Source organism: Gemmatimonas sp., assembly GCF_021298855.1.
In the GTDB taxonomy this organism is placed as follows: Bacteria; Gemmatimonadota; Gemmatimonadetes; order Gemmatimonadales; family Gemmatimonadaceae; genus Gemmatimonas.
This window is the reverse complement of record NZ_JAJTHI010000012.1, coordinates 1-57671: the sequence shown is the minus strand read 5'-3', so window position 1 is coordinate 57671 and position 57671 is coordinate 1. Positions and strand designations below refer to the sequence as shown.

General features: G+C 68.7%; 41 protein-coding genes and 1 tRNA gene (1 of these 42 running past the window's edge). 25 read left to right on the top strand and 17 right to left on the bottom strand.

The features are described 5' to 3' along the window. The 5 genes in view from LW840_RS05875 to LW840_RS05855 are tightly spaced (at most 53 nt apart) and all read right to left on the bottom strand, a layout consistent with a single transcriptional unit that may run on beyond the window. Nucleotides 1–739: the 5' portion of a M20/M25/M40 family metallo-hydrolase gene (locus tag LW840_RS05875; protein WP_291273469.1), read on the bottom strand. 584 nt of this gene lie to the left of the window's left edge; 739 of the gene's 1323 nt are visible here — the first part of the coding sequence; it begins with the start codon at nucleotides 737–739; its stop codon lies beyond the left edge, outside the window. Between the two features lie 5 nt (nucleotides 740–744). After that, the gene (locus LW840_RS05870; protein ID WP_291268209.1) at nucleotides 745–1179 is read right to left on the bottom strand and encodes a Rieske (2Fe-2S) protein; all 435 of its coding nucleotides are present in this window, start codon (nucleotides 1177–1179) and stop codon (nucleotides 745–747) included. Between the two features lie 20 nt (nucleotides 1180–1199). Next, complete coding sequence (locus LW840_RS05865; protein WP_291262065.1) at nucleotides 1200–1706, bottom strand: Rieske (2Fe-2S) protein; 507 nt, start codon at nucleotides 1704–1706, stop codon at nucleotides 1200–1202. A 53-nt stretch (nucleotides 1707–1759) separates the two neighbouring features. Continuing rightward, nucleotides 1760–2281, bottom strand: coding sequence for a hypothetical protein (locus LW840_RS05860; RefSeq protein ID WP_291262066.1), 522 nt, complete (start codon nucleotides 2279–2281; stop codon nucleotides 1760–1762). 31 nt (nucleotides 2282–2312) lie between these two features. Further along, nucleotides 2313–2894: a hypothetical protein gene (locus tag LW840_RS05855; protein ID WP_291276595.1), complete on the bottom strand. Its 582-nt coding sequence runs from the start codon at nucleotides 2892–2894 to the stop codon at nucleotides 2313–2315. 293 nt (nucleotides 2895–3187) lie between these two features. On the opposite strand from LW840_RS05855, the gene LW840_RS05850 reads away from it, so the two are divergent. Next, nucleotides 3188–5362 (top strand): BamA/TamA family outer membrane protein, encoded by a 2175-nt coding sequence (locus tag LW840_RS05850; RefSeq protein WP_291276597.1) that lies wholly within the window; start codon nucleotides 3188–3190, stop codon nucleotides 5360–5362. A 41-nt stretch (nucleotides 5363–5403) separates the two neighbouring features. After that, nucleotides 5404–9972 carry a translocation/assembly module TamB domain-containing protein gene (locus tag LW840_RS05845; RefSeq protein ID WP_291276594.1) on the top strand — a complete coding sequence of 1523 codons (4569 nt, stop codon included), beginning with the start codon at nucleotides 5404–5406 and terminating at the stop codon, nucleotides 9970–9972. A gap of 21 nt (nucleotides 9973–9993) precedes the next feature. On the opposite strand, the gene LW840_RS05840 is transcribed toward LW840_RS05845, so the two are convergent. The 3 genes from LW840_RS05840 to LW840_RS05830 form a co-directional block, all read right to left on the bottom strand. Continuing rightward, the gene (locus tag LW840_RS05840; protein ID WP_291270157.1) at nucleotides 9994–11505 is read right to left on the bottom strand and encodes an AarF/UbiB family protein; all 1512 of its coding nucleotides are present in this window, start codon (nucleotides 11503–11505) and stop codon (nucleotides 9994–9996) included. Next, nucleotides 11492–12451 (bottom strand): SDR family NAD(P)-dependent oxidoreductase, encoded by a 960-nt coding sequence (locus LW840_RS05835; RefSeq protein ID WP_291276593.1) that lies wholly within the window; start codon nucleotides 12449–12451, stop codon nucleotides 11492–11494. Before LW840_RS05835 ends, LW840_RS05840 begins: the two co-directional genes overlap by 14 nt. A gap of 94 nt (nucleotides 12452–12545) precedes the next feature. Beyond that, nucleotides 12546–13235, bottom strand: a complete 690-nt coding sequence (locus LW840_RS05830; RefSeq protein WP_291276592.1) for a hypothetical protein — start codon at nucleotides 13233–13235, stop codon at nucleotides 12546–12548. A gap of 101 nt (nucleotides 13236–13336) precedes the next feature. Between LW840_RS05830 and deoC the strand changes: the two genes are divergently transcribed. The 4 genes from deoC (at nucleotide 13337) to LW840_RS05810 (ending at nucleotide 19413) form a co-directional block, all read left to right on the top strand. Further along, nucleotides 13337–14383 carry a deoxyribose-phosphate aldolase gene (deoC, locus tag LW840_RS05825; RefSeq protein WP_291270160.1) on the top strand — a complete coding sequence of 349 codons (1047 nt, stop codon included), beginning with the start codon at nucleotides 13337–13339 and terminating at the stop codon, nucleotides 14381–14383. Between the two features lie 88 nt (nucleotides 14384–14471). Beyond that, entirely contained in the window at nucleotides 14472–16859 is a 2388-nt protein-coding gene (locus tag LW840_RS05820; RefSeq protein ID WP_343213677.1) for an aldehyde dehydrogenase family protein, read from the top strand. Then, the gene (locus LW840_RS05815) at nucleotides 16856–18610 is read left to right on the top strand and encodes a M3 family oligoendopeptidase (protein ID WP_291262075.1); all 1755 of its coding nucleotides are present in this window, start codon (nucleotides 16856–16858) and stop codon (nucleotides 18608–18610) included. The genes LW840_RS05820 and LW840_RS05815 overlap by 4 nt, the downstream gene beginning before the upstream one ends. Before the next feature lie 101 nt (nucleotides 18611–18711). Next, the gene (locus LW840_RS05810; protein ID WP_291268199.1) at nucleotides 18712–19413 is read left to right on the top strand and encodes a hypothetical protein; all 702 of its coding nucleotides are present in this window, start codon (nucleotides 18712–18714) and stop codon (nucleotides 19411–19413) included. A gap of 76 nt (nucleotides 19414–19489) precedes the next feature. Here the strand turns inward: LW840_RS05810 and LW840_RS05805 are convergent, their stop codons facing one another. Genes LW840_RS05805 through LW840_RS05795 form a run of 3 tightly spaced genes read right to left on the bottom strand, consistent with a single transcriptional unit; the run spans nucleotide 19490 to nucleotide 23836 of the window. Continuing rightward, nucleotides 19490–21862, bottom strand: coding sequence for an FAD-dependent oxidoreductase (locus tag LW840_RS05805; protein ID WP_291276591.1), 2373 nt, complete (start codon nucleotides 21860–21862; stop codon nucleotides 19490–19492). 49 nt (nucleotides 21863–21911) lie between these two features. After that, nucleotides 21912–23243, bottom strand: a complete 1332-nt coding sequence (locus LW840_RS05800) for an amidohydrolase family protein (protein ID WP_291268197.1) — start codon at nucleotides 23241–23243, stop codon at nucleotides 21912–21914. After that, on the bottom strand, nucleotides 23243–23836 hold the full coding sequence (locus tag LW840_RS05795; RefSeq protein WP_291262079.1) for a DUF502 domain-containing protein: 594 nt from the start codon (nucleotides 23834–23836) through the stop codon (nucleotides 23243–23245). Before LW840_RS05795 ends, LW840_RS05800 begins: the two co-directional genes overlap by 1 nt. Nucleotides 23837–23983: 147 nt before the next feature. On the opposite strand from LW840_RS05795, the gene LW840_RS05790 reads away from it, so the two are divergent. The 5 genes from LW840_RS05790 (at nucleotide 23984) to LW840_RS05770 (ending at nucleotide 31499) form a co-directional block, all read left to right on the top strand. Beyond that, nucleotides 23984–26938 (top strand): prolyl oligopeptidase family serine peptidase, encoded by a 2955-nt coding sequence (locus LW840_RS05790; protein WP_291276590.1) that lies wholly within the window; start codon nucleotides 23984–23986, stop codon nucleotides 26936–26938. Further along, a complete protein-coding gene (locus tag LW840_RS05785) occupies nucleotides 26935–27726 on the top strand; it encodes a TIGR00266 family protein (protein WP_291262081.1) in 792 nt (263 codons plus the stop codon). Before LW840_RS05790 ends, LW840_RS05785 begins: the two co-directional genes overlap by 4 nt. 92 nt (nucleotides 27727–27818) lie before the next feature. Further along, a complete protein-coding gene (gene speA, locus LW840_RS05780; RefSeq protein WP_291262082.1) occupies nucleotides 27819–29777 on the top strand; it encodes a biosynthetic arginine decarboxylase in 1959 nt (652 codons plus the stop codon). Continuing rightward, on the top strand, nucleotides 29774–30496 hold the full coding sequence (locus LW840_RS05775) for a hypothetical protein (protein ID WP_291262083.1): 723 nt from the start codon (nucleotides 29774–29776) through the stop codon (nucleotides 30494–30496). The genes speA and LW840_RS05775 overlap by 4 nt, the downstream gene beginning before the upstream one ends. Nucleotides 30497–30617: 121 nt before the next feature. Then, nucleotides 30618–31499 (top strand): permease, encoded by an 882-nt coding sequence (locus LW840_RS05770; protein WP_291262084.1) that lies wholly within the window; start codon nucleotides 30618–30620, stop codon nucleotides 31497–31499. 105 nt (nucleotides 31500–31604) lie between these two features. Here LW840_RS05770 and LW840_RS05765 read toward each other — a convergent pair whose 3' ends face one another. Both LW840_RS05765 and LW840_RS05760 read right to left on the bottom strand, forming a co-directional pair. Then, on the bottom strand, nucleotides 31605–32207 hold the full coding sequence (locus tag LW840_RS05765) for a superoxide dismutase (RefSeq protein WP_291262085.1): 603 nt from the start codon (nucleotides 32205–32207) through the stop codon (nucleotides 31605–31607). 36 nt (nucleotides 32208–32243) lie between these two features. Further along, nucleotides 32244–32882, bottom strand: coding sequence for a VTT domain-containing protein (locus LW840_RS05760; RefSeq protein WP_291262086.1), 639 nt, complete (start codon nucleotides 32880–32882; stop codon nucleotides 32244–32246). 107 nt (nucleotides 32883–32989) lie between these two features. Here LW840_RS05760 and LW840_RS05755 point away from each other — a divergent pair, with 107 nt between their 5' ends. Then, nucleotides 32990–35737 carry a hypothetical protein gene (locus LW840_RS05755; protein ID WP_291276589.1) on the top strand — a complete coding sequence of 916 codons (2748 nt, stop codon included), beginning with the start codon at nucleotides 32990–32992 and terminating at the stop codon, nucleotides 35735–35737. Here the strand turns inward: LW840_RS05755 and LW840_RS05750 are convergent. Next, nucleotides 35679–36605, bottom strand: coding sequence for an ABC transporter permease (locus LW840_RS05750; RefSeq protein ID WP_291276588.1), 927 nt, complete (start codon nucleotides 36603–36605; stop codon nucleotides 35679–35681). The genes LW840_RS05755 and LW840_RS05750 overlap by 59 nt on opposite strands. Then, a complete protein-coding gene (locus LW840_RS05745) occupies nucleotides 36578–37552 on the bottom strand; it encodes an ABC transporter permease (RefSeq protein WP_291268193.1) in 975 nt (324 codons plus the stop codon). The genes LW840_RS05750 and LW840_RS05745 overlap by 28 nt, the downstream gene beginning before the upstream one ends. 147 nt (nucleotides 37553–37699) lie before the next feature. Between LW840_RS05745 and LW840_RS05740 the strand changes: the two genes are divergently transcribed. The 12 genes from LW840_RS05740 (at nucleotide 37700) to LW840_RS05685 (ending at nucleotide 54026) form a co-directional block, all read left to right on the top strand. Continuing rightward, nucleotides 37700–39199 carry a peptide ABC transporter substrate-binding protein gene (locus LW840_RS05740; protein WP_291276587.1) on the top strand — a complete coding sequence of 500 codons (1500 nt, stop codon included), beginning with the start codon at nucleotides 37700–37702 and terminating at the stop codon, nucleotides 39197–39199. Continuing rightward, nucleotides 39199–42048 (top strand): heparinase II/III family protein, encoded by a 2850-nt coding sequence (locus tag LW840_RS05735; RefSeq protein WP_291276586.1) that lies wholly within the window; start codon nucleotides 39199–39201, stop codon nucleotides 42046–42048. Before LW840_RS05740 ends, LW840_RS05735 begins: the two co-directional genes overlap by 1 nt. A 39-nt stretch (nucleotides 42049–42087) precedes the next feature. Next, entirely contained in the window at nucleotides 42088–42963 is an 876-nt protein-coding gene (locus tag LW840_RS05730; protein WP_291268190.1) for a TrmH family RNA methyltransferase, read from the top strand. Further along, nucleotides 42960–44192 (top strand): aminotransferase class III-fold pyridoxal phosphate-dependent enzyme, encoded by a 1233-nt coding sequence (locus LW840_RS05725; RefSeq protein WP_291268862.1) that lies wholly within the window; start codon nucleotides 42960–42962, stop codon nucleotides 44190–44192. Before LW840_RS05730 ends, LW840_RS05725 begins: the two co-directional genes overlap by 4 nt. A gap of 30 nt (nucleotides 44193–44222) precedes the next feature. Further along, nucleotides 44223–45101: an amidohydrolase family protein gene (locus LW840_RS05720; protein WP_291262093.1), complete on the top strand. Its 879-nt coding sequence runs from the start codon at nucleotides 44223–44225 to the stop codon at nucleotides 45099–45101. Then, nucleotides 45098–45928 carry a hypothetical protein gene (locus LW840_RS05715; RefSeq protein WP_291268187.1) on the top strand — a complete coding sequence of 277 codons (831 nt, stop codon included), beginning with the start codon at nucleotides 45098–45100 and terminating at the stop codon, nucleotides 45926–45928. Before LW840_RS05720 ends, LW840_RS05715 begins: the two co-directional genes overlap by 4 nt. Nucleotides 45929–46296: 368 nt before the next feature. After that, a complete protein-coding gene (locus LW840_RS05710) occupies nucleotides 46297–46914 on the top strand; it encodes a cytochrome c3 family protein (protein WP_291262095.1) in 618 nt (205 codons plus the stop codon). A 19-nt stretch (nucleotides 46915–46933) separates the two neighbouring features. Next, nucleotides 46934–49975 carry a molybdopterin-dependent oxidoreductase gene (locus LW840_RS05705; protein ID WP_291276585.1) on the top strand — a complete coding sequence of 1014 codons (3042 nt, stop codon included), beginning with the start codon at nucleotides 46934–46936 and terminating at the stop codon, nucleotides 49973–49975. Nucleotides 49976–49986: 11 nt separating this feature from the next. Further along, nucleotides 49987–51393 carry an NrfD/PsrC family molybdoenzyme membrane anchor subunit gene (gene nrfD, locus LW840_RS05700; protein WP_291262097.1) on the top strand — a complete coding sequence of 469 codons (1407 nt, stop codon included), beginning with the start codon at nucleotides 49987–49989 and terminating at the stop codon, nucleotides 51391–51393. After that, the gene (locus tag LW840_RS05695; RefSeq protein WP_291262098.1) at nucleotides 51393–51893 is read left to right on the top strand and encodes a DUF3341 domain-containing protein; all 501 of its coding nucleotides are present in this window, start codon (nucleotides 51393–51395) and stop codon (nucleotides 51891–51893) included. The genes nrfD and LW840_RS05695 overlap by 1 nt, the downstream gene beginning before the upstream one ends. After that, nucleotides 51883–52698: a cytochrome c gene (locus LW840_RS05690; protein WP_291276584.1), complete on the top strand. Its 816-nt coding sequence runs from the start codon at nucleotides 51883–51885 to the stop codon at nucleotides 52696–52698. The genes LW840_RS05695 and LW840_RS05690 overlap by 11 nt, the downstream gene beginning before the upstream one ends. After that, the gene (locus tag LW840_RS05685; RefSeq protein ID WP_291262100.1) at nucleotides 52695–54026 is read left to right on the top strand and encodes a hypothetical protein; all 1332 of its coding nucleotides are present in this window, start codon (nucleotides 52695–52697) and stop codon (nucleotides 54024–54026) included. Before LW840_RS05690 ends, LW840_RS05685 begins: the two co-directional genes overlap by 4 nt. Before the next feature lie 74 nt (nucleotides 54027–54100). Here the strand turns inward: LW840_RS05685 and ppsA are convergent, their stop codons facing one another. Together ppsA and LW840_RS05675 are read right to left on the bottom strand one after the other, a co-directional pair. Further along, the gene (ppsA, locus tag LW840_RS05680) at nucleotides 54101–56473 is read right to left on the bottom strand and encodes a phosphoenolpyruvate synthase (RefSeq protein WP_291276583.1); all 2373 of its coding nucleotides are present in this window, start codon (nucleotides 56471–56473) and stop codon (nucleotides 54101–54103) included. Further along, nucleotides 56470–57234: an SDR family oxidoreductase gene (locus LW840_RS05675; RefSeq protein WP_291276582.1), complete on the bottom strand. Its 765-nt coding sequence runs from the start codon at nucleotides 57232–57234 to the stop codon at nucleotides 56470–56472. The genes ppsA and LW840_RS05675 overlap by 4 nt, the downstream gene beginning before the upstream one ends. Before the next feature lie 135 nt (nucleotides 57235–57369). Between LW840_RS05675 and LW840_RS05670 the strand changes: the two genes are divergently transcribed. After that, nucleotides 57370–57442, top strand: a tRNA-Ala gene (locus LW840_RS05670). The last annotated feature ends 229 nt before the right edge of the window (nucleotides 57443–57671 follow it).

Here is a 57671-nt window from a genome sequence, read left to right as displayed (position 1 = left end):
GGCCGCCCGGCCCCTTGTAGTGCACACGGTACCGGTTGCTGCCGACGCCACCGTTGGTGACGCCGAAGCCCGTGCCGTCGATGGAAATGAACATGTTGATGGAGTCGCGCAGCGGACCGGCGAAGATGGCGCGCATGCCGCGCAGGTTGCCGGGGCCTTCTTCGCCAACGTTCCCCACCACCAGCAAGCGGCCGCTGAAGGGGATCTTTTGCGTGATCACCTGCTTCGTGACCGCGAGCACCACCGCCAGCCCGCGACAGTCGTCGCCGATGCCCGGGGCAATGAGCTTCGTGCCTTCACGCTTCACCCGCACATCGGTGCCTTCCGGGAACACGGTATCCAGGTGCCCCGCGAGCATCAGCGTGGGACCCGGGCGCGCGCCGCGGACTTCCCCGATCACATTGCCTTCCTTGTCGATGCGCACGTTCTGCACACCGAGTTCGCGGAAGCGCTTGGCATACTCGGCGGCGCGCGCCTGCTCCTTGAACGGCGGGGCCGGGATCTGGCAGATCGACGCCTGCTGGTCGAGCGTCCACGCATTCTCATTCTGCAGCGCCGCGAAGGACGCCGTCACCGCAGGATGCTTGGCGAGCCGGTCCACGCTCGCCTCGAGCGGCGTGGGTTTGGCGGCGGCGGGTTTGGCTTGCGCCAGCAACGGGGCGGGCGCCGCGGCGAGGAGGGAAACGCACAACGCCGGGAGCATGCCCCCGGCGTTGGACGCGAAACGGGTGGGACGCATGAGGGTCAACTCGTGATCGTGATGGTGCCGGCGGTCGCGTTGGAGGTCACCGTGAACTCGACCAGACCGGAGGTGCGCTCCCCCCCGATCCACCCGCCGTTGGCATTGAACGTCGCGCCATGATTGGGACAGCGGAAGCCCGCGGCGGTAATGCCAATGGTCGTGCCCTGGTGCGGGCACACCATGGAGAAGGCCCGGTAGCTGGCGGGACCGCTGCGCACCACGGCAATGGGCGTCCCCGTGGTGGTCACCCGGGCAATCCCCCCCACCGTGGCGAGCGCGGGGAAACTGGCCAGTGTGACCGTAACCGTTACGCCGCCCGGTGCCGGGGCCGTGGGATTGCTGTCCCCCCCGCCGCAGGCGGCGAGGAAGGCACCGACCGCCGCCAGGGTGCCGGTGGCCACGAAGTCACGACGGGAGCACGAGTTGCAGCCAGACATGCAGGTCTCCGGGGTGTGAGTCAGAGCTTGATCGATGCGGCAGCCCAGCGCGCCGGATCGGTATCGCTTTCGAACGCCAGGTCGGGATCGACGGTGAGCGTGTTGCCATCCCGGGTGATCTGCAGCCGATCCATGTTGCGCGTGGCGCGGCCGCTCACAAAGGTGCCGTTGGGCTGGTACTTGGATTTGTGCCGGGGGCACTGAAAGCCCGCCCCCTTGGGCAGCACCTTGAGCGCGGTGTTCTGATGCGGACACGAGAGGGCGAAGGCAAAGACCTCGCCCCCCGCGCGGCAGAGGATCACTTCGTTGGTGCCGTCAATGGAAACGCCGTCGGCGGCGGGGAGCGGATACTTCACCGGTCCGCGTCCCCCGGGACGCACCTCGAGCGCCTGCACGGTGCTCACGGGGCCAAACAGCGCCCAGCCGGCCAGGGCCGCGCCCGTGGCGAGTGACTGGCGGAGGAAGGCACGTCGCGCCGTGCAGCCGTCGCACGCTGATGCGCTATTGTCGGGAGGTACGATGGGCATGTTCGACCTGGTGAAGCGAGGGGCGGCCACCGTGGCGGCAGCGCCCGCGCAATTCAGATGTTGGCAACCAGCACCCCGAGCAGGACCACCACGATCCACCCGGCGAGGCTGAGGTAGGCGTGACGCCGCAGCCGGAGCCACGGCCCGGTCACCTCCGGGCCCGCGGTGGACATCTCGATCGTGTTGCGGGCGTTCGTGAGCACCTGCCCCTCGACCCGCTGCATGAGCGCACCGTTCAGCACGAGCAGCCCGATGGCCCCCATCTTCAGCCAGAATACCCGTGACGACCAGAAAGTGCCTAGGTCGGCCGTGCACAGGGCTACGCCACTCATGACGGTCAGGGCCAGCGCCGTGATCACCACACGATGGGTGGCGTGCAGGTCGGCCGCGACGGCGAGATAGCCTTCGCTGCTCCCCGGCGCGGCCAGCACGACGCGCCGATCGGCACCAACGGCAATGCCGCCGCCAATGAACAGCGCCACGACATGCACCGCGATCACCGCCGTGGGCAGCCAGCTGCTGGCCGCGTAGAAGTCGGCCCATGGTTGAAAGGCGGCCGTGAGGAGGTCCTGCATGGAGGCGGGGTGAGGGGGAGAGAAGGCGCGATCAGTTGCCCACGAGCATCAGCAGCCAGCTCGCGGTCGATACGCCCATCGAGCCAAGGGCCACGTTCCGGTGCAGACGGCGCTTCTCGCCGTTTTCTTCCGGCTCGTCGGCCAGGCTGCCCGCGTAGGCGAACCCGCCACTCGCCGCGAGGAACAGCACGCTGTGCACGATGCGCCGCGTGCGTCCGTTCGGATCCTTCCGCCCCTCCCACAGGTTCCATGTGCCGGTCACCGCGTTGGCGCCGAACAGCAACGCCGTGCCTCCCGCCGCATACGGGTGGATGGTCTCGGCCCACTCCGGTGCCTCGTTGCCCTTGGATAGCAGCTGGTCACCGGACACGTACGATGCGGCAAACAGGGGCAGCATGGCCCAGCCGAGGGCCCGGTGAATGGTCACCCGGCGCGTGTACCCATCACTGTAGGTCACCGCCTTGCGCGCCCGCCGCTTCACGGTGTCCTGGGGCGCGGCGCTCGCCAACGCCACTGGTGAGAGCACGGGACCGCGCGCCGATGCACGCGGGACGCTGTCGCTCGGCGCGAGCACGAGCAGCGAAGCGGTCAGGAGTGCCGATGAGAACGCCATGGGAGGTCACGTAAAGGTGAGGAGACGGACTCTGGATGCCCAACAATCTACCGCCCGTCAGCAAGGCGGATGAGTCTGGTACCGAGCACCACTACCCCTGTAGCTGACGGCCCCAGGCCGCTCGATTGTTCCCGGCGCCCCGTCAATCGCGAGGTGCATTACATTCGAACAGGATGCCCCCACGCTCACTGCCGTTGATCGCCCCCCGCGCCCTCGCCCGGAAGCCGGAAGCGTCAGGGGTGGTGCGTCGGTGTCGGCCCCGGGTGCTGTGTGTCCCGATCGTAGTGGCCGTGATGCTGTGCGCGCTGCCGCTGGTTTCCCCGTTGGTCGCCCAGCGCGCCACGCGCTGCGGCGTCAGTGAACGGGTGAAGGCCGTGGCCTTCGAGGGGAGCCCGGCCTTCGATGGGTTGGCCATGGCCGCCACGATCGTCACGCGGCAGCCCGGCTTCGCCACCCGCGTGCTGCGCCTCGGCACCGCTCCCTGTCTCGATTCTCTCGAGGTGCGGCGCGACGCCCTGCGTCTGGCCATTCTCCATCGGCAGTCGGGGTGGTTTCAGGCGTCGGTGGCGCCAGTGATCACACGCCGTCCCGATGGGGTGCGGGTGCGCTTTGTCGTGACCCCGGGGCGTGAGGCGCTGCTGGATACCATTCGCGTACAGGGCATGCCGCAGCCGCTCCCCGGACGGCGGCCGTACGATGCGCCCTTGCTGGCGTTGCAGGGGCAGCGCTTCGACCGCACTCGCGTCGATACCACCGTGTCGAGTGTCGTGGCCCACCTGCGTGACGCCGGCTTCGCCCGCGCCGGTATTCCCGCCAGTCACATCACGATCGACAGCACCAACGCCCGCGTGTCCCTCGATCTCACCTTCGAGGTGGGACGTCGCATGCAGATCGGCGAAGTCCACGTGGCGATTCGTCCGGTCACGACCGGACGCCCCCGCGTGGACTCGGCCGACGTCGCGCGCCTCGTGGCCATCGATCCCGGCGACCGCTTTCGCGCATCGGCCCTGCTCGACGCACAGCGCGCCCTGTATCGCTCGGAAGCCTTCCGGCTGGTCCTCATGGACACGGTCACGCCGGCGACCGGCAAGGACAGCGTCCTCGACCTGCGCGTCTCGGTGGCGGAGGCGCGCACGCGAGCCGCTCGGGTGGGACTGGGGTGGGCCACGCAGGATTGCGTGCGCGTGCAGGGACGCATCAACGATCGCGGTTTTCTCGGTGTGGGACGGCGCGTGGAACTCTCGGCCCGCGCCTCCAAGATCGGGGTGGGCGCCCCCACCGACGTGGCGCCGGCGCTCTGCTCGCAACCGTTGCGCGACGATCCGTTCAGCCAGCGCCTCAATTACTACGTGGGGGCCACGCTCACCAACACGCGCCTGTTCGGGCTGCCCGTGGTGCCGCTCGTGTCGGTGTACAGTGAGCGGCGCGGCGAACCGTTCGCCTTTTTGCGGGAAACGTCGGTGGGCGCACTGGCCGAGGTTTCGCGCCAGTTCTCCGCCCGGACGGCGGGCACCTTCGGCTTTCAGTACGAAAACGGGAAGACGACCACGGACCCGGTGGTCTCGTGCACCCGGTTCGGCCTCTGCCGTCCCGAGGAGCTGGTGCTGTCGGCCTTCGGACGCGGGGTGGGCATCGTGAGTACGTCGGCGTCACATGATCACACCGACGATCTCACCGACCCCTCCCGCGGATGGCGTGTGCGAGGCGAAGTACGGCTTGGGGAGACGGTGTCGGAGCTGGTCTCGACGGTGCGCTTCCAGCGATTCACCGGCGAGTGGGCCGCGTTCAGTCGGCTGTTTGGGGGAGTGCTGGGGGCGCGGGTGCAGGCAGCGGGGGCCTTCGCGCCGGGAGCCGAACTGGTCGACGGCACGCCACTCATTCCGCAGCAGGAACGCCTCTTCGTGGGCGGGCAGAACTCCGTCCGCGGGTTCCAGCAGAACCTGCTGGGGGCCGTGGATTACGTGGTGACCACCGTGCGCCCCGCCGGTGCCAACGGTGACGAGTTCGAGGTCGCGCCGGGAGCGGGCGGGCGCGCGGTGCCTCGCGGGGGCACGGCCATGCTCGTGGGCAATCTCGAGTGGCGTCGCGGCTTTCGCTTCATTGCCGAGCGGGTGCAGTTCGCGGCCTTCCTCGATGCCGGCACGTTGTGGGAAACGCGCTCCGACCGCTTTGCCTGGAGTGATTTGCGCTATACCCCGGGGCTGGGCCTCCGGCTGGTCACGCCACTCGGTCCGTTCCGGGTGGACATCGGCTATCGCCCCTATCGCATGCCTGCGGGACGGGCGCTCTACTTCTCTCCCAACAGCGAGGCGGGCGTGGCCGGCATCTTCTGCGCCAGTCCGCGTACGCGCGACGCCGCCGGAGATTTCCTGGACGTGTTCTCCTGTCCGGCCACCTTCAGCCCGCCGCCATCGCGCAGCGTCCTCTCTCGGCTCGTCTTTCACTTCGGGCTCGGGCAGGCGTTCTGATGGCGCACCGCATGTCGCCCAGGCAGCGTCGCTTCTGGTGGGTGGTTGCCATCCTCCTGGGTGCTGGCGCCGGCATGAGCCTCGGGTACGTCGTGGCCACGCGCACCGACGCTGGGCGCCGGTGGCTCCTGTCCGCGCTCGTGACGCGGGCCAACGGCGTCTTCGGCGGCCGTGGGGCACTGCGCATCGGGAGCCTGCGGGAGATCTCCCCGGGCCGGGTGGTCGCCGAGAACGTCTCGCTCGTGGATACCGCCGGCGTACCGGTGATCACGGCCGAGCGGGTGGTCGGGACGCTCGATGTGCGCGGCCTGCTCGGACGCGCCATTCACATTCGGCAGCTCGCGCTGTCCGGCGTGACCATGACGTTGCGTCAGGAGGCCCCGGGACAGCCGTGGAACATCGCGCACATCATTGCCGGGGATACGGCCACCTCGGTGCCGCACACCGGCGTCCGTTTCGGTGACGACGTGCGCATTGATGCCGTGCGGCTCGAGCGTGGCGTTGTGACGACGCGCGCCCCGTGGGCACCGCACCCGGTGTTCACCGGAGACGCGCGCGACAGTGTCATTGCCGTACGTGACAGCCTGCACGATCTCGAGCGGCTGCCCGACGGGCGTCTCTTCGAGCGGCGCCGGATCACGCTGGACGTGGTGCAGGCCCACGACCTGGTGATCGTCGACGTGCAGAAGCGCCCGGCATCGCTGCAACTCGATTCACTGCGCGGGGTGCTCTCCGATCCCCCGGTGCCGGTGCGGCACGCCAGCGGACAGATCACGTGGACCTCCGACTCCCTGCAGCTCGCGTTGCGTGATGTGCGCCTGCCCGACTCGCGGGGCACGGCCAGCGGCACGGTGGCGTGGAACCAACCCGGCCCGGTGCGGTTCGATGTGCAGCTGCAGGTCGATGCCGGGCTCGCCGACCTGGCGTGGATCTGGGATGTCCTGCCGCGGGAAGGACGGGGGACTGCGCTCGTGCACATGCGCACGCTCGCCGATGCGTACGACGCCGAGTATCGGTTGCGCCAACTCGACGTCACGAGCGGCGATTCGCGGGTGCGCGGGGATATTGCGGTGACGGTGCGGCCGGCCGAGTTGCGTCTGCACGATATCGACCTGCAGTTCACGCCCCTGCAGAGCGCGTTGGCGCGACGGCTCAGCTACGACGCGCTCCCCGCCAACGTGCGTGGCGCCTTCACGGGGCATCTGCGCGCGCGCGAAGGAGGCGCGTTGACGGCGTTCCGGATTGACCAGCTCGATGCCCGCTTCGTCGATGCGGCGGTCCCGGGCACCGAGGCGGTGTCGAGTGTGCGCCTCGCCGGCATGCTGTCGTTCGGCGTCGCGCCTCGCGCGTGGGGGCTTACGGTCGCGGATGCCGTGGCGGACCTGCGCACGGTTCGGCGGCTCATGCCAACGCTCCCGGCCATCGACGGCGTGGTCCGCGGCCAGGCGCAGGTGCGCCGAGCCGATCTTTCGGCGGCCGATGTGCACGACATGGCCCTCAGGTGGACCGACGCCGTGGGTAATGTCTCGACGGTGCGCGGCGACGCGCGGGTGCGCTACGGTGTGGCCACGCCGGAGGTGTACGCCACTCTGGTGCTCGATCCGCTCTCCATGCCGGCCTTGGCGCGCATCGATACCACACTGGCCCTGCGCTCCCGGCTGGCCGGTACGGTGGTCCTCAACGGCCCGCTCACCGCCCTCACGTGGCGTGCCCGCCTGCTGGCGCTCGACGGGGCGGCGGCGCGGCTCGCGCTCGACAGTGCCGGCGTGCCGGTGGGGACGTCGCTCACGCTCTCCGGCACCGCCATGCTGAACGAGCACGACTGGCAGGGCACGGCCGAGGGCACGCTGTCGGCATTCGATGTGCGCGTGTGGATGGGGCGCGAGACGGTGCCGGCCACCGCACTCGATGGGTCGATACGCCTGGCAGGGCGCGGGCCGCTCGACTCCCTCGGGCGCGGCGGTACCGACTCCCGTGCGCTCTCGGGTTTCGAGGGCGGTGGCGCGGTCGTGCTGAGTCAGCGTGAGGGCCCGGCCCGTCCAGCCTTCGATCTCGTGGCGAGCGCCTCGCTGGGCGGAGAGCGGCTGGTGGTGGACTCGGCGTTGGCTCGGTCGGGTGGCGTGCAGCTGACCGCACGCGGCGCCCTGGCGCGCGATACCATGCGCGTGGATACGCTGGAGCTGTCACTGCAGGCCGACTCGCTGGAGGTGGTGCGCGCGCAGTTGGCACGGTTCGCCGACATGCTGCAGCCGGTGGACACGGCCCTGGCGGCCTCGTTGCGCGCCGTGGCCGCCGACACGCTGACCGGCGATGTCTCGCTCTCCGGGTACCTGTACGGGAGCCTCGGAAAGGCCGACGCCACGGCGGCACTCGGTGGGCGCGCGGTGCAGATCGGTGCCATTCGCGCCGGCCGGGTGTTCGGCTCCGCCCACGCCACCGACGTGCTGCGGCGCCCCTCCTTCGAAGCGGTGGCCAATGTGGATGACGTCACCGGTATCGCGGCGGTGCGCCTGCAGACGGTGACCTTTCGCGTCAATGACGCAAGTGCCGACAGCGGGACCATGGTGCTGGATGTGGGCACCGACGACGATACGCACCTTGTCGTACGCGGTGGCTATGCGGCCGATGCCCGTGGCACCACCATTCGCATGGATTCGCTGCGGCTGGCCTATGACAGCGTCTACTGGCGCTCCGCGCGGGCTGCCTTGCTGCGGCGGGACAGCGTGGGGCTCACGCTGTCGCCCCTCGAGCTGCGTTCGAGTGCCGGCGGGGTGCTGGCTGTCGAGGCCTCCGTGCCCAGGCAGGGAGCGGTGCAGGGCACGCTGCGCGTCGAACGGTTCCCCGTTGGTGAAGTCGGTGCACTCCTGGCGGGCACCCCTCCATTCGCCGGGACCATCACCGGAGGGGCCACGCTGGCGGGTTCGCGCGGGGGGCCGCTGCTCAACTGGAACGTCGTGGCCGACTCGCTGGGGGTCGACGGGGTACGGTTGCCACCCATCACCAGCACCGGTCGCTACGCCGACCGTCGTCTCGTGGCCCGCGCTGAACTGCGCGATACCCTGGGTGGACGTGTGCAGGCGCAGGCCACGCTCCCGGTCGATCTCACCCTCGCGTCGGTCGACACCCGGCTGCTCGCCGATGGTGTGCAGGGCGAGGTGCTCGTGGACTCGCTGCGCCTGCAGGGGCTGCCGCTCACCATCAATGGGGTGAGCCGATTGCGGGGGGTGGTGGCAGGGCGCTTCGCCATTGGCGGCACCTTCGAACGCCCCACGGCCAACGGCCTCCTCACGCTCGCCGACGCCGGCGCCCGCATCGACGAGTTCGGTATCGAACCGGCCGACGGGGCGCTGACGCTGCGGGCCAATGCCGACTCACTGGTGCTCGAGCGCTTCCGGTTGCGCAGTGGCCGGGTCGGTGACACCGTGGGGGCCTCGGGCGTACTGCGCTTTGCGGCCGGCGAGACGCCGGCCAGCGTGGACCTTGCACTGGCCGCCCGCGATTTCATCGTCTCGCGGCAGCGTGACGGCACCGATCTCGATGTGGGCGGCGCCCTGCGTCTGTCCGGCCCGCTCAGCCGTCCGCAACTGAGTGGCCGCGTCGTCGTGCCGCAGGCCAACCTCGTCGTGGACCCGCTTGGCGCGCGCACGGCGCTCGATCTGTCGAGCGAGGCGGCGCGCGCCCTGCTGGGGGCCGACGAAGTGCCCGTTGCCGAGTCCGCGGCGCAATCCCTCTCCCGGCTGGGCTCCTCCATTACCGTGGCCAACGCGCGCGTGGAGCTGGGCAACAAGGTGTGGGTGCAAACACCGGAAGCGCGCGTGAATCTCTCCGGTGGCCTCGACGTGACCATGAACGGTGAACGGCTGGCGCTGGACGGCGAGATCCGCGCCAACCGCGGGCAGTATCGCCTCGAGCTGGGTGTGGTCAACCGCAGCTTCAGTGTCGACTCCGGGCGCGTGCGCTTCTTCGGCAACAACGCCATCGCGCCCACCCTCGACATCTCCGCCACCAACGTGGTCCGTGTGGCCGGGGGCAGCGAGATCCCCGTGCGCGTGCACATCGGCGGCAACTACGACAAGCCGGTCCTCACCCTCTCGAGCACGGATCCGCTCTACGCCAGCGCGCCGGAAAGTGAGATCATCTCGCTCCTCATCTTCGGGGCGCCCACCTTCGCGCTGGACGGACAGAGTCAGAGCACGGTGCGGGCGGTGACGGGCATTCTGCTGCCCAGCGTGGGCGGCTTGGTGGAAGGGGCGCTGCAACGCTGGCTCCCGGTGAACACGATTCAGGTGATGACCGGGCGGGGCCAGCAGACGGCGGCGATGACAGGCACCTCGCTCATCGACAACCTCAATCTCAGCATCAGCGCCGGCAAGCAGTTCGGCGAGCGCACGTTCCTGCGCCTCAACACCGGCATCTGTCGCGGTGTGGGGCAGGCCACGCAGCGCGGCGCGGGGCTGTGGGGCGGCGTGGCAGCCGAGTATCGCATCGCGCGCAACTGGTGGGGCCAGGTCGGTGTCGACCCTGGCTCCGCTCCGTGCACCCGCCCTGCCGGTGACGTGTTCCCTCGGCTCCAGTTCGGTTTCGATCTGTTCCGGGAGTGGATCTTCTAGCGCCACGCGACTCGAAACCCGTTACCCGGAACTCCCAGTGGCGTGCGCGGTGCCGGTCGACGCATCCCGTCGCTTGGGGGAGTTGCGGGTGTCGCGTTCCGTGCTGCTGGTGGTGCCCCCCAACGGCCACCACCGCTTCACCACCGTGTACGCCGTGCCGGCGAGGGCGCCGAGCGTGGCGGCCCACGTGACGAGAGGTTCACGCGCGCCGGTGTCTCCCAGCAGCGCCGCCAGCAGCTCGCTGCGCAGGCGCAGCATCACCGGTGAGGCCACGCGGATGCTGTTGAAGTGCCGGTCGTAGCGCGCGCCGATGCCCTCGATGAGCGCGGCCGTACGCGCGAAGTACACCAGTTCGCCCGGCAGAATGATGGGCCAGTTGAACAGCTCGCGCATGACCCGGTCGGCCACCACCCTGGCACGTTCCACCGTGGCGGTTTCGCTGTAGGCAATGTCCAGCAGCGTCGCCACGAGATCGGTCATCGTGTCCGGCGATGTGCCGGGCGCCACCATCCCCAGGTCGAAGAAGCCCTTGGCGGTGCCGGCCGCATCGCGGCGGATGGCTGCCAGGATTGTCTCGAACAGCGCCTTGCGCGTGTGCACCGGCACGTCGATCACCATGCCGAAGTCCAGCAGCACGAGGCGGCCCTGCCGGTCCACGAGCAGGTTCCCCGGGTGCGGGTCGGCATGGAAGGCCCCGTCGCGCAGCATCATGCGCGCGTAGGTCTCGATGAGGGTTTCGGTGAGGACGGCGGCCCGCACCTCGCCGCGCGCGATCTGCGCGTCGAGTCGGTCAATGCGGGTTCCCTCGAGATACTCCAGCACGAGCACCTCAGGGCGCGTCAACGCCGTCTCCACGCGCGGAATGCGCAGCCGCGGCTCGTCGGCGAACCGTTCGCGCATGCGCAGGCACTGCATGGCCTCACGCTCGAAGTCCATCTCCTCGCGCACGTGGCGGTCGAACTCGTCGAGCACCACACGGAAGCCCAGCACGTGCACATGCGGCCAGCGCGCGTACACCGCATCCACGATGGCCCGCGACAGCCGCACGTCGCGATCCACCACGGGCGCCACCCCCGGCCGCAGCACCTTGACCACCACCTCACGCCCGTCGTAGCGCGCGCGGTGCACCTGCCCGAGTGATCCGGCCGCAATGGGCGTACGGTCAAGTGACTGCACGACCTGATCGGGCGGCGCCCCCCACGACCGGGTCAGGGTGGCCTCGATGTCGCGCCACGGGACGGGTGGCACACGATCGGTGAGTGTGCCCAGGGCGTGCAGGTAGGGTTCGGGGATGAGATCCGCGCGGCTCGCGAAGATCTGGGCCAGCTTCACGAATGTGGGCCCGAGCGCCGCCAGGTCGCGCACGATGGTGGTGGCACGACGCTCGTGAAAGGCCATGCTGCGCGGCACCGGGGCCCCGAACCAGAGCCAGCGCCGACGGTCCCGGATGAACGACACCACCAGCGGCACCAGCGTGCCGAGGATGAGCCACAGCCTCGGCAGGTCACGCCAGGGCACCTTACGACTGCCCATGAGGTGCTGGCGCGGTGGGAGGCGCAGCGAACGTCGAGGTGGCGTGCCCTCGGGCCTCGTTGGCCCGGACGTCGCCATCGAGCGCCGTGAGCGCTCCCGACCGCAGCCAGAGCCGCTCCGCGAGATCCTCGCGGCGGGCGAGGCGGGATGGCGTGATCTTGCGGCGCCGGCACCAATAATGGCCGCTGTCGTGGGTGGCCTCCTCCGCGCTGGAAAGCCACACGAGACTGTCGGCACCCGCCTCCGGCGAGATCGACACGAGGTCCATGACGCCCCGCAGCAGGCGCCCCATGCGGCCGTTGTTGGTGGCGAACCGGGTGCGCACCACCCCGGGGTGCATCGCGTGGGTGACTACGCGCGCGGGGTCGAGACGCCGCGCCAGGCTGGTGGTGAACCAGATGTTGAACAGTTTCGAGTTGGCATAGGCGCGCCATCCGCCGAAGCCCTGCGACAGCTGCAAGTCGTCCAGCGCCGGTCGCGCATTCTCGTGCGCGCGACTGGACACGTTGATGATCCGTGCCGGGGCGCCGGGGGCCGCACCGGCGTACAGCGACGGCAGCAGCAGCAGGGTGAGCGTGTAGTACGCCAGGTGATTGAGCGCGAAGGTCTGCTCGAGTCCGTCCACCGTAAGCCGGCGCTCCAGGAACATGGCACCGGCGTTGTTGGCCAGCACGTGAATGACCGGGTGCGCGGCGCGCAGCCGCGCGGCGAGGTCGCGCACGGCATCCTGGCGGGACAGATCGGCGATTTCGCAGACGATGTCGCGGCGGCCGGTGTCCGTCATGATGGCGTGTGCGGCGGCCCGGGTCTTGGCCTCGTTGCGCCCCACCATCACCACCCGGGCGCCCCCGAGGGCATACTGCCGCACGGCGGCCTTCCCGATCCCGTCACTGGCACCGGTAATCACGACCGTCTGGCCGGCGAACGAACGCATGGACATCACCATGGGTGGAAGATGACAAAGGGAGCGCCGGTATACGACGCTCCCTTCTGCAACCCGTGGCGGCCGGGTTCGGTTCGCGACGCGCGGTGTCGGTGCGTCAGTTCGCCACGGCGGTGATGGTCACGGGGCCAACGGTGCCCGAGGTCGCGGTGGCGGTCTGCAGCCCGGTCTGCGGTCCCAGCGTCCAGCGCACGGTCACCTCGCCGAGGTTGTTCGTTACCGCCGACTGCGGCGAGAGGCTGCCGCCCCCCGAGGCAATCGTGAGCGCCACGGTCTGTCCCGGGATGGGCACGTTGTTCCCGCCCGTCACGCGCAGCACCAGCTGCACCGGCAGCGCCGTGTTGACGCGTGCCGTCTGGTTGTTACCCTGGGCAATGACGATGTCCGAGGGCAGCACGCCCACGGCGCTCAGGGTGACCGGTTCCAGGCCGGGGGCGCTCCCCGATACGGTCTGCGTCGGCTGTCCCGGCCCCAGCGTCCAGCGGGCCTTCACTTCCCCGTTGGCATCGCTCTTGGCGGTAGCCGGGTCCACCGAGCCGCCCCCGGCAAGCACGTTGAAGCTCACCGGGATGTTCGGCATGGGCGACCCATCGGTGGCCAGCACCCGCAGCACGATGGGCGTGGGCAACATCGTACCGGCGGGCGCCTGCTGCAGATGCCCCTGTACGATGGTCAGGCGCGACGCGGCGGGCGCTTCCGTAGTCTTGGTACACCCCGGGAAGGCGAGCAGCGACGGGATGGCCGTGAACAGGATAGCGAGCAGATGAGTGGGACGGGCGGAACGCATAGGCTGGTCGGTCAGGGTACTCCTCTCCGCCTGCAGGTATCGGCCGCCGTTGGCGCGGAGTTGAGCGCCATCCCCGCCACTCGTCTAGATTGCCCGTGGTCATGACCGTCACTCCCTTGTACGCGCCTCGGCCCGCCCGCTCCGCGGAGCAGCCCGGCGGGGCCCCGCGCTGGCCGACCGGACTGGCGCCGGATGTCCATCCCGCCCGCAACCCGGGCACCGCGCTCGACTTGTCGCTCGTCCGCTCCCTGCGCATCAACCGCAGTGCCGTGGAGCGGCGCACCGCCTCGCTCCCCGGCCGCCGCACGGTCAAGAAGGAGTGGCAGGCCGCGTGGCTGCTGCGGGCCATTGCCTGCATGGACCTGACGACCCTGGCCGGCGACGATACGGCTGGCAACGTGCGGCGCCTGTGCGCCAAGGCCGCGCATCCGCTCAAGCCGGAGCTGGTCGCGGCGCTCGGCATTGCCGACCTGCATCTCACCACCGGTGCGGTGTGCGTGTACCACCAGTACGTCGCCACGGCGGTCGATGCGCTCGCCGGGACGGGCATACCGGTCGCTGCGGTGAGCACGGGGTTCCCCGCCGGCCTCTCCCCCTTCGAGCAGCGGCTGGCCGAGATTCGCGCCAGCGTGGCCGCGGGCGCCACGGAAATCGATGTGGTCATTACGCGCGCGCACGTGCTCACGGGCCACTGGAGTGCACTGTACGACGAGGTGCGCGCCTTCCGCGACGCCTGCGGCGAGGCGCACCTCAAGACGATCCTGGCGGTGGGGGAGTTGGCTACGCTGAGCAACGTGGCCCGCGCCAGCATGGTGGCCATGATGGCGGGGTCCGACTTCATCAAGACCAGCACGGGGAAGGAGAGCGCCAATGCGACACTGCCCGTGGGTCTGGTCATGACGCGCATGATCCGTGAGTTCGGGGAGCGCACCGGGCACGAGGTGGGGTTCAAGCCGGCCGGCGGCATTCGCACGGCCAAGCAGGCGATCGACTGGCTCGTGCTCATGAAGGAGGAGCTGGGCGATCGCTGGTTGCGCCCGCACCTGTTTCGCTTCGGGGCAAGTGGGCTGCTCACCGATGTGGAGCGGCAGCTCGAGCACTTCGTGACGGGGCGGTACGCCGCCGCGTACCGCCAACCGATGGTTTGAGGAGTCGCTCATGGCCACTACCACGCCTCCTGCCGCATCGCCGGGCGACGCCGGCCGCGCCCCCACCGTGCGTGAGTTGTACGACCGCATGAGCTACGGGCCGGCGCCCGAGGGTGATGCCCCCGTGCGCGCCTGGATCGCCCAGCACGGCGGGCGCTTCCAGCACTATATCGGCGGCCAGTGGCACGCCGGCACGTCCACCGTCGAGGTCTTCGAACCGGCCACGGGGGCGTCCCTGGCACAGGTCGCGCAGGGCACCGCCGCCGACGTGGACGCTGCCGTGGCGGCGGCTCGTGCGGCGCTGCCGGCGTGGCAGGCGCTCGATGATCATGCGCGCGCCCGCTGGCTGTACGCGCTGGCGCGCGGCATCCAGAAGCACGCGCGGCACTTCGCAGTGCTCGAAACGCTCGACAACGGCAAGCCCATTCGCGAGACGCGCGATATCGACGTCCCGCTGGTGGCACGGCACTTCTACCACCACGCCGGCTGGGCGCAGCTGCTCTCCACCGAGTTCGCCGGCTATCACGCATACGGCGTGGTGGGCCAGGTCATCCCGTGGAACTTCCCGCTGCTCATGCTGGCGTGGAAGGTGGCCCCCGCCTTGGCGGCCGGGAACACGGTCGTGCTCAAGCCGGCCGAGTACACGCCGCTCACCGCACTGCGCTTTGCGGAACTGGTGCACGAGATCGGCCTCCCGCCGGGCGTGTTCAACCTCGTGACCGGCGACGGAAACACCGGGGCCGCCATCGTGGCGCACGACGGGGTGGACAAGATCGCCTTTACCGGCAGCACCGACGTGGGGCGCGCCATTCGCCTCGCCACCGCGGGCAGCGGCAAGGGCCTCTCGCTCGAACTCGGGGGCAAGAGCCCGTTCCTCGTCTTCGAGGACGCCGATCTCGATAGCGTGGTCGAAGGGGTCGTCGATGCGATCTGGTTCAACCAGGGCCAGGTGTGCTGCGCGGGTTCTCGGCTCCTCGTCCAGGAAGGCATCGCCGATCGTCTGCACGCCAAGCTGCGCGAGCGCATGGAGCGGCTGCGCGTGGGCTCGCCGCTCGACAAGGCCGTGGACATGGGGGCCATCGTGGCGCCGGTGCAGCTCGAACGCATTCGTGCCCTGTGTCAGCAGGGGATCGACGAGGGCGCCACCTGTTGGCAGCCCTCCTGGGCGACACCCACCGATGGGTGGTTTCATCCACCCACGCTCTTCACCGACGTGGCCCCGAGCGCCACGATCGCGCAGGTGGAGATCTTCGGTCCCGTGCTGGTGAGCATGACCTTCCGCACTCCCGACGAGGCCGTGGCACTGGCCAACAACACCCCCTTCGGCCTGGCTGCGAGCGTGTGGAGCGAGAACATCAATCTCGCCCTCGATGTGGCGCCCAAGCTGGCGTGCGGCGTGGTCTGGATCAACAGCACCAATCTCTTCGATGCCGCGGCGGGTTTCGGCGGATACCGCGAGTCCGGCTTTGGTCGGGAAGGTGGACGGGAAGGGATGTGGGAGTATCTCAAGGCGGTACGGGCGCATGAGGCCGCGCCGCGCCCCGTCATGGATGCCCCCCTGCCAACGTCCGGGAGCGAGGATGACGACAGCCGTGCGGGTCACGACGCCGATGGAGACGGTCATGCGCTCCCCCCCATCGACCGTACCCCGAAGCTGTTCATCGGTGGCAAGCAGGCGCGCCCCGATTCGGGGTACTCGCTACCGGTACGCGCCCTGAATGGCCGCCTCGTGGGCGAAGTGGGCGAGGGCAACCGCAAGGACATCCGCAACGCCGTCGAAGCCGCCCACGCGGCGTCGGGGTGGGCGAGGCTCAGCGGCCATCAGCGGGCGCAGATCCTGTACTACATCGCCGAAAACCTGTCGGCGCGGGGTGAGGAATTGGCGCGGCGTATCGTGGCCATGACCGGCGATCCGCTTGCGGCGGGCGTGACCGAGGTGGAGGCAGCGGTGTCGCGGCTTTTCACCTACGCGGCCTGGGCCGACAAGCACGATGGGGCCGTGCACGATGTGCCGCTGCGCGGCGTGGCGCTGGCCATGCACGAACCCCTGGGCGTGGTCGGCGTGGCCTGCCCCGACCCGTACCCGCTGCTGGGCCTCGTCTCGCTCATCGCGCCCCTCATGGCCACCGGCAACCGGGTGGTCGCCATTCCGTCCCCGCGCTTCCCCCTGGCGGCGGTCGACCTCTACAGTATCCTCGAGAGCTCCGACGTGCCTGGCGGCACCCTCAATTTTGTGACGGGTGACCGGGAGTCGCTCGTCCGTACATTGGCATCCCACGATGATGTGGCCGCCGTCTGGTACTTTGGATCGCAGTCGGGAGCAGCCGATGTCGAGCGCGCATCGGCTGCCAATCTCAAGCGCACCTGGACCGAGTGGACGGGCCGGGAATGGCTGGATCCGCGTTCCGGAGAGGGGCGGGAGTTCCTCCGGCGCGCGGTACAGGTCAAGAACATCTGGATCCCCTATGGCGAATGACTGATACCTTCGTGTCGATGATCGCGCTTCCCGCCTCTCCTGAGGCGTTCCGTGATGCAACGTGGGCCGACGTGCTCCCCTTCTACGACGCGCTGGCCGCCCTGCCGCTGGAGGCATCGTCGGCTGCGGTCGAACCGTGGCTGGCCACGTGGTCCCGCCTCGATACGCTCGTCGGGGAAGCGGGCACGCTGGCGATGATCGCCTACACCGGCGACACCGCCAACGCGGCGCGGGAGGCGGCGTACCTGCGGTTCTCCATGGACATCTTTCCGAAGCTCGAGGAGCAGCAGGTGCGCCTGGCGCGCAAGCTGCTCGCGGTGGGCTGGTCGCGGCCGGATCTGGAGACCACGCTGCAGCGGTTCCGCACCGACATCGAGATCTTCCGCGAAGCCAACGTCGAGCGCTTCTCGCGCATCGAGGAGCTCTCGGCCGGCTACCAGAAGCTGGTGGGCGGACTCAGCGTCGATTGGGACGGCGAGGCCAAGACCATTCCGCAGCTGCAGCCGTACCTCAAGGTGGCTGATCGCGCCGTGCGCGAACGCGCATTCCGTCTGGGCGCGGCGGCCTATCTCGACAAGCGTGACGAGCTGGCCGAGTGCTTCGATCGCATGTATGCCCTGCGTGTGGACGTGGCGCGCGAGGCGGGGTTTGCCGACTATCAGCAGTACTGCTTCACCGCCAAGCATCGCTTCGACTACACGCCGCGCGATACCGAAGCGTTCCACGATGCGGTGCGGCAGACGGTCACACCCGCCGTGGCCCAGCTCATGGAACATCGCCGCCGCTCGCTCGGGGTGGAGGTATTGCGCCCGTGGGATGTCAGCGTCGACCTCGACGCCAAGGAACCCCTGCGACCGTTCGACACCGTCGAGACATTCGTGGGCCAGGCTCGCCATATCTTCCGACGTGTCGACGCCGAACTGGGGGCGCAGTTTGCCCTCATGGCCGACGAACAGCTGCTGGACCTCGAGAGCCGCCCCGGCAAGGCGCCGGGTGGCTATTGCACGGATCTCGCCTTCCGCGGCCGGCCGTTCATCTTCATGAATGCCGTGGGGGTGCCCGACGATGTCAACACGCTCGTGCACGAGGCGGGGCACTGCTTCCACGATTTCGCCACGCACGACCTGCCCTACACGTGGATGCGCAAGACGGGGCACGAGGCCGCTGAACTCGCGTCCATGAGCATGGAGCTGCTCGCCATGCCCTATCTCGTGCAACCCGACGGCTACTACGCACCCGAGCAGGCGCGTGTGGCGTGGCTCGAACATCTCGAGGACGTGCTGGGGGCACTCGTGCACATTGCCAGCGTCGACGCGTTTCAGGCGTGGATCTACACCAGCCCCGACGGCGCCGATCGCGAGGCGCGCGACCGCGCGTGGCTGCGCCTGCGCGAGGAGTTCGAGCAGGGGGTGGATTGGACCGGTCTCGAGCGGGAGCGGCTGGCGCGCTGGTACCGCCAGCTGCACATCTTCGAGCTGCCGTTCTACTACATCGAGTATGGCCTCGCGCAGCTGGGGGCCCTGCAGGTCTTCCGCAATGCCGTACGCGATGCGGGGAATGCGGTGACCATGTACAAGCAGTTCATGGCACTCGGCGGCACGCGTACGCTCCCCGAGCTGTACGCCGCGGCCGGCGCCAAGCTGGTGTTCGATGCCCCCACCATGCAGGAGCTCGTGGATTTCACCATGGAGCGCATCGCGGCACTGCGAGCCGGCGCGGATGCGCCGTTCGCGGGGATCGTCCCGGCGTGAGTCCGGGAGCTTGCCAGTCGGGCTTACCACGCTGAAACCCTGAAAACCCTCGCGCCGTAGTGATGCGCGAGGGTTTTTCCATTCTTTCACCTGGAGCGTACATGCGTCAGTTTGCGTCGGCAGCGATCGCTGCCGTGATCATGGTTGGGGGGGCCGTGCGCGCCGAGGCGCAGACCCCCACGGTGCAGCAGGTCTACGACAAGTACGCGGCGGCCGTTGGTGGGCGTGACGCGTGGAAGGCGGTGACCGGGCGCTCCGACAAGGGCACCGCGAACGTGGCGTTCGCCGGCATTTCCGGCGCGTATGAGCGCCACACGGCGCTGCCCAACAAGATGCGCATGATCATCGATCTTGGCGTGGTGAAGATCGATCAGGGCTTCGACGGCGAAAAGGGCTGGGTGGACCAGGGGCAGGGCATGCAGCCCATGCCGGCCGAGCAGGCCAAGGAAATGGCCGAGCCCAACACCGACGGCGCCGCGTTTCTCGATCCATCGCGGTACGCCAAGTCGGCGGTTGTCGGCAAGGAAACCTTCGAAGGGGCCGAGGCGTGGAAGCTCGAGCTCACCAGCAAGGCCGGTCGCACCATTACGGAGTACTTCGATGTGAACACGGGGCTGCGTTTGGGCACGGTGACCACCACGCCGATGGGCGCGCAGACGGCCATCTACAAGGACTACAAGGAATTCGACAAGAAAAAGGTGGCCACCACGCTCATTCAGCGCTCGGCGCAGGGTGACGTCATCCTGACCAGTGAAACGGTCACCTTCGGCACGCCCGACGCCTCGCTCTTCAAGCAGCCGTAACGGATAGGCGCAGCGGTCGCGATCGCCGCGGCCGTGTGCGCCGCGCGGTCACTGCACTGGGCGGGTGAGCCACGGCTCATCCGCCCAGTATGCGTCCCGCCATGGCCACGCCGCTCAGCCACGCGCGTTCCACGTCGCTCGCCGCCTGGGGAAAGGCCATCGCGAAATCGCCGCACGCCCCCACGCCCTGCGCCGCACTCCAGAGGCAGGGGCTGTCCACCCCCTGTTCCGTGCGGGCATAGCGCCAGCGATGGCTGGCCGCGTGCAGCACCGTGCCCGCCGTCTCCAGGTGCGCGCACAGGACGGGCGTGACCTCGGCGCAGATCTCCTCCGCCGCGCGTTCCAGCTGTGCGCGGCTCCAGGTCGCACTGGCCTGCGCCACCCAGGCATCGGCCGTCGGGCGCCCCGGCAGGGCGGTCATGGCAACACAACGGACCACGCGCTCGTCGGCCCACGTCAGTTCGCCGGCGCGCAGCTGCTCCGTCAGGCGCACCGGCGGCGGCGCGTCGAACACCACCATGGTGCTCCAGCAGGGAGCCATGCGCACCTCCTGCAGTGCCATCAACGCCGACGGGGGGGCGCCTCCAAGCAGGGCAACGGCCTGCGGCGCCGGGATGGCCAGCACCAGCACATCGGCCGTGTGGGTCACGCCGTGCTGATCCTGCACCTGCCACCGGGCGCCCGCGTGTTGCCCTTGCACAAGCTGCTGCACCTGCACGCCCGTCTTCACGGTCAGGTCGGCGGCCAGATGTTTCGGCCACGTGGACATGGCCCCACGTCCGGTGTGCGCGTCGCCCAGCGCCGCCAGGTAGCCGTCCTGCTCCCACGACTGCACGAACCGACGCGTACGCGCATCGCCGAAGTGCATGAGCGGCGCGCCGTGATCGAAACGCCATGCCCCCTCGCGGCGCGTGCTCAGTCGGCCGCCCACGCCGCGCCCCTTCTCCAGCACCGTCACGCTGAACCCGTGGTCGGTGAGCGTACGGGCGCAGGCCAACCCCGACACACCGGCCCCCACCACCAGCACCGACGGCGCCGACGGCATGGCCGGACGCTCCACGCGGCGCCGATACGCCTGCAGGTCCAGACGCTTCCGATGCTCGCTGGTGGGGCGCGGACGTACGGTGCCCAGCACACGTACCGGCGGAGTGAAGGGACGGTCGAACTGCCCCAGACACCACAACAACCCGCCGTACGACGCCGGGTCCCGACCATCGAGCGCGTAGCGGTGATTGAGATCCACCAGTCGTTCGAGCGCCTGCTCGGCGTTCTCCGACCACAGGGGCAAAGCCTTGCCCCATGTCATGCGCACGTTGTTGTGCAACTCGCCGTGCCGCACGAGCGACTGCTGCGTGGCGTCCCACAGGGCGTCACCCGTCTTCCCGCGCGCCAGACGCTCCCACGACAGCACGTCGCGATGATCACGCTCGTGCGTGGCCAGCGTCTCCCGCGCCCACGCCGGAATGCCCTCGAGCGTGGTGGGCGACGCGTGCCAAAAACAGAACGCGTACGCCAGCTCGCGCCACACCAGCAGTTCGTCGAGATACTTCGCGGGGCCGTCACCCGCCAGGGCGGCGCACTCCCGCGCCACGCGCAGCGCCGACACCATGCCGTAGTGGAAGTACGCCGACATGCGGCTCACGCCGTCGATCGTGGCGTCGTTGCGCTTGGCCGCATAGCGATCCAGTCGGCCACTGCGCGTGAACTCTTCCCAGCGCGCGTAACCGGCGCGCGACCCGCCGCGCGTGTGCGGCACCGGGCCCACGCCGTGGTCGATCTCGCACTGTGCCACGAGCGCCGGAATGTCTGCCGTGGCCAGCACCACTGGCTCGTACGGCAAGGCCGCCGGAACGAACGGCGGATGCGCCGGGGTGACCTCCGGCCATGGCCGTCGCAGCCGTTCGCGACGAATGTTCGCGGTATCGTCGCGGAACGCGAAGGCGCGCGTGTGCGCCTTGTCCACCAGCGGCATGGGCACCACGCAGGCGGTGTCCACACTCCATACGGGGCAGGGCGCCTGGTCGGCGAGGCTGTCGGTCATCCAGTCCAGTGGCGGCACCGGCATCGTTTCCGTGATCACGAGGCACGCGCGTTCCGCAAGCTGCCTGAGCGCGGGCTGGCGATGCCCCGGCCGCTCCAGATGAAACGCGTACCCGATGCCGCGCGCGGCGCACTCGGCCTCCACGTCACGCGCGCCTTCGAGAATGAAGGTGTGATGACGATCGGCGGCGTACGGGTAGCGCTCGCTCAGCGCGTGATACACGAACACCGGGCGCTGGAGCGTTCGGCTCAGCGCCAGCGCGGTGTCCAGCGCCGGGTTCTCGTGGGCGCGCACCGCCGTGCGCATCCAGTACAGCACGAATTCGCCGGCGCCGGCGGCCATGCCGGCCGCCGAATGCGTCGTGACGCGTTCGGCGAGATGGTCGGGAAGCAAGTCGGGTCGAAGCACGCTGAACAACGCGCCACGACCCGAACCGGTGCCCGCCTGTCTGGCGCCATCAGCGGCGGTGGACCTGCCCCCCCTTCATCACGAACGTCACCTGACGGAGCTGGCCAATGTTCCGGGTGGGATCGCCCTGCACGGCCACCAGGTCGGCCAGCAGCCCCGGCGCCACGCGCCCAAGTTCGTTCTCGCGGTGCATGATACGCGCATTCACACTGGTGGCGGCCTTGAGCGCCTGCACCGGGGTCATGCCGTACTCCACCATGAGCTCCAGCTCCAGGGCATTCGTGCCATGCGCGAACACGCCCACGTCGCTGCCGTTGCAGATGGTCACCCCCGAGGCCAGCGCCAGGCGGAACATGCGCTTCTTCTGCGTGATCCCGGCGGGCTCGGGGTCGACCCCCTTCTTCCACCCCCGATAGCGCGTGGTGCTCTCGGTGGCCGCCAGCGTGGGGCAGAAGGCCACGTTGCGCTGCTTCATCGCCTCGAACACCTCGGCGGTGGCCGCGTCGCCGTGCTCGATCACTTCCACGCCGGCAAGCGTGGCGCGCATCATCCCCTCGGCGGTGCTCGCATGGGCCACCACGGGGCGTCCACTCGATGACGCCGTCTGCACGATGGCCTGCCACTCCGCCGACGTGAACGTCGGTCGCGCCTCACCGCGCGGTCCCCACCGGTAATCGGCGTAGATCTTGATCCAGTCGGCGCCGTGGCCGATCTGATCGCGCACCACGCGCGTCACGCCCTCCACGCCGTCGGCTTCTTCGGCGCCCTGCGGAATACCGATCTCGGCACCAAAGCCCTTGGGACCATACGAACCGGTCGCCACGATCGCCTTGGTCGTCACGAACAGGCGCGGCCCCGGAATGATGCCCTGTTCCACGGCCTCCTTGAGCCCCACATCGGCGTAACCGGCCCCCTCGGTGCCCAGGTCGCGCAGCATGGTAAAGCCGGCATCGAGCGTGGCCTTCAGGTGGTTCACTGCCCGCGCCGTGCGCAGCGCGAGTGATTCGCGCAGCACCTGGTCGTTCCACGGCGTTTCGTCGTACGGGTGCAGCAGCACGTGGCTGTGCAGATCGCTCAGCCCGGGGAGCAGCGTCGTACCGGGTAGCGCAATGCGTCGCGCATTGGCGGGGACCTGCAGGGTGCGCGCCGGGCCCACGGCGGCGATGCGCTGGCCGCTCACCAGTACGGCCCACCCCGGCTGCGGCGCATCACCGGCGCCGTCGAAGACGGCGTCGGGGAGCAGCAGCACGGGGACCTCGGCGCTCACGGAGGCGGGCTGCGCCGACAGCACGGCGGGCGCGCCCGCGGACGCGGTGAGCAGCATGCCCGCGCACGTCATGGGCGCGCACAGCAGGGCGGGGAAGCGGCGGGGCGTACGCATCAGGAGTTGGGCGGAAGGGAGGCAAACTCGCCGGTCGATTGCGACGATTGCACGAGGCCCGCAACGCCACCGGACACCACGAAGGCCATGGCGTCGGCGCTCGCCACGTCGATGGGCTGCACCTGTGACGTGTGCACCACGTACAGCTGTCCCGAGAAATTGTACGAGTGCGGGCAGTACACGGCCACCTGCTCGGTGAGCCCCAGATGCGCCAGACTCTCCTGGGTCACGAACCCCAGCAGGCGCACGCGGTGGTCGGCCGTGAGGCTCACGATCACCGGCTTGTCGAAGCGACGCTTCTCTCCCACGAACGCGTTCAGCAGGTCCTTCGTGGAACCGTACAGCAGTCGCACGAAAGGGAGCCGGGCCATTACGGCCTCCAACGCCGACACTGCCGATCGCGTCAGCAGGTTCGAGCCGAGGAATCCGAAGAGCGTGATGAGCGCCAGCGTGGCCACGAAGCCGGCCCCCGGAATGGGGAGCCCCAACCAGCCATCCACGCTTCGGAACACGATCCAGCACACCCACACCGTCACGGCCAGGGGCGCCAGGAGCACCAACCCCCGGGCGAAGTAGCCGAGTAAACGTCGCATTGATGTCCTCACGCAGCGCGCGCCGCGCCGTTAGTCTTCCGGGGTACAGGAACCTCGGGTGCAAGTTGGGGCCCCGGCGATCCTGCGACCAGCCCACGCACCCGTTTCGCTCCCTCTCCGATGCGATCGATCGTCCTGCGTTCCGTCATGCCCGCCGCCGCGCGTGTCCCCCTCGCGCCACTCCTGTCGGCGCTCGTGCTGACCAGTGTCCCTGCCGCGCTCATCGCGCAGCCCGCCAATCCCTTCACCGCCGTCAGCCGGTGGTCACCGCCGCCACTGCCGGCGGGCAAGAAGCCCATCACGCAGGACACGTACGACGAATGGCGTACCATCTCCGGCGCCTCACTCTCCAACGACGGCAAGTGGGTGGCCTACACCGTGAGCCCGGTGGTGGGGGAGGGCGCGCTCATCGTGCGCGCCACCAGCGGCGGCACGGAATACGCCAACATCGGTCGCGGGTATACCGGGCGCCCGCAGCTGCAGCCTTCGGCCGATTCGGCCGCCCAGTTCAGCGCGGCACCGGCCCAGTTCAGCGCCGACTCGCGCTTCGTGGTGTTCACCATCTATCCGTCGCGCGCTGACGTGGAGCGGGCCCGCGCCCGCCGCGGGGCACCACAGCCGCGCAGTAGCATGGGTATCCTGAGCGTCGCCGACGGCAGTGTGCGACTCGTGCTCAACGTGCGCTCGTTCCGCCTCGCCCGCAACGGCGGCAGGTATCTCGCCTACCAGCTCGAAGACACCACGGCGGCTGCCCGTCCGGCGGGAGCACCCGGGCAGAACGGCGCGCCCGCGCCCGCCGGCCCGCGCCGCGACTACGGCACCACGCTGGTGCTGCGCGATCTGGCCGCCGGCACGGAAACGCGCATCGAGGGCGTCACCAGCTACACCTTCGACGAGAACGAACAGTCGCTCGGCTACACCGTCACGACACGTGACGGGGTCGGCAACGGCGCCTTCGTGCGCGCCCTCGGCACCGGCGTCGTGACGACGCTGATCTCGGGCGCGGCCACGTATCGCGGCTTCACCTTCGATCGCGCCGGCAAGCAGGTGGCGTTCGTCTCCGATGTGAACGACTCCACGCCGCGGCCACGCTTCAGCGTGTATCATGCGGGGCTGCAGCCGGCGAAGGGGAAGCCCGTGGCGGCTCGTCGCCTCGTGGCGCCGACCGATGCGCCCGCCGGGTTGCTCGTGGCCGACCGAGGACAGCTCGCGTTCACGCGCGAGGGCAACGCGCTCATCTTCGCGTTCAGCAACGTTCCCGCCGACTCCATTCCCGCCGATTCGCTCGCCGACAAGGCCATCTACGATCTGTGGCACTGGAAGGACGCGCAGATCATGCCCCAGCAGAAGGTCACGGCCAACCGCGACCGCAACCGCACGTACACGGCGTTGTACACGCTCGCCGCCAACACGTGGACGCAGCTGGCCAACGACTCGTTGCGGGTCATCATCAGCGACAACGGACGCACCGTGCTCGGGCTCAACAGCCTCGAATACGCCATCCCCCAGTTCTGGGGGGAGGGAGCCACCGACGCGTATCTCCTGAACCCGCTCACCGGGGCGCGGATGCTCGTGGCGAAGCAGCTCGACGGGCAGGTGCAGCTGTCGCCCGGGGCCAACTACGTCACCTGGTTCGAGAAGGGGCAGTGGGTGGCGTATGCCACCGCGACCGGCAAGAAGGTCGTGCTCACCGACAAGCTGCCGGTGAAGTTCCAGGACGAGGAGTTCGACTCGCCCGACGTTCCGCCCCCGTACGGTATGGCCGGATGGACGGAGGGTGACAAGCGGGTGCTGGTGTACGATCGCTTCGATGTGTGGGAAGTCGATCCCGCCGGCGTGGTGGCGGCGCGCAATCTCACCGATGGCGAGGGCCGTCGGGCCGGCGTCACCTTCCGGGTCATCGATCTCGACCGCGAGGATCCCTTCCTCGATACCCGCACGCCGCTGCTGCTGCGCGCCGTCGATACGCTCACCAAGTCCAGCGGCTTCTGGCGCGATCAGATTGGTGCGGAGACGCGTCCGGAGAAAATCATCATGGCCGACCGCAACTTCGGCGGCCTCCAGAAGGCGCGCCACGCCGAGCAGTATCTGCTCACGCAGAGCACCTATCGGGAGTTCCCCGATCTCTGGACGGGAAGCAGCATCGCCGCCACGACGAAGATCTCCAATGCCAACCCGCAGGATGCCGAGTATCCGCGCGGTTCGGTGGAACTCGTGTCGTGGCTCAACAGTGATGGGGTGCCGCTGCGCGGCCTCGTGTACAAGCCGGAGAATTTCGACGCCAGTCGACAGTACCCCATGGTGGTGTACTACTATGAGAAGCTTACCGATGGGCTGCACAACTACCAGGCACCCAGCGGCCGCAACACCGTGAATCCGCTGGTCTACAATGCGCTGGGCTACGTGGTGTTCATGCCCGACATCGTGTACACCGACGGCCAGCCCGGGCCGAGTGCCGCCAAGGCCATCATCCCCGGCGTACAGGCGCTCATTCGGCAGGGGTACGTGGACCCCAAGCGCATCGGCATCACCGGGCAGTCGTGGGGTGGCTATCAGTCGGCGTACCTCATTACCGTGACCAACATGTTCGCGGCGGCGGTGCCCAACGCCACCGTGGTGAACATGACGAGTGCCTACGGTGGCATCCGGTGGCAGAGCGGGCTCGCGCGGACGTTCCAGTACGAACACACGCAAAGCCGCATCGGCGGGTCCCTCTGGCAGTACCCCGAGCGCTTCGTGGAAAACTCGCCGCTGTTCCGGCTCGATCGGGTCACTACCCCCGTGCTCTTCATGGCCAACGACAACGACGGCGCGGTGCCCTGGTACCAGGGCATCGAGTTCTACGTGGCGATGCGCCGCCTGCAGAAGGAAGCGTACATGGTCGTGTACAACGGCGACGAGCACAACCCGACCAAGCGCGCCAACCAGAAGGACATTGACAAGAAAATGCAGGAGTTCTTCGCCGTGAAACTCCAGGGGGCGGAACCGCCGTTGTGGATGGTGCGCGGCATCCCGTTCCTGGAGAAGGGACGCGACCAGGTGAAGATGACCCCACAACCCGCTCGTGCGGCGACCCCCGCGGGCGGCTCCGGAGGCAAGTGATGGCGGACGAGATCGACTACCAGATCATTGGCGACGACCTGCAGGCGGTGATCGTGACGCTCGACCCGGGCGAAGCGGTCTTCGCCGAAGCGGGCGCCATGATGTTCATGCGTGAGGGCATCACCATGGCCACCACGCTCGACCCCAACGCCAAGTCGGGGTCGCTCTTCGACAAGCTCATTGGCGCGGGAAAGCGCGTCCTTTCGGGCGACTCGTTCTTCGTGACCCTCTTCGGCAACAGCGGGGCACGCCGCGCCGACGTGGCCTTTGCCGCCCCGTATCCCGGCCGCATCGTGCCACTCAACCTGCGCGATTGGGGCGGCACCGTCATGGCGCAGAAGGACAGCTTTCTGTGCGCGGCGCGCGGCATCGATATTTCCGTGGCGTTCACCCGGAAGATCGGGGCCGGTTTCTTCGGCGGCGAGGGGTTCATCCTCCAGAAGCTGCAGGGGGATGGGCTCGCGTTTCTTCACGCGTCGGGAACGCTGCACGCCATCGACCTGGCCCCCGGGGAGAAGCTCCGGGTGGATACCGGCTGCCTGGTGGCCTTCCAGCCCACCGTCGATTACGACATTCAGACGGTGCCGGGGATCAAGACGGCACTGTTCGGCGGCGAAGGATTGTTCTTCGTGCAGATGACCGGTCCCGGGCGCGTGATTCTGCAGACGCTCCCGTTCTCCCGCCTCGCCGACCGCATCCTTGCGTCGGCTCCCTCCGCCGGCGGTCGACGGGTGGGCGAAGGGTCGGTCCTTGGCGGGCTCGGCGGGCTGCTGGACGGCGACAACTGATCGGCCGTCCGGCCGGTTCCCTACGTCACAATTCTGGCGGTTCGTGCCGGTGGCTCCCTCCACCGCCACGAACCGTCTAGCTTTCCGCCCCTATGGCAACGCGAATCCAGCCCGACGCCGTTCAGGCGCCCGTTATCCCGTGGTCCATCGATGCCGCCCGCGCCCTGTACAACGTGGAGGGGTGGGGCGCGGGATACTTCGACATCAACGACCGGGGACACGTCATCGTGCGCCCCGATCCGCTGCGGCCGCATCTCACGCTCGACCTGCGTGACCTCGCGGCCGACCTCGAGGGTCAGGGCATCCAGCTGCCCGTGCTGCTGCGCTTCTCCGACATCCTGCGCTCGCGCATCGAGACGCTCTCCGAGCGCTTCGCCACGGCCATCAAGGAGTTCGAGTACACCGGGGGGTACACCACCGTCTACCCGATCAAGGTCAACCAGCAGCGGCACGTGGTCGAAGAAATCGTGCAGTTCGGCAAGACGCACGGCGTGGGGCTCGAGTGTGGCTCCAAGCCCGAACTGCAGGCTGTGCTCGGGCTGTCGGAAACCACCGAGCATCTCATCGTCTGCAACGGCTACAAGGATCACGAGTTCATGCGGCTGGCCCTCATGGGGCAGAAGCTCGGGCACCAGGTGTTCATCGTGCTCGAGCAGGTCAGCGAGCTCGACGTCCTGCTGGAAGTGGCGGAAGAGCTCAATGTGAAGCCCACCTGCGGCGTGCGCATCAAGCTGGCCAGCGAAGGGGCCGGTCGCTGGGCGCAGAGCGGCGGCGAGAAGAGCAAGTTCGGCCTCAGCTCGGCCGAACTCATCAAGCTCATCGACAAGCTGGAGTCGGCAGGACGGCTCGATATCCTCAAGCTCATTCACTTCCACCTCGGCAGTCAGATCACCGACATCCGCTTCATCAAGTCGGGACTGGCAGAAGTGGCGCGCTTCTACCTGGAATTGCGCGCCCTGGGCGTGGACATCACGCATGTCGACGTGGGCGGTGGGCTGGGCATCGACTACGACGGTACCAACTCCACCAACAACGCGAGCGTCAATTACACGTTGCAGGAGTACGCCAACGACGTGATCTACACGATCGCCGAGGCGTGCCGGGAGGCGGAGCTACCCATGCCGCACATCATCAGCGAATCGGGGCGGGCGCTCACCGCCCACCACGCGCTGCTGCTGCTCAAGGTCATCGACGTGGAATCGCAGGCCGAACAGCCGGTGCCGCCGCTCGACGATGAGGACTTCTCGCTGCTGCACGAGATGCACGAGGACTGGCGCACCCTCATTGAACGCGAGCCGAAGCCGCGCAAGGTGCTGGAGGTGTTCCACGACGCCTCCTTCGACAAGGAGCGTGCCCGGCAGTACTTCAATTCGGGGGTGCTCAACCTGCGTGGGTTGGCCAAGGCCGAGGTGCTCTGGCTGGCCACCATGAATGCCATCTATCGCATCGCGAAGGCCAATCCCGACACCTACGAGGACATCCTCCCCGAACTCGAGTCGGCGCTCGTCGATCGCTACTTCTGCAATTTCTCGCTGTTCCAGTCGCTCCCCGACAGTTGGGCCATCGATCAGCTCTTCCCGATCATGCCCATCCATCGCCTCACCGAGGAGCCGGTGCGTCGCGGCACCCTGCAGGACGTCACCTGCGACTCCGATGGCAAGATCGACCGCTTCGTGGGCGACAAGAACGGCCGCCCCAGCCTCGAACTGCACGAGTTCCGCGATGGGGAGGACTACATGCTGGGCATCTTCCTCACCGGCGCCTACCAGGAAATCCTCGGCGACCTGCACAACCTGTTCGGCGACACCAACGCCGTCCACGTGCGCATGACTGATCAGGGCAGCTACGAGATCACGGACATGGTCGAGGGCGACACCGTGACCGAGGTGCTCAACTACGTGCAGTTCGGCGCGTCGCAACTCCTCGCCACGTTCCGCCGTAAGGTGAACGCGTCCAGGGGCCTCTCCCGCGACGAGATGAACGGGTTCATCGCCGATTTCGTGGCGGGACTCGAAGGGTATACCTACCTCGAAGGAGAAGCGGCACGATGAGCAACGACACCCCGGCGGCCGTGCCGCACAGCAGCGCGTGGGAAGACCTGCTGGAAGTGCTGTGGGCACCGTCCGCGGTGTTCGAACGCACGCGTACGCGCGGGGTCGGCATCTACATGCTGCTGCTCACCGGGGTCTTCCTGGTGCTCGTGGTGGCCACGAAGAGCCTGCTCCAGCCGTACATGGATGCGAACTACGACCTGCAGGTCATCAAGATGGCCGAGCAGGGCCAGAAGATGCCGGCCGAGGCGGTGGAGCAGGGGCGCACGTTCAGCGGCTATTTCCTGCTGTTCAGCTGGTCGCTCACGGCGATCTTCTCCGGGGTGCTCGGTGGTCTGGTCACGTGGCTGGGGGCCAAGGTGGTCGGGGCCGCGCTGCCGCTCGGACGGGCCGTGTTCGTTGCCACCCTGGCCAGCGTGCCGCGGGTGCTCAGTCTGATCGCGACCGCCGCGCAGGGGGCACTGGTGGATGCCAGTGCGGTCACCTCGCTGTTCTCCGCGTCACTTGGGCCGGCGCGCTTCGTAGATCCCGTGAAGACCAACCCGGGGTTGATGGGGGTGCTGGCCAGCCTCGATCTCTTCACGCTGTGGAACGTGCTCATCACGGCGGTGGGGGTGAGTGTGGTGGCTCGCGTCTCCCGCGGGGCGGGGTGGATGGCATCGCTCGTTGGTCTGGGCATCACCATGCTCTTCGCCCTGATCCCCGGCGTGCTGAGCTGAGCGTAGGGCCAGGGGGCGAGACAAACGGCTGGGACGAACGGCACCGGGCGGGACAACGGCTGCGCCGGGCGGTACGTTGTAGCGTCGGTTTCCCTTCCGCCCGCCCCTCTCGCTGCATCCGATGCAATTCGACGCCAAGCTGCTACTGCTGATTGGCCTCGGTCTCGTGGCCGTCTATCATGTGATCTCGCTCGTGCGAGGACTCCCCAAGCTTGGGTCGCTCAAGCCGACGCCGGGCCTCCTGCTCAGCGGCGTCGTCACGAACTTCTTCGATACCCTGGGCATCGGATCGTTCGCGACAAGTACCACGATCTACCGGGCCACGAAGTGGGTGAAGGATGCCCTCATTCCCGGGACGCTGAACGCCGGACACACGATGGCTGCGCTGACGCAGGCGTTCATCTACACGCAGGTCGTGGAGGTCGAACCCGTCACCCTCATCGGCATGATCGCCGCCGCGGTCGTCGGGGCCTGGGTGGGCGCGGGGTTGGTGGCCAAGTGGCCCACGCAGCGCATCCAGCTGGGCATGGGGCTGTGTCTCGCCGCGGCGGCGATGCTCACGATGGCGCAGGCGGCCGGTGCCCTCCCCGGCGGAGGGGAGGCCATCGGCCTCACCGGCCTCAAGTTGGGCGTGGCCCTGTTCGGCAACTTCGTGCTCGGGGTGCTCATGACCATCGGCATCGGGCTGTACGGCCCATGCCTGCTGCTCGTGAGCGTCCTGGGCATGAATCCCGCCGCCGGTTTCCCCATCATGATGGGGAGCTGTGCCTTCCTCATGCCCTTCGCCAGCGACCGGTTCATCCGCCTCGGCAAGGTGGACCCGCGGGCCGTCATGGCCAACATCATCGGCGGTGTGCCGGCCGTGCTGGTGGCGGCCTACATTGTCAAGTCACTGCCGCTGACTGCGCTGCGCTGGCTGGTGGCCGTGGTGGTGGCGTACACCGCGGTCACGTTGATCATGTCGGCGCGGCGGAAGACAGAGGCCGAAGGGGCACACGCCTGAGCAGCACCGGCCACTCGGCACCCGAGACACGAAACTCCCCCGGACATCGCGCGATGCCGGGGGAGTTTCGTGTGTCGGATATCTGGTTCCGGAAGTCGGTCGGAGTTACTTCCCGTACCGCTTCGCCACTTCCGCCCAGTTCACCACGCTCCAGAACGCGCCAAGGTAGTCCGCGCGGCGATTCTGGTACTTGAGGTAGTAGGCGTGCTCCCACACGTCCACGCCCAGGATGGCGTGCTTGCCTTCCATGAGCGGATTGTCCTGGTTGGGCGTGCTCATGATTGACAGCGCGCCGTTGGTGGACACGAGCCACGCCCAGCCGGAACCGAAGCGGCCCATGCCGGCCGCCTGGAACTGCTCCTTGAACGTCGCAAACGAGCCGAAGGCTGCCGTGATCGCCTCGGCCAGCGCGCCCGTGGGCTCGCCGCCGGCGTTCGGCGCCATCAGCTGCCAGAAGAGCGAGTGATTCCAGTGACCGCCCCCGTTGTTGCGCACGGCGGTGCGCACGCTCTCCGGCACCTCGTTGATCTGGCGGCACAGGTCATCGAGCGACCACGAAGCAATCTCCGGCGCCTTCTCGATGGCCGCGTTGAGATTGGTGACGTACGCCTGATGATGCTTGCCATGATGGATGTTCATGGTCTGCGCATCGATGTGCGGCTCGAGCGCTTCGGGGGCGTACGGAAGCGGCGGCAGCGTATGGGCCATGCGTGGATCTCCGAGTGTTGGGGAACGAGGGAAACGTCAGGCCGAGGCGGCCTTGCTCTTGCGCTCTTTCAGCCAGGCGATGATGCCCGGCAGAATGGAAAGGAATACCACCAGCAGGATGATCTTCTCCACGTGCTTGGCCACGCCCGGCACCGTCTTCGCCAGCACGTAGCCGGTCAGCAGCATGCTCCAGATCCAGAGCAGTCCGCCCACGACATTGTAGGTCACGAACGACCGGTAGTGCATGCGTCCCACGCCGGCTACCACCGGGGCGAACGTCCGCACGATGGGCATGAAGCGCGCGATGATGATGGTCTTGCCACCGTGCTTCTCGTAGAACGCCTGCGCCTTCAGCAGATGATCCTTGTGGAAGAACAGGGAGTCCTCGCGCGTGAAGATGCGCGGGCCGGTGGCCTTCCCCACGCCGTAGCCCACGGTGTCCCCCACGATGGCGGCGATCGTCAGGATGACCCCCAGCAACCACACGTTGAGCCCGAAGTCGGGATTGGCCGCGAGCAGCCCGGCCGTCACCAGCAGGGAATCACCAGGCAGGAAGAAGCCCACCAGCAGGCCGGTCTCGGCGAAAATGATGAGGGTGAGGCCGACGTAGCCGGCCCACTTCACGAGACCTTCGAGGTCGCGAAGCTGGTCGAAGAGCTGGGTAAGGAAGTCCAATCGGGCAGTCCTGGGATCGGTGACGCGACGCCCCCACACGGGCAGGGGCCGCTGCACAAAGCTCGACGGGCTTGCCGTTGGGGTCAACCGCACGCGACCTTGAACGCGTGAACGCGTCACCCACCGGTTCCGCCGAAACGCCGCCGCTGCGGGTGTGTGTCGTTGCCCATACCCACTGGGACCGCGACTGGTACCACGTGGCCCCCCGCTTCCGGCAGCGTCTGGTTGCCCTCGTCGACGCCCTGCTCGCGGACTCGACCGGCCCGTTCCTCCTCGACGGGCAGGCCATCACGCTGCGGGACTACCTGCGCGTACGTCCGGAGGCCGAACCGGCCCTGCGCCACGCCCTCCGGACCCGTCGCCTCGAGGCCGGCCCGTGGTACGTGCTTGCCGACAATCTCATCCCGGGCGGGGAAGCGTTGGTGCGCAACCTCGAGGCTGGGGCGCGGGTGCTGCGCCAGCTGGAGGCCCTCCCGCCGCGGGTGGCCTACTGCCCCGACAGCTTCGGCCACCCGGCTGCCATGCCCATGGTTGCCGCTGAATTCGGGCTGCCGGTGGCGGTCGTCTGGCGCGGCGTGGGTGGCCGCACGCACCCCCGTACCGATCGGTTCCGTTGGCAGGCGCCCAACGGCAGCACCGTACTGGCGCACCATCTGCCCCCCGACGGCTACGAATTCGGTAGCGCCCTTCCGGTGGCGCACGAGGCGGCGACCCGGCGCTGGGCCGAGCTGGAGGCGCTCTGGCGGCAGCGTACGGAGGGCACGGTCGCGCTGTTGCTCAACGGCGCCGATCACCACGCGGCGCAGCCGGATCTGGCGGAGGCGATCACCGCGCTGCAGCAGGCGGCGGGTCCACGTGCCCACGTCGAACGCACGACACTCGAAGAGTGGGCCGCCCGCCTGTCGGCGGCCGCGGTGCCGCCGTCGCTGCCAATCGTTGTCGGTGAGCTGCGTGACTCGTACGGGTATACCTGGACGCTTGCCGGGACCACCGGCACGCGGGCCCATCAGAAACGGCGCAACGCGCGCCTCGAACGGGGGCTGCTGCGCGATGTGGAGCCTTGGCTCGCCTTGCTGCGGCTCCAACCGGAATCCGCCGCGCATGCACCTCGCGCCGCGGCGGTGCTGCCGGACCCGGCGGCGCGACTGACCATGGCCCAGCTTCCGGCGCTGCTGCACTGCGCGTGGGAGGAACTGCTGGCCACGCACCCGCACGACACGTTGTGTGGCTGTTCGGTGGATACGGTGGCGCGCAGCATGGAGCTGCAGCAGGACCTCGTGGCCGAGCAGGGGCAGGGGCTGCGCGAGGCCGCCCTGCAGCAGCTGCTGGGGTACGATCCCGTCGCGGCCCGGCAGCACGTGGCCGACTTCGACTGGCGACGCGTCGTGCTGCGCAATCGGGCGCCGCGCAGCAGGGGAGGCATCGCCGAGGTTACGCTGTTCGAAACGCTGGGCGACGAGCCGGTCGGGCCGGGAAGCGCCGGCGCCACCGTTGCCGAGGCGCCGGGCACAACCACGGGCGCCCTGTTCGCGCCGCCCGCGCCCGTACACCAGCGACTTGGCACGCACCGCACGCGCCTACGGCGCGAGTCGCCGCAGCACTATCCCGACAACGACCTCGTGCGCGCGCACCGCCTGCTGCTCTGGGTGCCGCCGGTACCGGCGCTCGGCATCGACGCCTGGGACGCCGCACGATGGACGGCCCCTCCGGTCGAACCGCCCTGTCGCGTGACACGGAAGCAGGTGAACGGATGTACCGTGCTGCACAACGGGCGACTGACACTGGAACTGGACGAGGCCACGCGCGCGGTCACCCTGCGCGTGGATGACCGGGCGCTGCCGCAGTTGCTGGCGCTCGAGCTGCAGCAGGATGCGGGCGACAGCTACACGGCCAGCCTTCGCGGTGCCGTGGAGCGGATGCGCTGCACCGGCGCCCGCGTGGTGGCCACGGGACCGCTGCGCGCCACGGTGCGGCTGCGCTGGAGCACGGCGTCCACGCGGCGCCGTCCCGGTCCCGACGCGCGCGTGGTGGTCGTGACCGATCTGGTGGTCGACGCCATGTCGCCGGTGGTGCAGTGCCACATTCGCGGTCGGTCGTGGCGCACCAACATGCGCCTGCAGCTGGTGTGGAACACCGACGTGACGGACGGGCGCGTGTGGGCCGACGCCGCCTTCGGCCCACTGCAGCGCGATCCCATCACGGCCCCCGCGCACACACGGGAAGCGGTGCCCGACACGATGCCGATGCATCGTTGGGCCATGCACGCCTCGCCGCTGTTCGGTGCCACCATGATTGCCGATGGATTGGCGGAAGCCGTCGTGCACGACCGTCGCCTGGCCCTCACGCTGGTGCGCGCCGTGGGAGAGCTGTCGCGCAACGACCTGCCGGAGCGTCCCGGGCACGCCGGATGGCCGTGTGCCATACCCGAGGCGCAGTGCCTGGGGCCGTTCTCGGCGCGCACGGCGCTGTTGCTGCACGGCCCCATGAGCGACGATGTCCTGGCCCGCGTACGCGATGCCTGCGATGACGTGTTGCTTCCCCTCACCGGCGAGAGTTGGCGCGACCTGCCGCGCGCCATCCGGTGCCACGGCCCGGAGGTCGCCGGTGAAGCCTTCGAGCTATCGGCCTTCACGCCCTCCACACAGGACGAACACGCCGCGGTACTTCGCGTGGTGAACAATACCCGGCGATCCGCATGGGGCACGCTGCGCTTCCCCGATGACGGGCCGTGGGAGGTGACCCCCTGTCGACTCGACGAAACGGGAGTCGGTCCGCCGTCGGTGGTGGCCGGCGCGTTCAGCTTCGAGGGAGCACCGCGGGCGGTGCTGACGTTTCGGGTGAAGCGGTCGCGTTAGGCCGCGCGTCCTCGCCGCGCCCCCCCAGCCGTTCCCCGAGCATCGTGGCGCACACCACCGTGGCAATGAGTGCAAGCCCCGGGCTGAGGGCGATCCATGGCGCCACGAGCAGCCACTCGCGTCCGCCGGCAATCATGTTCCCCCAGCTCGCCGTGGGCGGCTGCACGCCCAGCCCGAGAAACGAGAGGCCGCTTTCCAGCACAATGGCATTGCCCACCCCCAGTGTGGTTGCCACCAGGGCACTCCCCAGGGCATTGGGCAGGACATGGCGTCGCAGCACTCGCCATGACGGTACCCCGAGCGCCGTCGCGCCCTCGACATAGCCCAGCACTCGCACCCCCTGTACGTCGGCACGGACCAGCCGCATCACGGCCATCCAGCCGGTGAGGCCCAGTACCACCACCACCACGCGCAGCCCCGGCGACCACAACGCCGCGATCACCAGCAGCAGCACCAGGCGCGGGATCGCCAGCAGCGCGTCGCCAAGGGCGACGATGACGCGGTCCACCCACCCGCCGCGCCACCCGGCCACGGCGCCCAGTGCAACGCCCAGCAGCGCCGACAACGCCGAGCCAGCCACCCCCACGAAGAGCGACACCCGCGCCCCCGTCCAGATGCGCACGGCCATATCCCGGCCAAAGGCGTCGGTGCCCAGCAGGTGCCACACGCCGCGCCCGTCGCGCGCGAGGGGTGGCGTGAGCCGCGTCCCCAGCACATCGCCAATCTCACGAGCGTGCTCTCCGGCGATCATGGGTACGATGACCGCCGCCAGGCACATCAGTCCCAGCACGAGGCCGGGCCACCCGGCCCGGGCGGGCACGCACCGCCACCCCGTGCCGGTCATGTGCGCCGCCGCGGATCCAGCCACCAGAGCAGCACATCCGCCAGGAGATTCGCCGCCACCACGGCGGTGGCATACACCACCGTGAGTCCCAGCACCACCGGATAATCGCGGGCGCCAATGGCACCGAGCATGGCGCGCCCCAGGCCAGGCCAGGCAAACACCTGCTCCACGAACACCGACCCCGCAATCACGCCAGGGAGGGTGAGCCCGAACAGCACCACGAGCGGCGTAAGGGCGGTCCGCAGGATGTGACGCCACTCCACCCGCCGCCGGGAGAGCCCGCGGGCGTAGGCACTCACCACATGCGGTGCCCGGTGCGCGTCGCGAATGGTCTGCCGGGCATAGCGCGACACCCCCGCCATGCCGGGCAGCGACAGCACCAGCAAGGGCAACACCGCGTGTCGCAGCCGGTCACTCCAGGGCGCCACCGCGTCAGCGGCCGGCGACTGCATGCCGAAGGCCGGGAGCCGAAGCCACTCGGGAAGCCCAAGCACCGCCACGCCGCTCGTAAACAGCGCCACCAGCGCCAGCGCCAGCCAGAAACTCGGGGTGGCGAACAGCGTGACCGTGACCACCGAAATCCAGCCATCGACGCGTCGGCTTGCCCGCAGCGCCTGATACCCCCCCGCCAGCGTGCCCAGCACGAAGCTCACCAGCAGCGACACACCGCCGAGGAAGAGCGATACCGGCAGCGCCTCGGTAATGACGGCGCGCACCGGCATCGCGCGCGCCAGACTGGTGCCAAGATCCCCCCGCAGCAGTCCGCCTGTCCACCGCGCATATTGCACGGGCAGCGGTGCGTCGAGCCCCATGGCGGTGCGCAACTGCTGCGCCTCCGCCGCCGTGGCGGTTGGCGCGATCAGCAACGTCGCCGGATCACCCGGCGCCAGGTGCAACAGCGCGAAGGTGATGGTGGTGACGATCCAGAGCAGGACGGCCGCGTCGGTGACGCGCAGCAAGAGACGGCGCACGGCAGGATGATGCCTCCTGCATCGCGCACGTCAACCCGCCGTCCGTGGCCCGGACGCGCGGCGCGCGCGCGTACTGGCGCGCTTGCCGGTGCATTCGCGCTCGCTGGTACCGTCGCCTGTGCCCCGGCCGCGCGTGAGCCGGGAACCGTGGTCATTGCCTCCGGAACCGACCTCGAGTCGGCCAATCCGCTGGTCACGGTGCACACCATGGCCCGCCAGGTGCAGCGCCATATGCTCTTCGTCACGCTCGTGCGTCTCGATTCGCTGCTGCAGCCCATCCCCTACTTTGCCCGCCGCTGGGAGTGGGATGGCGCACGGCGCACGGTCACCTTTCGGCTCGACTCCACGCTCCGTTGGCACGACGGGCACCCCACCACGGCCGCTGACGTGGCATTCACGCTCAACCGCGCCGCCGACTCGACGCTCGGCTCGCCGCGCCGCGGTGATGTGCGCGTGGTGGAGCAGGTGCGCACCCCCGACCCGTTCACCCTCGAAGTCCGGTTCACATCACCGCAGGCGCAGCTGCCCGTGGTCTTTGGCGAACTGCCCATTGTGCCACGGCATCTGCTTGACACGGTGCCCACGGCGCGCTGGCGCGCCCACCCGTTCTCCACCGCCCCGGTGGGGAACGGGCCGTTTCGCTTCGAGTCGCGGCTCCCCGGCCGGCAGTGGCGCTTCGGGCGGAACGAGACCTTCCCCGCCGCCATGGGGGGGCCGCCGCAGCTTCGGCGTCTCGTGGTGGCGGTGGTGGACGAGGCGGCCACCAAGTTTGCGGGGCTCGTGAGCGGCGAACTCGATCTTGCCGGCGTGTCCCCCACCATGGCACGCCTCGTCCGCGAGGATCCGGCGCTGCGGCTCATGTCGCCACCGGTGCTCTTCTCCACGGTGCTGGCGTTCAACACCACCCGTGCGCCCTTCAACGATGCGCGCGTGCGTCGGGCCGTGGCCCTCGGCGTGCAGCGCGAACGGGTGGTCGACGCAGCCGTGGCGGGGTTCGCCACGCCAGCGTACAGTGCCGTGCCGCCCGGTCTTCCCGCTTCGTCGCCGTCGGCCCAGTCGGTCAACCATGCGCGGGACGCGAGGGCCGCCGATTCCCTGCTGGACGCTGCCGGTTGGACTCGGCCCTCGCCGGGGGCCACACGCCGTCGCCGGGGAGTGCCGCTCACCCTCACCCTGCTGACCGTGGGCAGCGGTGATATGGCCGTCGAGCAGCTGCTGCAGGCCGATCTCGCCACGCGCGGGGTGCAGCTCGAGGTGCGCGTAATGGAGTTGGCCAGCTTCCTCGCCACCGTGCGGCAGCCCGACAAGCAGTTCGATCTCGTGCTCACGGGCATTCCCGGCGATGTGGCACTGGGGCACCTCTCGGCGCTCTTCGATTCGCAGCAGCGTGGCGGGGCCCTCGATTACACCGGATTCCATCGCCCGGCGCTCGATCAGGCCCTTGCCCAGGCGCGCACGGCGAACGCGGCGGAGGCCCGCGCGGCGTGGCACGCGGTCGATACCCTGCTGCAGCGCGACATGCCCGTGGCCTGGCTGTACCACGCGCGCGGGGTGCAGGGATTGTCCGCCCGACTGGAGCATGTCGAGATGGACCTGCGGGGGGAGTTGGTATCGGTCAGCCGTTGGACCCGTCGTCCCAATAAGTGATGCTGCTGCCTTTCTCCGTACCCGACCGCCGGCGCGAGACCGCGCCCGGCACGTCATTGGGGGCGCTGGCCGATGCGTTGGCATCGGAACTCGACCCATGGCTCTCCGCGCCCCTCCCCATTCCGGAGGTCAAGGCGCGACTCACGCGGGCAGGGGGGCGCTGTCCCGTACACGGCTCCCCGCTCGAATTCGACCCGCGGCAGCCCCACCGCCATCGCTGCGAGCGCTGTGGCACCAGCTACACGGACGAGGCCCATCACGCGTGGTGGGCCATGGGGGCGCAACTCTTCACCGCCGAGCGTGCCGTACACGCCGCCGCCCTGTTCCTGCTGCGTGGACAACCGCCACACCGGGATCTCGCGGTTGGCACCCTGCGCGAACTCGCGCAGCGATACCGGCACTGGCCCAACCGCGACAACGTGCTGGGCCCCACGCGCCCCTTCTTCAGCACCTATCTCGAGTCCATCTGGCTGCTCAATCTGTGTCACGCCCTCGCGCTGCTCGAGGCGGCCGGGGTCCATGACCCGCACGATGCGGTGCGGGAGCTGCTCCTCGCCCCGAGCAGTGCGCTCATTGCGGGCTACCATGAAGGTCGTTCCAACCGTCAGGTGTGGAACGAAGTGGCGGTGCTGTCGGCGTGGACGCTGTTGGGTGACCGCGGGCGCGTGGCGGCGCGGCTCTCCCATCCCGGCTCGTTGGAAAGCCTCCTGCGCCATGGGCTGCTCGCCGATGGCACCTGGTACGAAGGGGAGAACTACCATCAGTTCGCTCATCGCGGGCTGTGGTACGGCGTGCAACTGCTGGCGGTGCTTGGGCGGCCGCTCGATCCGGTGCTCGATCAGCGCTATCACGAAGGCTTCTCCACCCCCTTCGCCGGCCTCCTTCCCGACGAAACGCTCCCCTCACGCCGCGATTCGCAGTACGCCGTTTCCGTGCGTCAGTGGCGGTGGGCCGAGTGGTGTGAACTGGGGCTCGCGCATCGGCACGACGAACGACTGGCGGCCGTCCTGCAGCGATTGTACGACGGACGCGCGCCGCGGCGCGAGACGGGGCGCGCCCAGTCCACCGCCGACGCCGAGCGCAATCGTCCCGCTGCCGCGCTGACGCGGGCCGACTGCAGCTGGCGCGCCCTGCTCATGGCCACGGCCATGCCCACGCCGAACGGGCACTGGACGCCGGGCTCCCTCGTGCAACCCGAACAGGGGCTCGCCGTGCTGCGGCGCGAGCGCGAACGAAAACCCCAAGGCGGACGTGAACCCGAACGGGACCGCGTGTACGTGGCGCTCGACGGCGGCGCCAGTGCCGGTGGACACGGACATCCCGATCGGCTGCATCTCACGCTGCAGTCGAATGCCGCGCGATGGCTCGATGATCCGGGCACGGGGAGTTATGTCGACCCCACCCTCCACTGGTACCGCAGCACGCTGGCGCATCACGCGCCGCTCGTGAATGGCGCGTCGCAGCAGGAGGGGCGCGTGACCCTGACCGCGTTCGAGAATCGCGGCGGGGCGGGCTGGGTGCAGAAGCGGGCGGAGGAGCTGGCGCCGGGAGTACAGGCGACCCGCACCATCGTGGTGTGTGATGGCTACCTCGTGGATCTGCTCGAGTGGACGGCCGCCGAACCGGTCACGCTCACGTTGCCTGTAGCATCGGGCGACGCCACGAACATCGCCGCCTGGCGCGCTGCCCAACGTGCGGGCGCGGGCGGGACCGAAGACGGCTACGACTTCCTGCGGCAGATCGAGGAAGCGGTGGCCGCGCCCGACGTGATTCACGTGGGACCGCATGCGTCAGGAGCCAGTGACACCATGTTGGCGCAGGACGGTATGTCGGCCGTGTACGCCACGACCGGCGAATCCCGCTGGTGGCGCGCGCTGGCACCAGGGGCACCCGGCCGTCCATCGCACCGGCGTCTGCTGGTCGATGTGCAGGGCCGAACCGGGCGCATCGTGGGCGTGTGGCACTGGGTGCCCGGCACGCAGGTGGCGCTCGCCCCCGACGGCCCGGCGTACGCCACGGTCACGACCCCCGATGGGACGGTCGCCACCCACGAAGCGGCCACGCACGGGTGGCACATTGGCCTCCTGGCGCGGCATGCCCGCAGCAGCATCGATCTCGAGCTCCTGCCGGTCATCGGTCACGCTGGTGATGCCACGCGTCCGCATGACGAACCGTCACCCCCTGCGGCGGCACCGCATGAGGCGCGTACTGTCCGTGCACCGCTCTGCGCGACAGCCGACGACGTTGTCACCCTTCACCCGCCGATCACGCTGGAGGAGGCGCACTATACGCCCACCGAGGAACCCTGGGGCGGTGATAACCGGCCCACGGCCGAGATCCGTGTGGGGGTGACCCGCGACCTGCTGGTCGTGCACCTGCAGGCCCACACGGGGCATCCGCCCGTCGTCCCCGACGGGGGCACGGCCACCCGTATGCCGGAAAACCTGCTCGACAACGAGCGCGCCGACGTGAACGCCGACGGCGTGCAGGTCTATGTGGGCATGGCCGGCGACCCGCCCGGCCGCTGGCGCGCCGCCGTGCTGGCCGTGCCGCTGCCCGGCGATGCGGGGGCCACCGTGCGGCTTACCTCGCTGGTACCCGGCGGGCCAGTGCCGCAGGTGCGGGCCAGTGCCCTGGCCACCGGCTGGGAGCTGGTCATGCAGTGGCCCCGCGCGCTGCTCCCCGCGCTCGAGAGCGGGACGGTCACCTTCGACGTGGTGGTGAACGAGCGGCCGCCGCATCGGGAGCGGCGCCGCGGACAGCTGGTGCTCAGCGGCGGCGGCGGATTCGGCTACCTGCGTGGCGACCGGCATGCACCGGCTCAGCCCCTGCGGCTGCAGCTGGGCTGAGCGTACGACGCGTGACCGCCGGGGCGCTATCTTCCGCTCATGGCTGAATCGATCCTCGACAATATCGCGGTCGTTCTGTACGAATCGCAGGATTCCATCAACATCGGCGGCGTCGTGCGCTCGATGAAGAACATGGGCGTGTCGGACCTGCGCCTCATCCGCCCCTGCGCGTACGATCCCAATCGCATCGAGCAGGTGGCGCACGACACGCGTGACATCGTGGAGCGCATCCGGCACTTCGACACCATCGATGGCGCCCTGGACGACTGCGTGTACGTGGTGGGCTTCTCCGGGCGGCGGCAGGCGGCACGCTGGGCACGGCACACGCCGCGCTCGGCTGCCGTGGATCTGCTCGAACACGCGCAGGTCGGCAAGGTGGCCATCATGCTTGGCCGCGAGGATCACGGACTTCCCAACGAAGCGCTCGATCGAGCGCACGCCATCTGCACCATTCCCACCACCGAGCACTTCTCCCTCAACGTGGCGCAGGCGTGCCTGTTGGGGCTGTACGAATTGCATCTGCTGGCGGGCGATGCCACCAAGAAACTGCCGGCGCCGCGCCACGCTGCCGGGGCACCAGACAAATCGCAACTCGAGCGCACCTTCGCCGACATGGAGGCCGCGCTCAACGCCATCGCCTACTTCAAGACGCGCAACGAGGAGCTCATCATGCGCGCCTTCCGCTCACTCGTCTTCCGCGCCAGCCCCGATGCGCGCGAGCTGCTCATGCTGCGCACGGCCAGCATCGAGGTGCTGCGCACGATCGAACGGGAAGTGCGCCTGTCAGTCACGGCCGCGCTGGTCGCCCAGGGCGTGCCCAACGCGGAGGCGTTGGAGGCGGGCAGGGCAGCCGGTGCCGCCGCCATTGCCGCGCGTGGTGCGGCCGCACTGGCCGCCGCGCCCGCCGACGCATGAACACCCCCGCGCGCACCGTACCGTCGCCCGACGACCCGTGGCGCGCGCGGGCCGCGGCGGTCATTCCCGGGGGCAGTTCCACGGGAAGCAAGCGCCCCGATGCGCTGTACGGCGCCTTCGCCGCCGATGCCGTCGTGCCGTCGCACTACGAACGCGCGGCCGGCTGTCGCGTGTGGACAACCGACGGGCGCGAATTCGTGGACTGTGGCATGGCGTTGGGCGCCGTGGGCATTGGCTACGCCGATCCCGCCGTCACCGCCGCTGTCCAGGCGGCCGCGCTCGCCGGCCCGGTGTCGTCGCTGCCGCACCGCCTGGAAGTGGAAGTGGCCGAAGCGCTGGTGCAAGTCATCCCGTCCGCCCAGCGCGTGCGCTTCCTGCGCACCGGCGCCGAGGCCACGAATGCCGCCGTTCGGCTGGCCCGCACGCTGACCGCGCGCGAACGCATCGTTGCGTGCGGCTACTTCGGTTGGCTCGATTGGAACAGCGATGCCGCCGGTGTACCCGCAGCCGCGCGTGAGCTCGTCAGCTGGGTCCCCTTCGGCGACAGCACGGCGCTGGCCGCGGCCGTGCGAGGGGGGGACGCGCCCGCCGCCATCGTACTCGAGCCGCTCGTGCATGACATCGCCCCTCGCGAATGGCTTGCCACGGCGCGGGAGCTGGCCAACGCGGTGGGCGCCCTGCTCATCTTCGACGAAGTGAAGACCGCGTTCCGGGTGCGTACCGGGGGCGTGCAGGCGCTGCATGGCATCACCCCCGATCTCACCGTCATTGGCAAGGCCTTCGCCAACGGCTACCCGCTGTCGGCTGTGGTGGGGCGCGCCGACGCCATGGATGCCGCGCAGCGCACGTGGATTTCGTCCACCGCGGCGGCGGAAGCCACCGGGCTCGCTGCGGCGCGCGCCGTGCTCACCTGGCACGCGCAGCACGATGTCTGCGCGCGCATGGACGCGGCGGGGGGGACGCTGCGCGACATCATCGGTGCGGCGCTGCATGCCGAGCCGTGGACCGGCGTGCGCGCCGAGGGGCCGAATGTCATGTGGCGACTCGTGTCTGCCGAGCCGGCACCGCTCGACGCCCTCGTGGCGGCAGCCGCCCGGCATGGCGTGCTGCTCAAGCGTGGCGCCTACCAGTTCGGCGCCGTGGCGCACGACGAGCGCGCGCTCGACGCCGTGCGCCGCGCCATGCCCGCCCTGCTCGAGTCGCTCCACACGACCACCAGAAGCTCGTAGGACCCGTCGATCATCCCCACGCCTCCGACCATGTCTGCCACGCTGCCACTCGGCGGGTCCGACCCGCTCATCGATCCGCACGCGCACTTTCACACGCCGTGGACCAACCGCGCCGACTGGGCCCGCTACAACGCGTCGCGGCTCGACATGGGGGAGCGCATCGGCGTCCGGTGCCACGTGGCGTCCATCCTCGGCTCGTGGGGACACACGTCGCCCACGTATTTCTCGTCGCCCGACGATCAGACGCGTGCCAACGACTTCATGTTCGACCTGGCGGAGCGGGAGGCGCCGCGCGTCAGGGCGTTCGTGGCGGTCAACCCCAACTTCACGGCGCATGCGTTGGCCGAGATCGCGCGCGGCATGGCGCGCGGCGCGGTGGGCATCAAGCTCGCCGCGGGGCGTCGCACCACCGACTTCGCGCGGCTCGACGACATCGCCGCGGCGGCCGCGCAGCACGGCGTGCCGGTGCTGCAGCACATCTGGCAGCATCGGCGCCGCGAATGGCCCAATCAGGAAGCGAGCGACGGCGTGGAACTCGCGCAGCTCGCCGCACGACACCCGCGTACCATCTTCCTGCTGGCGCACATCGGTGGCGGCGGTGATTGGGCCCACACCAATCCGGCCGTCCTCGAACTCCCCAACATCGTCATGGATCTGTCGGGGAGTGGCATCGACCGTGGCATGATCGACGAGGCGTTGCGGTGGGTGGGCGCGCAGCGGCTGCTGTGGGCGTGCGACCTGACCCTGTGCACCGGGCTCACCAAGCTGCGGGCGCTGGCGCACACCGGGGCATCGGCCGAGGAGATCGCCGACATGCGGTGGCGCAACGCGGTGCGCATCTTCCCGCCGGGCACCTTCGACGCCGCCCTCGCACGCCCGCTGGCCGTGACGGCACCGGAGGCCGCATGACCGCCCCGCAGGAGCCGACTCCGGGGCGCATCGACGTCACGGCGTGGATCGGCGCGTATCCGTTCCGCGATCTGCCGCACCCCGATCCCGAGGTGCTGGTGCGGGTGCTCGACCGGGAGGGGTTCAGCGGGGCGTGGGTGGGGCACCTGCCGGGCGCGTTCCACCGGGACCCGGTGCCCAGCAATCGCGCATTGTACGCGGCGCTGGCGCCGTACCGGGCGCTGCTGCACCCGGCGCCCATCGTGCGCCCCGACTGGCCCCGTTGGGAGGAGATGCTGCGCGCCGCCGTGAATGAAGGCGCGCCGGCGGTGCGGGCCTATCCCATGCAGTGGGGGTTCGGGCCCGGCCATCCGGCCATGACAGAGCTGGCGCTGGCGTGCGGCGAGGCCGGGGTGGCCCTGCACCTCACGGTACGGTTCGAGGACCTCCGGCAGCGCCATCACCTCGACGGCGCCGGTGATCTCTCGGCGGCCCACGTCCGGCCGATTGCGCGGGCCGCCGGGTCCCGGGCGCATCTCGTGGTGGCTGGTGCCAGCCGGGAGCTGATCGAGGAGGTGCACTGGGGGCTCACGCCGGAGGAGCAGGCGCGCGTGTGGTACGACTGGCACTGGATCTGGGGGCCTCCGGAGGAGCATTTCGCCCATCTCGTGCGCACGATCGGTGCGGCGCGGCTGGCCTGGAGCTCCTGGTGGCCGCTGCGACTCAGCCAGCAATCGCAGGCCCTGGTGGAACTGCTGCCGGCCGACGTGGCGGTACTCCCGGTGCCCAATGGCGAGGGCGGTCCCTTTGCCCACGGTGGGGGCATTGGCGGGTCACCCACACATTGAATGGTTGCCTGCAAACACATTGAGAATTTCACGGGAACCGATTGCGGTCTCGACCGTTATCCTCCGGGCGAGCAGGTGATCGGCAGGCAGCAACAAGTAGTACTGCAAGGGCGCGCGTGAAGGCGCGTCGCGCACTTGCGTACAAATACGGCCCCGGTCATACTTCGCGCTTGCAAAAAATTTGGTGACACCGACTTACACGGTTGACGACGGTTCATTCCTTCCGGACCGAACCGTTAGGACCGCGTAGTCCTCGGATGGCATGACCGGACGTGCGCCCTGCACCGCGGCAGGGGGACGATCCGTGTCGTGCGTGTCGTGTGTCGACCATCACCAACGCCTAACGGCATTCTCTACCGGCACACGAGATGACGGTCAAGAAGAAGTGGACGGTGATCCCCGGGTTCCTTGCGCTCGCCGCGGCAGCTACGCTGCTCTCGGCGTACAGCGGCGCGTCGTCGTCGCAGGGCAAGATCGTCGAGCAGCCCGTCAAGTTCGTCCATGCACCGCACGTGCAGAAGGCGGGCATGAACTGCCTGTATTGCCATAGCGCCGCCAACAAGGCGCCTGATCCGGGGAACGCGTCGGTTGCGACCTGCATGGGCTGCCACACGTTGGTGAAGCCCCAGTCGGCCGAGATCAAGAAGATCGCGGCGTACTACCAGAAGGGGCAGCCGATCCCGTGGAACCGTGTGCACAAGGTGCCGGACTACGTCCAGTTCCCGCACATGCGCCACGTGAATGCCGGTGTCACCTGTCAGACCTGCCACGGGCAGATCCAGAATCAGGGGGCGCAGGGGCCGGACACCAATTACGTGCCCGTGCAGCAGGTGAACTCGCTCAACATGGGCTGGTGCATCAATTGCCACGTGCAGGGCTACAAGCCTGCCGAGGGTGCGCGACTGGCTGGCCAGAAGGTCACGCCGGAGCTGGAAGCGATGCCCGCGAAGAAGGCGCGCTACGATTGCGCCGTCTGCCACTACTGATCATCGACCCTCGACCACGATGAGCACAGAAGCGGGGACCGGCGTCAAGCGCCGCGAGTTCCTCAAGATCCTGGGCGCCACGAGCGCCACGACGGCGGTGGTGGGCTGCTCCTCCGAGAAGGTGGGCAAGCTCATTCCGTACGTCGCCTCGCCGGACAACACCGTGCCGGGCGTGTCGCAGTACTATGCGACGACGTGCCGTGAGTGTGCGGCTGCGTGCGGTGTCCTGGCCGAAGTTCGCGACGGCCGTCCCATCAAGCTCGAGGGCAACCCCGAGCATCCCATGAACCGGGGCGCCATCTGCGCCACCGGTCTGTCGGCGGTGCAGGGGCTGTACAACCCCGATCGCTACCGGTCGCCCATGGTGCGCGAGGGCAACGCCCTCAAGCCCACCACGTGGGACAAGGCCTTCGAGCTGCTCGCCCAGAAGCTGGGGGAGGTCAAGTCGAAGGGGCAGGCGGGCAACGTCGTGTTCATCAACCAGCACGAGTCGGGCACCTTCCCGGGTTTCCTCGATCAGTGGCTGTCGGCGAACGGCATGCCGGCGCACCTGAGCGTGGACAGCACCGCACCGGTGGCCACCATCGCCGCCAATCAGAAGGCGTACGGCGCGGCATGGCCGCAGCTCGACTTCAGCGCGGCCAAGCTGGTGGTCTCCTTTGGCGCCGACTTCCTCGATGGGTGGGGACACAGTGTGCCGCAGCAGCTCGACTGGGCCGATGCGCGCGCCAAGCTCACCGACGCGCCGCGCCTCGTGTACGTGGGCGCCCGCCGGTCGCTGACCGGCCTCAACGCCGACCAGTGGATTCCGGCCAAGCCCGGCAGCGAAATGGCGCTCTGCGCTGCGCTCACGGGGGCGGGCACCGCGCAGGCCGCGTCGGAAGCGTCCGGCGTGTCGGTCGCGACCATCGAAGCGCTGGCCAAGGCCATCGCCGATGCCGGCAACGGGGTCATGGCCATCTGTGGCGTCACGGGGAGCGACGCGGTCGAGTGCGCCACCATGGTGGCCGACATCAACAAGAAGGCGGGCGCGGTCGGTACGACCATCAAGCCGGCCAGTGCGCATGCCGGCTACGCGGGGCTCGCCTCGTATGCCGATCTGGCGGCGGCGGTGCGCAACATGGACGCCGGCACGGTGCCACTGGCCTTCGTGCGCGGCGCCAACCCGGCGCACACCATGCCCAAGTCGGCGGGCTTTGCGGCGGCCTTTGCCAAGGTCGGCTTCAAGGTCTCCTTCTCGGCCATGCCCGACGAAACGGCGCAGCTCGCCGACCTCATCCTCCCCGACAACCACTGGCTCGAGAGCTGGGGCGATGCGGCGGGAGCGAATGGGCAGCTCGGCCTGCAGCAGCCCACGCTCGAGCCGGTGTTCGACACGCGCAGCACCGCTGACGTGCTCATCGAACTGGCCAAGAAGGATCAGGCGCTCGCCGCGCGCTACAACGTGGCCGACTACCGTGCCTGGTACATCAGCAAGTTCCCGGGTGGCGGGTCGGCGTTCACATCCGCGCTCACCAAGGCGCAGGTGAGCAGCGGCCCGCTCGTGCCCACGACCGGTCGCACGCTGTCGGCCACCGCCATGCCGGCGGCGGCGGGCAATGGGGACTTCTTCGTGCACGTGTTCCCGTCGCCCACGCTGGGTGATGGCGCCGGTGCGAACAAGCCGTGGCTGCAGGAGCTCCCCGATCCCGTCTCCAAGATTGCCTGGCAGTCGTGGGTCGAAGTGCATCCGTCCACGGCCAAGAAGCTCGGCATCAAGGAAGGCACGCACCTCACCATCGAAACGTCCGCCGGCAAGGTCACGGCCCCGGCGTACATCTACATGGGCGTGCGCCCCGACACCGTGGCCATTGCGCTCGGGCAGGGACACACCGCCTACGGTCGCTTCGCGCAGAACATCGGCGTGAACGCCTACGACCTCATTCCGGCCGGCTGGGATGCCGCCGGCGGCCTCGCCCTCGGCAACATCAAGGGCAAGGTCACCGTGAACACCGACAACTCGCCGCTCGTCACCACCGAGGGCTCCGCGCGCCAGCATGGCCGCGGCATCGGGCAGGCGCTGCCGGTCGGGGTGCTGCTCGGCACGGAACAGGAGGTCGAGAAGCACCACCACGAGATCCCTGGTCTGCCGTCGCACGACTTCAAGACGGGACTCAAGGCACCGGTGGCCGCCGATGCGCAGGGTGAGTTCGCCAATCCCGAGGCGGGTGCCAAGGGCATGTACGACCCGCAGCACTCGAGCAAGATGGAGAAGCGCCGCTGGGCGATGACCATCGACCTCGCCCGCTGCACGGGGTGCTCGGCGTGCGTCACGGCCTGCTACAGCGAGAACAACATCCCCACGGTCGGCGCGCCCTATCAGGGCCGCGCGCTCAGCCCCACCAACTGGGACGAGCGTCCGGGCGCCAACATCATCAAGGGGCGCGAGATGGCGTGGATCCGCCTCGAGCGCTACTACGAAGGTAACGACAACACGGAGAACGAGTTCTCTCCGGATTTCGACACGCGCTTCGTGCCCATGATGTGCCAGCACTGCGGCAACGCGCCGTGCGAGCCGGTGTGCCCCGTGTACGCCACGTATCACTCGCCGGACGGCCTCAACGTGCAGGTGTACAACCGCTGCGTCGGCACGCGCTACTGCAGCAACAACTGCCCGTACAAGGTCCGCTACTTCAACTGGTTCGGCTACGGCGAGCCGGAGCGTCGCCAGTACGCCTGGCCGGAGCCCATGCACTGGTCGCTCAACCCCGACGTCACCGTGCGTGGCAAGGGGGTCATGGAGAAGTGCACGTTCTGCGTGCAGCGTATCCGTGAGGCCGAGCACCGCGCCAAGGCGGAAGGGCGCGAGGTGAATGGCGATGAATTCACCACGGCCTGCGCGCAGGCCTGCCCGTCGCGCGCCATCATCTTCGGTGACGCGGCCGACGAGAACTGGACCGTTTCGAAGCTCGCCTACGACCGTCGTGCCTACCACGTGTTCGAGGAACTGAACACGTACACCGCCGTGGTCTATCTCAAGAAGGTCAACTATCCGGCGCCGGCCGCACCGGCGAAGGCCTGAGGAGCGCGATAATGGCATCCGTCGCACATCCGGTGCGAGAGGGCATTCGTGGGCCGAACATTGCTTCGGCCGACGTCCAGCTCCCCGCAGTCCGTGATTACGAACAGGTCGATCGCGATATCATCGCGACACTGGGGTTCACCAAGAAGTGGTTCATCGGCCTGGCGCTCGCCGTCCTGGCCATGCTCTGCGGCGCCTCCGCGTGGATCTACCAGATCTACTGGGGGCTTGGGCAGGCCGGCTACGAACCGCCGGTGATGTGGGGCAACTACATCATCACGTTCGTTTTCTGGGTCGGTATCGGTCACGCCGGGACGCTCATCTCGGCCATCCTGTATCTCTTCCGCGCCGGCTTCCGCACCTCGATCTATCGCGCCGCCGAAGCGATGACGGTGTTCGCGGTCATGACGGCCGGGCTCTTCCCGATCATTCACATCGGGCGCCCGTGGAAGTTCTTCTGGCTCATTCCGTATCCGAACTGGCGCCTGCTGTTCCCGAACTTCAAGTCGCCGCTCGTGTGGGACGTCTTCGCCATCTCGACGTACCTCACCATCTCGACCACGTTCCTCTTCATCGGCTTGATCCCCGACTTCGCGGTGCTCCGCGACAAGGAGACCAACCCGACGCGCAAGCGGATCTACAGCATCCTCTCGCTCGGCTGGCGCAACAGCGACCGGGAGTGGCGCCACTTCGCGAAGGCGTATCTGTTCCTCGCCGCCTTCTCGACGCCGCTCGTGCTCTCGGTGCACTCGGTCGTTAGCTTCGACTTCGCCATGGCGCTCACGCCGGGCTGGCACGCGTCCATCTTCCCGCCGTACTTCGTCGCCGGTGCCATCTTCTCCGGCTTCGCCATGGTGTGGACGATCGCCATCCCCATGCGCAAGTGGTTCAAGCTCGAACACTACATCACGCTCAACCACCTCGACGCGACCGCCAAGGTCGTGCTCTTCACCTCCATGGTGGTCGGGTGCGCGTACCTCATCGAGTTCTTCATCGCCTGGTACAGCAGCGTGCGTCCGGAGCAGGAGTTCTTCTGGAACCGTGTCTTCGGGCAGTGGTGGTGGGCCGCGTGGATCATGCTCCTGTGCAACATGGCGCTGCCCATGTCGCTCTGGTCGCAGAAACTCCGTCGCAACCCGGCCTGGCTGTTCATCCTGTCGCTGTTCATCAACCTCGGCATGTGGTTTGAGCGCTTCGTCATCGTGGTGCCGTCGCTCTCCCACGAATTCGAGCCCTGGCAGTGGGGTGGCTACACCCCCAGCTGGATCGACATGGCCTTCCTTGTCGGCTCGTTCGGCTGGTTCTTCATGTGGTTCCTGCTCTTCGTGAAGCAGATGCCCGTGATGGCCATCATGGAACTCAAGGAAATCGTGACGCCGCGCTTCAAGAACGCGCATGGCCACGGAGGGCATCACTGATGCAGGGCGTGCTTGGGGTATTCCATCACCTCGATACGACCGTCACGGCGATCGAGGAGCTCAAGAAGAAGAAGCTGGGCGATGTCACCGTGTACTCGCCCACCATCCGCCATGAGCTGGATGATGCCATCGCCGGGCCGAACAGCGTGGTGCGTCGCTTCACGCTCATCGGCGGTCTCCTCGGCGTGAGCTTCGGCTACTGGATCGCGATCTGGTCGAGCAACTACTGGCCGCTCATCACGGGTGGCAAGGCCATCGCCTCGTGGATCCCGTACACCATCATCGGCTTCGAAGTCATGGTGCTCGTGGGCGCCCTGTCCACCGTCGCCGGCATGTTCATCAACTCGCGTGTCCCTCGCCTGACCACCACGGTCGGCTACGATGACCGCTTCTCCTCCGGCCACTTCGGTGTCTTCATCGCGTGTGACGCGGCGAAGGCGACGCAGGCCGAAGAGCTCCTGCGTCATGCCGGGGCCGAGGAGGTGCGCCGTGAAGCCTGAGCCTTCCAACCAGATGCCGTCAGTCGTGTCGCGGGCGCTTCGCGCCTCCGTGGCCATCGTGCTCCCCGTGTCGTTCGGGGCCTGCTCATGGTTCACCGACTTCAAGAACCAGCCGCGCATCGAGCCGTGGGAGCCCTTCTCCCAGAATGAGGCCGACTCGCTCACGCCGCCGCGCGGGCAGCCGCAGTACTCGGTGCCGGTGCAGGGCACGCGGGTCGCCGCCTGGCAGATCGGCTACCAGCCGCTGCAGCAGGTGATCGACAGCTTCACGCCCATTCCGAACCCGACGCCGGTGTCCGAAGCGTCGCTCGAGAACGGCAAGAAGAACTACCAGATCAACTGCGCCGTGTGTCACGGGGCGGCCGGCGACGGGAACGGCGGGCTGAAGAAGGTGAATCCCGCCTACGGGTGGAGCCCGAGCTTGCTCACCGAGTCGGCCCGGGGACGCTCCGACGGCTACATCTACGGCATGCTGCGCAACGGGCGCGGCATCATGCCCAACTACAACCGCATCGAAGAAAACGACCGCTGGGACGTCGTGAACTACGTGCGCGCCTTGCAGAAGGGCGGAGCGGATACCACGCTCCACGGCTACCCGGGACAGAACGGCACCACCGTGCCGGGGCCGTCGCTCACGGCGCCCACCCGCCCGGCTCCGTTCGCCAAGCCCACGCAGCAGCCCACCGTGGGGTCGCCGAACATCAACTCGGCCACCTTCAAGGGCAACAACGAGAACGACACCATGCGCAAGCTGCACCTCGGCCCGCCGTCGGCCGCTGGTGAGGGCAAGGAGAAGCACGAGTGAGCCAGCACTATCACTACCCGTCGCGCGAGGAATTCGCGCGACGCCTCTCCGCCAAGTCGGTTCCGGGCGGCCTCAAGACGGCAGCGCTCATCGCCGCACTGGTCGGCATCGGCGTCTTCGTCATGGGGCTCTTCACCAACCCCGACCGCGCGTGGCAGGCGCTCCAGTACAACTGGACGTATTTCGCCACCATCTCCACCGCCGGCGTCGCGTTCGCCGCCGTGCAGCGCATCGTCACCGCGCGGTGGTCGCGCCCCATCGTGCGGTTCGCCGAGGGCTTCTATGCCTTCGTGCCCATCGCCTTCGTCATCCTCATCGCCATCCTGTTCTTCAGCGGCGACCACATCTTCACGTTCCGTGGCCGTGAGGCGGCCCCAACGGAAGAGAAGGCCGCATACCTGAACAACAGCTGGTTCCTCATCCGCGGCCTCTTCTTCTTCGGCGCCATCACGGTGCTGCAGGGCCTGTTCGTCTGGAACTCGGTCAAGATGGATGTGGCCGTGCTCCCCGAATACGGCGCCAAGTGGGCGGCGGGGCTCCGCGCGAAGATGCGCGCTGGCTGGAGCGGCGACGAGCGCCGGGAGCTGCACACGCAGCACTCGCTCATGGGCAAGCTGGGCGTGGCGGTGCCCATGGCGTTCGTGATCGGCTGGTGCTTCATGGCGTGGGACTACTCCATGACCATCTCGCTGCACTTCCAGCAGACCATGTACGCGTGGATCGTGTTCATGACCGGCTGGGTCAACATGGTGATGCTGTTGTCGCTCCTCACCATGTGGTGGCGCAATCATCTGGACATGAAGGACATTGCCACCATGGACCACCTGTGGGACCTGGGTAAGCTCTGCTTCGCCTTCACGGCGTTCGTGGGCTACATCAGCTTCTCGCAGTACCTGGTCATCTGGTACGGCAACATGCCGGAAGAAACCCACTTCTATCGCCTGCGGCTCTCCGGCGTGTGGAAGCCGGTCACCCAGCTCATCCCCATCTTCGGCTTCGTGCTGCCGTTCTTCGGGCTCATCTCGAAGGCCGCCAAGATGTATCTGCCCACGTTCGTGCTCTTCGCCGTGTGCAGCCTCATCGGCGTGTATCTGCACCGCTACATCGAGATCTACCCGAGCATCTACGGTGAGGCCACCAGCCTGCCGTTCGGCCTCCAGGAGATCGGCACGACCGTCGGCTTCCTCGGCCTCTGGGCATTCAGCTACTTCAGCTTCATGGATGCCTTCCCCGTCATGCGCGTGTTCATGATGACCACGCCGTTCAAGGACGAGGTGCAGGTGCCGGTGGATGCGAAGACCATGGAGCCGCTGCCCGCGCACGAGTAAGGGGCGTTGGCAAGGGACACGAGAGCGGGCGGCATTCCCACGGAATGCCGCCCGCTTTCGCCTGTCGGGCATGGTCAGGTCGCGGTGTTCGCCTCCAGCGCGGCCACCCGCTGCAGCACGGGCACGACGCTGTCGGGATTGAGGGAAATGGAATCGATGCCCGCGCGCACCAGAAACTCGGCGAACTCCGGGTAGTCGCTTGGCGCCTGCCCGCAGATGCCCACCTTGCACCCTACCGCATGAGCATCCGCTATGAGCCGCTCTATGGAGCGCAATACGGCCGGGTTGCGCTCGTCAAAAAGTGACGCCAGCAGGGCATTGTCGCGGTCCACGCCCAGGGTGAGTTGCGTGAGGTCGTTGCTGCCAATGGAAAAGCCGTCGAAGCGTGCGCCAAACTCCCGCGCCAGCAGCACATTGCTGGGGATCTCCGCCATCACGTACACCTCGAGCCCAGCCTCGCCCCGCACGAGCCCGTGCCGCTGCATCTCCGCCAGGACCTTGTCGGCTTCTTCCAGCGTACGGCAGAAAGGAATCATGACGACCACGTTGCGCAGTCCCATCGTTTCGCGCACGCGCCGGATGGCGCGGCACTCCAGGCCGAAGCCTTCGCGGTAGCGATCGTCGTAGTAGCGGGAGGCACCACGAAACCCGATCATGGGGTTCTCCTCGTGTGGCTCGAACGCGCGACCACCAAGCAGTCCGGCATACTCGTTCGTCTTGAAGTCGCTGAAGCGCACGATCACTTGCTCCGGCCACTGCGACGCGGCGATCTGCCCAATGCCCGCCGCCATGCGGTCCACGAAGAACGCGGCCGGCGAGTCGTGCCCCTGCGTGAGTGCCAGGAGCTGCGCCCGCTCGTCGTTGGAGAGCTGTTCCGGGTGGAGCAGCGCCATGGGATGCGCCTTGGCCATGTGCTCGATCACGAACTCGATGCGCGCCAGACCAATGCCGCGCACCGGCAGGCGCCACCAGCGCATCGCCATGGCCGGATCGGCCACGTTCAGCATGATGGCCGTACGCGTCCGGGGCATGGCCTCCAGGTCAAGCGTGTCCTCCCGGTACGCCAGCGCGCCCTCGTACACCGTCCCCGTTTGCCCTTCCGCACAGCTCACCGTGACCGTGCGGTCGTTCAGCACGGCCGTTGCGCCGGTCGCCCCCACGATGGCCGCGATGCCCAACTCCCGGCTCACAATGGCGGCGTGACTGGTGCGACCGCCACTGTCGGTCACGATGGCGGAGGCGCGCTTCATGACCGGCACCCAGTCGGGGTCCGTCTGCCTGGCCACGAGCACCGCCCCATCCTCGAAGCGGTGGGCTTCGTGCATCCCGCTCAGCACGATCGCGCGCCCACTGGCAATGCGGCTGCCCACGGCAACGCCAGTCACCAGCACCGGTCCGGTCCCTTCGAGCGTGAACGTACTGACGTTGGAGGTCTGCTCACGGGAGCGTACCGTCTCCGGGCGGGCCTGCACGATGTACAGCGCGCCGTCGAGACCGTCCTTGGCCCACTCCACATCCATCGGGCAGCCGTAGTGCGCCTCAATGCGGGTGCACCAGCGGGCGATCTGCAGCACCTCCTGGTCGGACAGGCAGCGCGTGGTACGCTCGGCCGCCGTGGTGTCCACGTTGACCGGTGTCCCGTCGGTCGCCAACACCATCTTCAGCTGTTTCAGCCCCGTGGTGGCATCGAGAATGGGGGAGAGCGCCGGATCATCCAGCAGCGGCTTGAAGACACGCCATTCATCGGGATTCACCACGCCCTTCACCACGTTCTCCCCAAGTCCCCAGGCACCCGTGAGGATGACCAGGGAGCGGAACCCCGATTCCGTATCAAGGGTGAACGCCACCCCCGATGCGCCCACATCGCTGCGGACCATCTGCTGCACGCCCACCGACAGGGCCAGTCCATCGGGCGCAATGCCATGGTGCGCGCGATAGGCAATCGCACGGTCGGTGTAGAGCGAGGCGAAGCATCGCGGAATGGTTGCCAGGAGTGATGCCTCCCCCACCACGTTCAGAAAAGATTCCTGCTGCCCGGCAAAGCTGGCGTCGGGCAGGTCTTCCGCCGTGGCCGAGCTGCGCACGGCGACCGGCGGGGCAGGGTGGCCTGCGCGTGTGGCGAGCTGCGCATAGCGCGCCCGCACCTCGGTGACGATCGCGTCGGGGAGCGGCGCCGCCAGCATGGCACCGCGAATGGCGGCTCCGACCTCACTGAGCGGGGCGCCATCGCGCAGGCGTTGCATTTCGTGCGCAATACCTGCGGCAAGACCGTTGTGCTGGATGAACAGCCGGTAGGCCGCCGTCGTGAGCGCGAACCCGTCGGGTACCGCAATGCCGAGCGACATGAGGTGTCGTCGCATTTCACCCAGCGAGGCGTTCTTGCCACCCACCGCGGCCACGTCGGCGCGCGAGAAGTCGTCGAACCAGCCGGCGAGCGAGGGGGTCACGCGGCCATCCATCCACCGTCGGCAGTCACTACGGCGCCGTTGATGAAGCGCGCGGCATCGCTTGCCAGAAAGAGCGCCAGTTCGGCAATGTCGCTCGACTCGAGCCACGCCGGGATGAGCGTGGCGAACTGTCCGGCACGCGCGGCGCCCACCGGGTCGAGCCGGTCGGCGGGCATGCTTTCGGCAATGTTCGTCTTCGTGGCCCCCGGGCAGATCACGTTGCACCGGATGCCGCGCTGGGCGTACATCCATGCCGTGCTGCGCGTGAGGCCAAGCAGGGCGTGCTTGGAGGTGGTGTAGGCGGCCCCGGCCGCTCCGCCACTCAGCGACGCGATGCTGGCCACGTTGATGATCACGCCGCGTCCCTGGGTCAGCATGGCCGGCACGGCCAGCCGGCTGGTGTACATGGGCCCGTCCACGTTCACCCGCATCACCCGGCGCCAGACGTCGTCGGTAAGTTCGCCCACGCCAGCCATGTAGTCCATGATGCCGGCGTTGTTCACCAGTACAGCCACGCGGCCGTGACGGTCGAGCGCGGCGCGCACGAGGGCCTCCGCATCAGGGCGCTCCCCGATATCGCCCACGACGGTGTGGACAGGGCGCCCGACCGCTTCGAGGACGGCCGCCAGATCGCTGAGACGGGCGGCGTGCACATCGCCCGCCACCACCAGCGCGCCTTCGCGCGCGAACAGTTCTGCCGTGGCGCGCCCTATTCCTGAGGCTGCACCGGTGATGATCGTGACCTTGCCGTCGAGTCGCATGCACGCTCCTGAGGATGATGGACCCGTTGAGGGTGTACCGGCGCGGCCCGCGGCGCCGTCGGGGAGTCCCTCACCCCGCAGGGTGGCGCCCCCTGTACTCGGGCGTCGGGCGCCGATACAATACAGATCTGTTCCGGGGCGTTAGCTCAGCTGGGAGAGCACCTGCTTTGCAAGCAGGGGGTCATCGGTTCGATCCCGATACGCTCCACTTCACACCTCTAACGCGCCGCGATCTCCGGATCGCGGCGCGTTCGTCGTTTGAAGATGCCCACGCTCGCAGACGGTCAGAGTTCCTGCACACTCAGGTGCACCCAGCGCGCCATGCGCTCCCGCTCCGCCTGCGCCACTGGCAGGCGCCACACACGCTCAACGAGGATGGTGCTCGACAGGAACTCCTCGACGAGCAGCGTCAGAACGAATGCGCGGTCCTTGTCGCG

Bases quoted from the DNA above. Each gene is read 5' to 3' on its own strand.
- LW840_RS05870 (WP_291268209.1), bottom strand. From the start codon at position 1,179: ATGTCTGGCTGCAACTCGTGCTCCCGTCGTGACTTCGTGGCCACCGGC.
- LW840_RS05865 (WP_291262065.1), bottom strand. From the start codon at position 1,706: ATGCCCATCGTACCTCCCGACAATAGCGCATCAGCGTGCGACGGCTGC.
- LW840_RS05860 (WP_291262066.1), bottom strand. From the start codon at position 2,281: ATGCAGGACCTCCTCACGGCCGCCTTTCAACCATGGGCCGACTTCTAC.
- LW840_RS05855 (WP_291276595.1), bottom strand. From the start codon at position 2,894: ATGGCGTTCTCATCGGCACTCCTGACCGCTTCGCTGCTCGTGCTCGCG.
- LW840_RS05850 (WP_291276597.1), top strand. From the start codon at position 3,188: ATGCTGTGCGCGCTGCCGCTGGTTTCCCCGTTGGTCGCCCAGCGCGCC.
- LW840_RS05840 (WP_291270157.1), bottom strand. From the start codon at position 11,505: ATGGGCAGTCGTAAGGTGCCCTGGCGTGACCTGCCGAGGCTGTGGCTC.
- LW840_RS05835 (WP_291276593.1), bottom strand. From the start codon at position 12,451: ATGGTGATGTCCATGCGTTCGTTCGCCGGCCAGACGGTCGTGATTACC.
- LW840_RS05830 (WP_291276592.1), bottom strand. From the start codon at position 13,235: ATGCGTTCCGCCCGTCCCACTCATCTGCTCGCTATCCTGTTCACGGCC.
- deoC (WP_291270160.1), top strand. From the start codon at position 13,337: ATGACCGTCACTCCCTTGTACGCGCCTCGGCCCGCCCGCTCCGCGGAG.
- LW840_RS05820 (WP_343213677.1), top strand. From the start codon at position 14,472: ATGAGCTACGGGCCGGCGCCCGAGGGTGATGCCCCCGTGCGCGCCTGG.
- LW840_RS05815 (WP_291262075.1), top strand. From the start codon at position 16,856: ATGACTGATACCTTCGTGTCGATGATCGCGCTTCCCGCCTCTCCTGAG.
- LW840_RS05810 (WP_291268199.1), top strand. From the start codon at position 18,712: ATGCGTCAGTTTGCGTCGGCAGCGATCGCTGCCGTGATCATGGTTGGG.
- LW840_RS05800 (WP_291268197.1), bottom strand. From the start codon at position 23,243: ATGCGTACGCCCCGCCGCTTCCCCGCCCTGCTGTGCGCGCCCATGACG.
- LW840_RS05795 (WP_291262079.1), bottom strand. From the start codon at position 23,836: ATGCGACGTTTACTCGGCTACTTCGCCCGGGGGTTGGTGCTCCTGGCG.
- LW840_RS05790 (WP_291276590.1), top strand. From the start codon at position 23,984: ATGCCCGCCGCCGCGCGTGTCCCCCTCGCGCCACTCCTGTCGGCGCTC.
- speA (WP_291262082.1), top strand. From the start codon at position 27,819: ATGGCAACGCGAATCCAGCCCGACGCCGTTCAGGCGCCCGTTATCCCG.
- LW840_RS05775 (WP_291262083.1), top strand. From the start codon at position 29,774: ATGAGCAACGACACCCCGGCGGCCGTGCCGCACAGCAGCGCGTGGGAA.
- LW840_RS05770 (WP_291262084.1), top strand. From the start codon at position 30,618: ATGCAATTCGACGCCAAGCTGCTACTGCTGATTGGCCTCGGTCTCGTG.
- LW840_RS05765 (WP_291262085.1), bottom strand. From the start codon at position 32,207: ATGGCCCATACGCTGCCGCCGCTTCCGTACGCCCCCGAAGCGCTCGAG.
- LW840_RS05735 (WP_291276586.1), top strand. From the start codon at position 39,199: ATGCTGCTGCCTTTCTCCGTACCCGACCGCCGGCGCGAGACCGCGCCC.
- LW840_RS05730 (WP_291268190.1), top strand. From the start codon at position 42,088: ATGGCTGAATCGATCCTCGACAATATCGCGGTCGTTCTGTACGAATCG.
- LW840_RS05725 (WP_291268862.1), top strand. From the start codon at position 42,960: ATGAACACCCCCGCGCGCACCGTACCGTCGCCCGACGACCCGTGGCGC.
- LW840_RS05720 (WP_291262093.1), top strand. From the start codon at position 44,223: ATGTCTGCCACGCTGCCACTCGGCGGGTCCGACCCGCTCATCGATCCG.
- LW840_RS05715 (WP_291268187.1), top strand. From the start codon at position 45,098: ATGACCGCCCCGCAGGAGCCGACTCCGGGGCGCATCGACGTCACGGCG.
- LW840_RS05710 (WP_291262095.1), top strand. From the start codon at position 46,297: ATGACGGTCAAGAAGAAGTGGACGGTGATCCCCGGGTTCCTTGCGCTC.
- LW840_RS05705 (WP_291276585.1), top strand. From the start codon at position 46,934: ATGAGCACAGAAGCGGGGACCGGCGTCAAGCGCCGCGAGTTCCTCAAG.
- nrfD (WP_291262097.1), top strand. From the start codon at position 49,987: ATGGCATCCGTCGCACATCCGGTGCGAGAGGGCATTCGTGGGCCGAAC.
- LW840_RS05695 (WP_291262098.1), top strand. From the start codon at position 51,393: ATGCAGGGCGTGCTTGGGGTATTCCATCACCTCGATACGACCGTCACG.
- LW840_RS05675 (WP_291276582.1), bottom strand. From the start codon at position 57,234: ATGCGACTCGACGGCAAGGTCACGATCATCACCGGTGCAGCCTCAGGA.